43 protein-coding genes and 2 pseudogenes (1 of these 45 cut by a window edge) are annotated in these 51,708 nt (G+C 64.5%); 21 read left to right on the top strand and 24 right to left on the bottom strand.

Features of this window, described 5'->3' with window-relative positions; genetic code table 11:
* The 10 genes and pseudogenes from AC5RUK_RS08595 to AC5RUK_RS08550 all read left to right on the top strand — a co-directional run.
* Nucleotides 1-278: pseudogene (locus tag AC5RUK_RS08595) on the top strand (hypothetical protein); the annotation flags it as partial.
* Nucleotides 279-1,397: 1,119 nt separating this feature from the next.
* A complete protein-coding gene (locus tag AC5RUK_RS08590) occupies nt 1,398-1,718 on the top strand; it encodes a hypothetical protein (protein WP_494151906.1) in 321 nt (106 codons plus the stop codon).
* Between the two features lie 106 nt (nt 1,719-1,824).
* Entirely contained in the window at nt 1,825-2,577 is a 753-nt protein-coding gene (locus tag AC5RUK_RS08585) for a hypothetical protein (protein ID WP_494151905.1), read from the top strand.
* A gap of 216 nt (nt 2,578-2,793) precedes the next feature.
* A complete protein-coding gene (locus AC5RUK_RS08580; RefSeq protein ID WP_494151904.1) occupies nt 2,794-3,780 on the top strand; it encodes a hypothetical protein in 987 nt (328 codons plus the stop codon).
* A gap of 95 nt (nt 3,781-3,875) precedes the next feature.
* Entirely contained in the window at nt 3,876-4,253 is a 378-nt protein-coding gene (locus AC5RUK_RS08575) for a hypothetical protein (protein ID WP_494151903.1), read from the top strand.
* On the top strand, nt 4,199-4,591 hold the full coding sequence (locus AC5RUK_RS08570) for a hypothetical protein (RefSeq protein ID WP_494151902.1): 393 nt from the start codon (nt 4,199-4,201) through the stop codon (nt 4,589-4,591). Before AC5RUK_RS08575 ends, AC5RUK_RS08570 begins: the two co-directional genes overlap by 55 nt.
* A 280-nt stretch (nt 4,592-4,871) precedes the next feature.
* A complete protein-coding gene (locus AC5RUK_RS08565; RefSeq protein WP_494151901.1) occupies nt 4,872-5,588 on the top strand; it encodes a hypothetical protein in 717 nt (238 codons plus the stop codon).
* Between the two features lie 5 nt (nt 5,589-5,593).
* Nucleotides 5,594-5,956, top strand: a complete 363-nt coding sequence (locus AC5RUK_RS08560; protein WP_494151900.1) for a hypothetical protein — start codon at nt 5,594-5,596, stop codon at nt 5,954-5,956.
* Entirely contained in the window at nt 5,956-6,375 is a 420-nt protein-coding gene (locus AC5RUK_RS08555) for a hypothetical protein (protein ID WP_494151899.1), read from the top strand. The genes AC5RUK_RS08560 and AC5RUK_RS08555 overlap by 1 nt, the downstream gene beginning before the upstream one ends.
* 104 nt (nt 6,376-6,479) lie before the next feature.
* Nucleotides 6,480-6,818 carry a hypothetical protein gene (locus AC5RUK_RS08550; RefSeq protein ID WP_494151898.1) on the top strand — a complete coding sequence of 113 codons (339 nt, stop codon included), beginning with the start codon at nt 6,480-6,482 and terminating at the stop codon, nt 6,816-6,818.
* A gap of 164 nt (nt 6,819-6,982) precedes the next feature.
* Here AC5RUK_RS08550 and AC5RUK_RS08545 read toward each other — a convergent pair whose 3' ends face one another.
* Nucleotides 6,983-7,936: a hypothetical protein gene (locus AC5RUK_RS08545; RefSeq protein WP_494151897.1), complete on the bottom strand. Its 954-nt coding sequence runs from the start codon at nt 7,934-7,936 to the stop codon at nt 6,983-6,985.
* 382 nt (nt 7,937-8,318) lie between these two features.
* Between AC5RUK_RS08545 and AC5RUK_RS08540 the strand changes: the two genes are divergently transcribed.
* From AC5RUK_RS08540 to AC5RUK_RS08530, 3 genes are all read left to right on the top strand, one after another.
* On the top strand, nt 8,319-10,415 hold the full coding sequence (locus AC5RUK_RS08540) for a KAP family P-loop NTPase fold protein (RefSeq protein ID WP_494151896.1): 2,097 nt from the start codon (nt 8,319-8,321) through the stop codon (nt 10,413-10,415).
* A 236-nt stretch (nt 10,416-10,651) separates the two neighbouring features.
* Nucleotides 10,652-11,581: a YDG/SRA domain-containing protein gene (locus AC5RUK_RS08535; protein ID WP_494151895.1), complete on the top strand. Its 930-nt coding sequence runs from the start codon at nt 10,652-10,654 to the stop codon at nt 11,579-11,581.
* Nucleotides 11,578-12,252, top strand: coding sequence for a hypothetical protein (locus AC5RUK_RS08530; RefSeq protein WP_494151894.1), 675 nt, complete (start codon nt 11,578-11,580; stop codon nt 12,250-12,252). The genes AC5RUK_RS08535 and AC5RUK_RS08530 overlap by 4 nt, the downstream gene beginning before the upstream one ends.
* Before the next feature lie 112 nt (nt 12,253-12,364).
* Here the strand turns inward: AC5RUK_RS08530 and AC5RUK_RS08525 are convergent, their stop codons facing one another.
* The 3 genes from AC5RUK_RS08525 to AC5RUK_RS08515 form a co-directional block, all read right to left on the bottom strand.
* Nucleotides 12,365-15,370: a tetratricopeptide repeat protein gene (locus AC5RUK_RS08525; RefSeq protein WP_494151893.1), complete on the bottom strand. Its 3,006-nt coding sequence runs from the start codon at nt 15,368-15,370 to the stop codon at nt 12,365-12,367.
* A gap of 329 nt (nt 15,371-15,699) precedes the next feature.
* Entirely contained in the window at nt 15,700-16,014 is a 315-nt protein-coding gene (locus AC5RUK_RS08520; protein WP_494151892.1) for a helix-turn-helix domain-containing protein, read from the bottom strand.
* Nucleotides 16,015-16,230: 216 nt separating this feature from the next.
* A complete protein-coding gene (locus AC5RUK_RS08515; RefSeq protein WP_494151891.1) occupies nt 16,231-20,115 on the bottom strand; it encodes a S8 family serine peptidase in 3,885 nt (1,294 codons plus the stop codon).
* 296 nt (nt 20,116-20,411) lie between these two features.
* Here AC5RUK_RS08515 and AC5RUK_RS08510 point away from each other — a divergent pair, with 296 nt between their 5' ends.
* Both AC5RUK_RS08510 and AC5RUK_RS08505 read left to right on the top strand, forming a co-directional pair.
* On the top strand, nt 20,412-20,489 hold the full coding sequence (locus AC5RUK_RS08510) for a DUF3761 domain-containing protein (RefSeq protein ID WP_494151927.1): 78 nt from the start codon (nt 20,412-20,414) through the stop codon (nt 20,487-20,489).
* 645 nt (nt 20,490-21,134) lie between these two features.
* Complete coding sequence (locus AC5RUK_RS08505; protein WP_494151890.1) at nt 21,135-21,305, top strand: hypothetical protein; 171 nt, start codon at nt 21,135-21,137, stop codon at nt 21,303-21,305.
* Here AC5RUK_RS08505 and AC5RUK_RS08500 read toward each other — a convergent pair.
* Entirely contained in the window at nt 21,302-21,712 is a 411-nt protein-coding gene (locus tag AC5RUK_RS08500; RefSeq protein WP_494151889.1) for a hypothetical protein, read from the bottom strand. The two genes, AC5RUK_RS08505 and AC5RUK_RS08500, sit on opposite strands and share 4 nt — an antisense overlap.
* Before the next feature lie 188 nt (nt 21,713-21,900).
* Here AC5RUK_RS08500 and AC5RUK_RS08495 point away from each other — a divergent pair, with 188 nt between their 5' ends.
* Nucleotides 21,901-22,146 (top strand): hypothetical protein, encoded by a 246-nt coding sequence (locus AC5RUK_RS08495; protein WP_494151888.1) that lies wholly within the window; start codon nt 21,901-21,903, stop codon nt 22,144-22,146.
* Between the two features lie 69 nt (nt 22,147-22,215).
* Here the strand turns inward: AC5RUK_RS08495 and AC5RUK_RS08490 are convergent, their stop codons facing one another.
* Nucleotides 22,216-22,596, bottom strand: a complete 381-nt coding sequence (locus AC5RUK_RS08490) for a hypothetical protein (RefSeq protein WP_494151887.1) — start codon at nt 22,594-22,596, stop codon at nt 22,216-22,218.
* 244 nt (nt 22,597-22,840) lie between these two features.
* Here AC5RUK_RS08490 and AC5RUK_RS08485 point away from each other — a divergent pair, with 244 nt between their 5' ends.
* Nucleotides 22,841-23,416, top strand: coding sequence for a recombinase family protein (locus AC5RUK_RS08485; protein WP_494151886.1), 576 nt, complete (start codon nt 22,841-22,843; stop codon nt 23,414-23,416).
* Here the strand turns inward: AC5RUK_RS08485 and AC5RUK_RS08480 are convergent.
* Nucleotides 23,409-24,965 (bottom strand): recombinase family protein, encoded by a 1,557-nt coding sequence (locus tag AC5RUK_RS08480; protein WP_494151885.1) that lies wholly within the window; start codon nt 24,963-24,965, stop codon nt 23,409-23,411. The genes AC5RUK_RS08485 and AC5RUK_RS08480 overlap by 8 nt on opposite strands.
* Nucleotides 24,966-25,000: 35 nt before the next feature.
* Nucleotides 25,001-25,408: pseudogene (locus AC5RUK_RS08475) on the bottom strand (CpaF family protein); the annotation flags it as partial.
* A 208-nt stretch (nt 25,409-25,616) separates the two neighbouring features.
* On the opposite strand from AC5RUK_RS08475, the gene AC5RUK_RS08470 reads away from it, so the two are divergent.
* A complete protein-coding gene (locus AC5RUK_RS08470; protein WP_494151884.1) occupies nt 25,617-27,434 on the top strand; it encodes an ABC transporter ATP-binding protein in 1,818 nt (605 codons plus the stop codon).
* Nucleotides 27,435-27,526: 92 nt separating this feature from the next.
* Here AC5RUK_RS08470 and fdhA read toward each other — a convergent pair whose 3' ends face one another.
* The 8 genes from fdhA to AC5RUK_RS08430 form a co-directional block, all read right to left on the bottom strand.
* A complete protein-coding gene (fdhA, locus tag AC5RUK_RS08465; RefSeq protein WP_493989174.1) occupies nt 27,527-28,741 on the bottom strand; it encodes a formaldehyde dehydrogenase, glutathione-independent in 1,215 nt (404 codons plus the stop codon).
* Nucleotides 28,742-28,824: 83 nt separating this feature from the next.
* A complete protein-coding gene (locus tag AC5RUK_RS08460; RefSeq protein ID WP_494151926.1) occupies nt 28,825-29,595 on the bottom strand; it encodes an MIP/aquaporin family protein in 771 nt (256 codons plus the stop codon).
* A 191-nt stretch (nt 29,596-29,786) separates the two neighbouring features.
* Nucleotides 29,787-30,770, bottom strand: coding sequence for a glycosyltransferase (locus AC5RUK_RS08455; RefSeq protein WP_494151883.1), 984 nt, complete (start codon nt 30,768-30,770; stop codon nt 29,787-29,789).
* 3 nt (nt 30,771-30,773) lie between these two features.
* The gene (locus AC5RUK_RS08450) at nt 30,774-31,910 is read right to left on the bottom strand and encodes a glycosyltransferase (protein WP_494151882.1); all 1,137 of its coding nucleotides are present in this window, start codon (nt 31,908-31,910) and stop codon (nt 30,774-30,776) included.
* Nucleotides 31,903-33,147: a glycosyltransferase gene (locus AC5RUK_RS08445; RefSeq protein ID WP_494151881.1), complete on the bottom strand. Its 1,245-nt coding sequence runs from the start codon at nt 33,145-33,147 to the stop codon at nt 31,903-31,905. Before AC5RUK_RS08445 ends, AC5RUK_RS08450 begins: the two co-directional genes overlap by 8 nt.
* Entirely contained in the window at nt 33,144-33,527 is a 384-nt protein-coding gene (locus tag AC5RUK_RS08440; RefSeq protein WP_494151880.1) for a DUF2304 domain-containing protein, read from the bottom strand. The genes AC5RUK_RS08445 and AC5RUK_RS08440 overlap by 4 nt, the downstream gene beginning before the upstream one ends.
* 4 nt (nt 33,528-33,531) lie before the next feature.
* Nucleotides 33,532-34,197 (bottom strand): glycosyltransferase family 2 protein, encoded by a 666-nt coding sequence (locus AC5RUK_RS08435; protein ID WP_494151879.1) that lies wholly within the window; start codon nt 34,195-34,197, stop codon nt 33,532-33,534.
* A gap of 27 nt (nt 34,198-34,224) precedes the next feature.
* On the bottom strand, nt 34,225-35,385 hold the full coding sequence (locus AC5RUK_RS08430) for a glycosyltransferase family 4 protein (protein WP_494151878.1): 1,161 nt from the start codon (nt 35,383-35,385) through the stop codon (nt 34,225-34,227).
* Between the two features lie 246 nt (nt 35,386-35,631).
* On the opposite strand from AC5RUK_RS08430, the gene AC5RUK_RS08425 reads away from it, so the two are divergent.
* The gene (locus AC5RUK_RS08425; RefSeq protein ID WP_494151877.1) at nt 35,632-36,771 is read left to right on the top strand and encodes a glycosyltransferase; all 1,140 of its coding nucleotides are present in this window, start codon (nt 35,632-35,634) and stop codon (nt 36,769-36,771) included.
* 99 nt (nt 36,772-36,870) lie between these two features.
* Here AC5RUK_RS08425 and AC5RUK_RS08420 read toward each other — a convergent pair whose 3' ends face one another.
* The 5 genes from AC5RUK_RS08420 to AC5RUK_RS08400 all read right to left on the bottom strand — a co-directional run bounded on the left by AC5RUK_RS08420 (nt 36,871) and on the right by AC5RUK_RS08400 (nt 42,184).
* Nucleotides 36,871-38,049, bottom strand: a complete 1,179-nt coding sequence (locus AC5RUK_RS08420) for a glycosyltransferase (RefSeq protein ID WP_494151876.1) — start codon at nt 38,047-38,049, stop codon at nt 36,871-36,873.
* Nucleotides 38,049-39,119: a Gfo/Idh/MocA family protein gene (locus AC5RUK_RS08415; protein WP_494151875.1), complete on the bottom strand. Its 1,071-nt coding sequence runs from the start codon at nt 39,117-39,119 to the stop codon at nt 38,049-38,051. The genes AC5RUK_RS08420 and AC5RUK_RS08415 overlap by 1 nt, the downstream gene beginning before the upstream one ends.
* Nucleotides 39,120-39,121: 2 nt before the next feature.
* Nucleotides 39,122-40,216, bottom strand: coding sequence for a DegT/DnrJ/EryC1/StrS family aminotransferase (locus AC5RUK_RS08410; RefSeq protein ID WP_494151874.1), 1,095 nt, complete (start codon nt 40,214-40,216; stop codon nt 39,122-39,124).
* On the bottom strand, nt 40,213-40,833 hold the full coding sequence (locus AC5RUK_RS08405; protein ID WP_494151925.1) for an acyltransferase: 621 nt from the start codon (nt 40,831-40,833) through the stop codon (nt 40,213-40,215). Before AC5RUK_RS08405 ends, AC5RUK_RS08410 begins: the two co-directional genes overlap by 4 nt.
* A gap of 61 nt (nt 40,834-40,894) precedes the next feature.
* Nucleotides 40,895-42,184, bottom strand: coding sequence for a nucleotide sugar dehydrogenase (locus AC5RUK_RS08400; protein ID WP_494107823.1), 1,290 nt, complete (start codon nt 42,182-42,184; stop codon nt 40,895-40,897).
* Nucleotides 42,185-42,338: 154 nt separating this feature from the next.
* On the opposite strand from AC5RUK_RS08400, the gene AC5RUK_RS08395 reads away from it, so the two are divergent.
* Nucleotides 42,339-46,289: an FtsK/SpoIIIE domain-containing protein gene (locus AC5RUK_RS08395; protein WP_494151873.1), complete on the top strand. Its 3,951-nt coding sequence runs from the start codon at nt 42,339-42,341 to the stop codon at nt 46,287-46,289.
* Here the strand turns inward: AC5RUK_RS08395 and AC5RUK_RS08390 are convergent.
* Entirely contained in the window at nt 46,261-46,677 is a 417-nt protein-coding gene (locus AC5RUK_RS08390) for a hypothetical protein (RefSeq protein ID WP_494151872.1), read from the bottom strand. The genes AC5RUK_RS08395 and AC5RUK_RS08390 overlap by 29 nt on opposite strands.
* Before the next feature lie 275 nt (nt 46,678-46,952).
* Here AC5RUK_RS08390 and AC5RUK_RS08385 point away from each other — a divergent pair, with 275 nt between their 5' ends.
* Nucleotides 46,953-47,201: a WhiB family transcriptional regulator gene (locus AC5RUK_RS08385; RefSeq protein WP_086994524.1), complete on the top strand. Its 249-nt coding sequence runs from the start codon at nt 46,953-46,955 to the stop codon at nt 47,199-47,201.
* A 75-nt stretch (nt 47,202-47,276) separates the two neighbouring features.
* Here AC5RUK_RS08385 and AC5RUK_RS08380 read toward each other — a convergent pair whose 3' ends face one another.
* On the bottom strand, nt 47,277-48,752 hold the full coding sequence (locus AC5RUK_RS08380; protein WP_493989159.1) for a sensor histidine kinase: 1,476 nt from the start codon (nt 48,750-48,752) through the stop codon (nt 47,277-47,279).
* Nucleotide 48,753: 1 nt separating this feature from the next.
* Nucleotides 48,754-51,708 carry the 3' portion of an NAD-glutamate dehydrogenase gene (locus tag AC5RUK_RS08375; protein WP_494151871.1) on the bottom strand. It continues 1,878 nt past the right edge of the window, so the window shows 2,955 of its 4,833 coding nt (coding positions 1,879-4,833); the start codon falls outside the window, past its right edge; its stop codon occupies nt 48,754-48,756.

Raw genomic sequence — 51,708 nt, 5'->3', positions numbered from 1 at the left:
CGCGCAAGCTGCAGGCGCACTTGGAGCGGCTGGCCAGCTCGGCCCGGATCATGGACCTGCAGCTTCCCGCCCCGGACGCCTGGGAGCGTGCCATCGAAGCGGCGAACACGGCTTTGACCAGTGCTCAGTCGCGTGTGTCCGTTTGTCGTCGTATTCTCAGATCTGCCGTGGATTGGACGGTCAGTTCACCGACCGCGTCGATACAGCACTTTTCACGAAGGCCGCGTTGCGCCCCACGCTGGGCATCGCTTGAGCGGCGCTCTCAAATCGCTTCTTAGCCTCAAGATCTGGCTCAGCCAACATATTTAGCAAATCCTTCTGCGACTCGGAAAAGTGCAACGACAGCGCTTCTCCTAGACCGAATGACAACATGCAGCCTCGATCCCTCCTGCATGGCCGCACCACCTAAGAGTAGGTTTCATATGCGTCTGGACTACCCGCCTCATGCCCTACACCTTCTCCGGACAGCCCCGAACTGACCCTAGCTGGGCCATCGCGCCACATACGGCCACTACCTCCTGCCGTTATTGCAAGGTGGCCACCCCTTGGCCAGTTTATTTTTTCATCCCCAAATCACCTGATTGTCAAATTTGCATTCCGCGTCAGATAAGGGAAGTAGCCCGCCAACAATGGTGACGAATAGCATCGGTAACCCCTCTACATCGGCTTGCTTGCGCGGATCGGCAGAAGAACTAATGCAAATATTCCACTAGTGTAAATATCAGAAGCACGCACCTTGATAAGTAAGTAGCGTATCAGCAATAAATGCCAATGATATTTACAAACTACATACCGAGGGAGGTTATGTAAATGGGTATAAGAATCTGTCCGCGAGGACATGAAGTGACGCTGGAGAACGCGTACGTGAACGGCAGCTGCAACATCTGCCGCAAGGAGAGATCGCGGGAACAGCGTGAGACACACCATGAAGAACTGAGCCGATACAAACGAGTCCGGCGCCTTGCAGCAAAATCCACACACGAGCTGGTAGCACGCCGCAGCGAGATTAATGAAGCGCTAAACATCCTGAAAGGAAACGCACATGCATGAGGTACATATCTCGCCGATCACGAGGTACAGCGATCGCGGATACACATGGTCCGTAACTGGATGGGACGGCACCACACGCTCCTATCGCACGGACGACAGCGGATACGGACTCTGGGAAATAAATGGCCGACTTGAAGGCCGCTATGGCGAGCGTAGAAGCGACCAGCAAGTTCTCGGAACCTCACAGTTTGTGCTCGCCCGCAGGAGCCGGTCGACGATTCGCCGCCGGGTAGTCCAGCACTTCAAAAAGGACTGACTGGCACCTGAGCCAACAGATACCAGTCAGTTCCAATCCAAACGGCCCGGAGCGCCAACTCCACATGGGCCAAATCAAAACCCTTATCTCAATGAAAGGCATTGACATGTCTAATTTTACGGCACTTCTGTCCACAATGACAGTTCTCACGACCGGGCTGACTCCCCTCCAGCAGACGGTGGCCAACTGGCTGACACAGCACGGTGATCCCCGGCTGGCCAGTGTGGATCGATTTGTTTATCCGCTCGCTTTCCAAGACGAGTTCGAAAGCCGGATCGGCAAGTGGAACGGCAACGCTAAGGATTCCAAGGCACGGTTCAGGTCAGGGCTCAGCATCCAGCCCACCACTGCACGCCGCGAGCCCGCTGGTACGGCGCCCCGTGGTCGCAAGGACCGCTCCACCCGCCCGTAGGCGGATGCATCACCTCAGTACCGCTGTCCGGCCGGACGTGCCTCAGAGCCCCGGCCGGACAGCACCCATCCACAGCAAATCTTTAGCCCTGAAAGGCACACACGTCATGAGCAAGAACATCTTCACCGCATCGTCCTTGTCCCTCGCAGCGTTCGGTCTGCAAGCCGCCATCGTTGACTGGCTGGAAGAAGAAGGCAGCACGGACTTTGTTCCGGCCTACAAGTTGGCACGGGTCAAAGGCGCCAAGGAAGCAGCAGCCGAGCTCGCCCACCACGGCTGGTGGGAAGCAGTCCGGCACGGTGACCGCACCGTTGGCTACCTCGTCCGCTACGAGGTCGATCAGGACGTTCCCGACACCGATGCAGCAGAGCCCGCAGACGCCCCGGAGACCGCCGAAGAAGACTTCACCGTAGCGCCGGAACACAAGGTCGACGCCACCCCGGCAGAGGACGAGGCAGAGCCCGAGGCGTCCCAGTTGGCACGCGGGTTGGTGGCAGCAGCACTGGCCGACAAGGGCATCAAAACAGAAGTCGCAGAGATCAACTCCGATGACGAGCCTGCCCCGTTCACCGAGGAAGAACTCGACGAGGCGTTCGACGAGTTGCGTTCGGTCTACCCCGATCGTGTCCGCCGCTCAGAGCGCACCCGGTCAGCATTTCGTGCCGCAGCGATCCGCATGGGCAGCCTCGACGCTGTCTTGGACGAAGCAGAGGAGTACGACGTAGACCTCGAAGAGAGTCGCCGCGATCCCCGCCCGGCACTGGAGTGGTTGGAACAGCTTCGCCCCATCCACGAGCTCACGGTCAGCAATCGCACTGATGTTCCGGACACCGGGTTTCCGCGAACCGACCGCAACTAATCTGCACAACGCCCGAACAGCAACGGGCGCCGAAACAATCGTGAGGGCAAGACATTGGAAACGCAATTTGATGACGTCTCGTACGTCACCACACATAGGCCTAGCGCCCTAGGAACAGATCACGACGGCACAGCCACCAAGACCGTCCAGCGGCACCATGGTTTGGTCGGTATGAGCCCGCGTGGTGTCAGGACCTACACTCCGAATGATCCGAGCGTGTTGGACCTGACACCGGAGGAGAAGGCTGCCAAGGCCGAAGCCAAGAGGGAAGCGAACCGTGCTCGTCGTGCGGGCGAGGCGATCCGCAATGCTGGCAAGCCGAAGCGTTCTGAGGGTACGGGGAATGCTGGGCACACCCCGCGTGTGATGCAGTACATGCTGACCTCCATCATGATGATCGACCCGGAGCCGATTGAGCGTCAGGTGGCTGAGGTCGAGGGTGTTAAGGCCCGATACTTGTCACTGACGTGGCCTCCGGGCGTGTACGTCAGCGCGGAGATGAAGTCGTCCACCGTCGAAAAGCTGATGCGTTTTGGACGGGACATGGTCAAGAAGCGCGTCGGCTATGACGCCAGTGATGAGGAGCTGGGCTTCGCGTACGTATGGAACGTGGAGTCCAAGAAAGTGGATGCCAACGGTCACCGGCAGCCGCACATCAACGTCATCACTGCGCTGACCGACGAGGAGGCGTACCGGTTCCGGAAAAAGTGGTTCAAGCTCGCTGGCTGGGATGAGGACGTCAGGTTGTCCGAGGCTGCCTTCGTGAGGAGTCCGAGCCCATACCAAGAGCGCACTATGACCACCCGGCAGATTCTGGAGATGTTCTACCGGTACATCGTGTGCATCGGCAAGACCGCCAAGGCCGCATCCAAAAAACACCAGTACTGGACGTGTGAGCGTTGGCTGCGTGAGGGCAGCACCAAGGCGATGTGGGGGCACTCCGAGAACATGCAGGCGAGCGAGGAAGTGCACTTCGTCTTCACCAACCTGCGGCAGCGTCAGACGGTCGATGCTTACTTGCGCAAGCGTCTGGGCATCCAGCCGGACTTGGTCTCGTGGGTGTACACCGACGGCGTGGTGTCACCGCCAAAAGACAAGGCACCGTTCTCGCCAGACCGGTGGGCTGGCAGTCGATACGCCGCGTACATAACGCCGGACATGGTCGACGACATCAGGTACATCATCGCCGCACTGGCTGACTGACACAGCACTCCCCCGGTCTCACTCGCCGATTCCACCGGGCAACCAACGGGAACCAGCCATCCCATGTAAATGAACACAGTAGTGAGGACCGAACAATGGAAGCACGATCACTTATCGAACTGGCAGGCACCGAGCGCTGGGACGCCTTGAAGGCGAACCTCGACCAGCTCGACGACCTGCGGGCACGTCGCAAGGCGATCAACGAGGCAGAGGCTGCCGGGTTGCTGACGTACGACGAGGTCAAGGACGGCATGACCTCGTACCGTGCGGCAAGGGCTGTCAACCACCTTGCGTGGCAGCAGCTCCAGCGTCCCGTGGAAGTACCCGTGGAGCCACCGGCACCCGTTGTTGCAGACCTGCGCCGGTGGCAGTGGATGCTGTGGACGGCGGCCTGTTCGCGGAACTGGAGGCATAGGACATGGACCCCGTTACCAATGCGGAAGAGCGCCGCATCGTGCAGTCCCGCGACCTAGAGAAGCTGCTGGCTAAGTTGCTGGAGTTGCGGATGAAGGTGCTGACATTGACGCCTGAAAAGAACCTTGATGAGTTCGCGGCTCCCATCTACGAGGAGTTCTTGGAGAAAAAGTTCGGGCGTTTGACCAGCGTTGAGCACCTCGAATACTGCCAACATGCGCTGCGTGGAAGGGCTGTTTGGCGAGGCTGGGCTTTAATCTCCCGCGCTTGCGGCGCCCCTGAGGGGGCTGGAGTTCTCCCCCGAGGATTCCAGCCCCTTAAATCGCGTTCTGGCGGTTCTTCCCAAACGGGGCAGACCCCCCATATGCCGGGTCGGAGCGTGGTGTCCCACGTTTAGATGTGTTTCTAATACCCACATCCTTGTTTTTGGAACGCAGTCTTGCCTCCCTCCCCGTGCTCCTCCCTGTGCGCGGGTCGGTCGGCGCCATGCTGATCGGCTCAATGGGGCGGCGGCGCGGCGGCGGCAAGTTTTTGACCGAGCCTCTATTAATTGCCAACACGGTTTAATACACTCCTTGAATGGTCACCATCGACACTGCACTCGAAGCCGATCTCATTTTTCACGACGGCGAGGTCCTTGTGCTGACCGTCGATGGGAGCTGGCAGGCGGTTAGCTGATGTATTTTCAGCAGCCCGAACAACTCGTCGCAACGATGCAGATGCCCGCGTGCGACGAGGAATCGGTGCAGCGGGCCATGGAGCCGGTAATCGAGTCGATGAAGTATGCACTCATGGCGAAACTGTTCGCAACCGGCTGGAGCGAAGTGACGCGCGAGCATTTTGACGCGCGGCTTTACTTCCCGGGAAGTGATCGCGTGCACACTGTGGTCCGGCATACTCCCCGGCTGGCGCGCGGGGTGCTTTATGGTGGCGGCGCCGACGGTGGGGAGATCGAACTGGGTGACGAGGCTTTGGACTACGGGCCACCGTTGACGATGATCATTGTCGAGGAGTCCGATCTCTTGCCGTGTGGTTGTCCCGTGCCGATTGATGCTCCCGATGGCATCGACGTTGTGCCCGGTGAGCCCGAGGAAGCTGCCGTGTGGGAGCTGCGCGGTCTCGTCGTGGACGCAGAAGGCCCCGCTTGGGCGTACACGATCAACGCTCGTCTTGATCCCAAGCTGCGGCGTCTGCACGACTCTGAAACAGCCCATGAGGACTGCGAGCTGTGTCGCTTCGAACGTCGCCGCCGGGTGATCTACGACCTGCCCGCCGTGCTGAAAACTGAGCACGTGGACAAGCACGACGTCGGTCAACCTCATGCCACGTCTGCGTGTGAAGCCTGCATCGTAGAACTCCCCATGGTGCGACCGAAACGATCAAGGAAGGTGTGACCTGATTGAGCTTTGACTTCGTAAATTTCGACGGTGAAGTAATAACGGAGTCCCAGTACCGCGAACTCATGGCAAGCCCCGATGCCCAACCAATGAAGGACAGTGCGGCGGGCGGGTTTGTCATCAGCAAGTGGGTCGGAACCATGAAATATGGCCGCCATGCCGAGCCGGTGTGGGTCCACAAGCTGCGCGGCGTGCAACTGCCGGAACGGGTGCTGCATGTTCTTGCAGGTGAGGACGGCGAGCTCTACTCAGACACTATGGAGCAGGCTCTAGCGACGCACAACGCGCTGGTCGGTCGCATACAAGACATCGAGAAGGCGCTACGTGAGGGCGCGTCCCCTCTACTCGTGGAAGGAGTGCTCTGATGCGGAAGAATCTGGCTGAGGAAATTTACTGGGCACAGCCGATGGACGGGACTCGGTTGGAGCGGGAGCAGGTCGAGCGCTTGCTGGCTCTCGTGGAGAAGCATGCCATCGTGATGCCAAAATCCAAGGTTGGCGACGCCATTTTCACCGTGGAAGACGACGGTGAGATCACCGTGAATTTCCTCGGCGCCTACGGCGGACGCCGTTCCGAAGGGGCATTCGAGAAATGGATGGTGTCCCGTAAAAAGGCACAAACGAAACTGGCACAAGTGTTGTCTGTGTTGAAGATGATCGAATTCGAGTCGCGCTTCTTTGGCAAGCAGTACGAAGAGGCAAGGGCAGCGTTTCAACGACGTGAAGTAGAGCGGGAGTACCTCGACGACGGGAACCCTGTGGCACTGGTGGAAGGGGCACTGTGAGGGACTGGCCCCGACGGCGTAGGCCGCCACTCGCTGAGCTCGTATACGAGGGCTTGCCAGCGAAAGCAGGCGAGAAGGAACTATCCGATTGGCAGTACAGGCGCGTGCTCAAATTAGCCGGAGCATTCGCAGTTGTGCTCCCGTACGCCCAACTGCCAAACCTGTACTTTGATTTGGAATCCGACGGCAGCCCGGTGGCGCTGCTGGCCCCCGAGACTCAGCGTGCCCACACGGTGCCGTTCGACGAATCGATGCTCTCCGAGCAGCATGCAAGGACAGCACTCCGGCAAGCTGCTGCGGTATATCACGCCCTCGTGGAAGAGCGGGCTGCTGGTCAACTGGACGGCTACTGCGATGCGTTGGAGGCGTTTAGCAGGAAGCAGATCGAGGACCAGCACATTGCCGACGGAGGTGCTCCTCCGCTGGCGACCGGAGCCCTATAACGACTGAAGGTGCGCGCCAATCACCGTGACCAGAGGCAAAGTGAAGCGGCGATACGTGCTCCTGTTTGTGCTCGTCACGATGGCTGAGTCCTTCCTGGCGATGTTTGTGTTGCTTGAGCTAGGTCAGTGCACCCGTGCCCCCAGCAGCTGAAAGGAAACGCCTCCTAGCTGGCGTATATGTTCGCCCAGCAATCCGCACAAATGTTCGCGTCGTCTTCTCGGGGTTCCATCCGGCTCCCGCATCTATCGCAGAGCGTCAGCTCGTCATATTCATAGACTTCGGCGCAGTGGAAACACAAATGGTGCACGTGGGGCCGCCGTGCGACAACCACGCCCGTGACCAGCGCAGTCTCGCTGCATTCTGGGCAGTCAGATACTGGGTCGTCGTCCCCATATGACCAGTTGAGCACCTGCGACGCATAAGAGTCAGCTGCCTCGAGAGGAGGTTCCTCAAAGTAGCAGAAAAGGCAATGGGTATCCGCGCCGTCTCCCGGAATGATGAGAGCCAGCTTAGAACATCTGGAGCATTCCACTACCACGGGCTTGGTCCCGATTTCTCCGGTCAATCTAAGCATGCGTTTATCGGCAAAGTCCTTCAGCTCGGCATACGCGGCCACAATCTTCTCCAGCGCATCGTCAACCGCCGCTTGGCTCTCTTGCGATAAATGAGGCCTAAGGTGTTTGTGAAGAAACGAAGTGATGAAGTTTAGTCCCTCAGCAAGGACTACACGCGACGCAATTCCCGATGGCGACGGCGCCAAATGAACAAGCCTGTTCCTCAGGTCGAATACGCTCTTCACAGTCACGGCATCCACGTTCGAACCTGTGACATTGTTGAAGCGGCTGATTACTTCGCCAGCCTGAACACTGCGGAAGTCTCCTGCTTCGAACTTGGAGCGGACCGCCTTACCCGGCTCGTCAAAGACCAGCGACCAATGTTCCCGGGCGAGCCGCGCCTTGACGAGAATTTCTATTCCTGAAGACAGAAACAGAGCAGCATACTTGTTCTCGTGTTCGAGATCCCCCTGCTGGGCAGTTATCTCGTCTATGGCCCGGTCAATGAAGTCTAGGGCATTGGTCAACATCAACCGCTCAACGGTGGCCTTATCAGAAGTCATGGAACAAGACTCTAGTCCTTGGACGGAACAACGGACGGACCCATGGCATATTTCCTGCCCACTCGCCTACTTTGCTCTCACGCCCCAAACAACCGGCTGAGTTCAGCCAAATCCGACCGGAACGCCAGAGCATATCGAACATCCACCGGCTACCGAGGACTGCGATGACGATCAGCCCTTAGGGAAGCACACTGGACAGGTCCTTGACGTGTCAGGCTCCGCAGTAGAAGCCCGGGCTGATGCAAGTCGCCTTTCCCTATCTCACTCATGACGTAGTTGGAGGCTTTGATGACTCATGGACCACCGAGGTCGCGTCAGGGTTGGTTCGGGAATGCCGCGTGGGAACGCGCTTCGCGTTGGCGTTCCATCCTAAGCTTGTCCAATGGACAGCATATGGTCAGACACGGAAATCACTGACTTTCAAGAAGACAGACTTCACCGAGTGCCGTTCGGAACGCAGGTCGCCAACCTGATCAACAAAATTCCCGCAGGATCTGAAAGCACTGTATTCGGCCTTATTGGTCCTTGGGGTAGCGGAAAGTCCTCCCTGCTGCATCTTGTTGAGCAGTCCCTTGATGGCGTGACGCCGCTGAGATTCAGTCCTTGGTCCGTTTCGGATGAAACAGGGTTGCTTGCCGAGTTCTTCGGAACGCTAATGCGCAGTGATGTTTTTAGGGCTAGAAGGAACCGCAAGGCGCTGCTCACACTCGTACAGAAGAGTCTTCCAGCGGTCGGTGCAATTCCGCTTCCCTTCGCCTCCAACGTGGCGGACGCCGCCGGGTCTTTCATTGGTCAAACCAACTGGGACACTCAGTTTAGACAAATCGACAAAATTTTGAGCGACAAGAACGAGCGAATCTTACTTATCGTCGACGACGTTGACCGATTGCACGGCAACGAAGTCCTCCTCTTAATCAAGACGATTAGGTTGCTTGGCCGGTTCCGCAACGTGCACTATCTGTTGGCGTATGACCACGACGCTCTGGTAGATGCGCTAGACCCGACAGTGGGTGGCCGTGACCGGGCGGCACGGTATCTGGAAAAGATTGTTCAGTATCCGCTGGCCATCCCTCCCGCACAACGGACGCACCTTCGACAACTGCTGGCAGACGGGCTGAACCAACTTTCAGAGGGAAATTTTCCCGCTCGTACGAAGGAATCGCTTGAGCGCTTCGCATGGTTTCACGACACGTTGGGATTCAAATGCCAAACTACTGTCCGGTCGGTCAAGAGGTTCGTGGCACAAGCCACCCATTACCTCGAACTAGTGGGGATTGATGAAGTAGATCTCGCAGACTTTCTCACGATTACGTTTCTGCGACTGCACTTTCCTGCCGTGTACAGCCGTATCCTCCCGTGGAAGGAAGACCTGCTCGGCATGTCCCCGCCCGGCACGGCCCGTGACCGAGACCCGAACGAGGCACTCTGGGATAAGCGTTTTCGAGAATTGATTGACAACGACGACGATCTTCTCGTCGTCAAAACCGCGATGAAAACCCTCTTTCCGCTAACCAGTGGACGAACGTCCACGCCGGACCCGGGCCGCATTAGCGATCCTGACTATTTTGACCGGTATCTCATTTTTGGCATCCCCGAGGGCGACGTTCCGGACGTGAAGATTCTGGCGGATCTTCAGCGCATCGTGGATATGACTTCAGACGATTTCAATGGCGCAGAGTTCAGATCATCGTTCACTTCTCTGAACGAAGCGACAGCAAACACCTCTGTAAAGAAGGCAGAGATCCTGACTCGGTCCTTGATCAAGGACCCGCAGGGGATATCGAAGCTGACGTCATTCGTGCTCTGGTTGCTGGGCAACGGCCTGTTTTCATCGAACCCATGGCGGCTCTCCACGTGGCTGGGCGATCTGATTGCCGTGCACCCGGGCTTCGAGGATGTGCAGGAGGTGGAGAGCAAGCTGAGTTTCCTGCCCGAAATTCATGAACTTCGAGGAGCCATCGGCCGCGCCGACAGATTGATGCAGCAGGTGTTCAACAATGCCGACGCTCGGAGCGCAGACGGACCGGCCCTCTCACAACTCAAGAAGGTTGCGTCCGATATCGGAACGCGTCAACTAATCGGGTATGCCGCTGCCCCGGCTACCGGCTCCAATATTCGGCGCTTTTTCGAAACCTATAGTCTGATCAAGGACTGCGCGGCTCTGGATCACGCACGGCACAACGTCTCCAATGCAGTCCGCCGTGGCGATCTGCCTCTCGTGTCCGTTGCCGCGTACTTCGTCTATGACACCACGACCGTCGGCTCAGCCGACTACGTGCTGTCGGACCTAAATGTCGATGACCTACTGTCGTTGATTGACGAGGAGGTCCTGCTCACCGCTGACCTCGCTGTCCCATCGGGCTCCCCCAGCGATAGCGAGCAAAGGATGGATATGGCCGTGGCAGGCCTTGTATCGCGACGTTCACCAACGGCACGGGCTGCCTTAGATGGTTCCGGACGATCCCTGAGACAGGAGTGAGTGCATAGCCAACTGGGCCATTTCGCCTACTGTTGCACCGGACTCCAGCGGTGAATTCGGGAGGATCATCAGTCGGCGGCCTCCAACCCACGCTGTCACCGACGGCGAGTACATGCTCAGGATTCGGATGGGCTGCGATAGAGGAACACGGTAGGATTCTTTCGAAAAAGTCACCTTGTGTCGGCTCAGTCGGGTCATTACCGGCAACGACTTGGAATCATTCGTATCATCGAATAATGGCCCTACCGAGTATGTTTGGAGAAATAAAGAATGTCGCTCCCGGGACATGGTTTCCGGATCGCAAATCCGTCAGGGCCGCCGGACTGCACCGCCATGAACAGGCCGGTATATCCGGCCACGTCGATGAGGGCGCCGACGCAATCGTGGTGTCTGGAGGCTACAAGGACGACCGCGATCACGGCGATTGGCTAATCTACACTGGGCAGGGCGGACGGGACTCAGCAGGTCACCAGATAGAGGACCAAACGCTGACTCGGGGCAACAAAGCCTTAGCATTGAGCGAGGAGCGGGGGCTTCCCGTCAGAGTGGTCCGAGGAGCAGATGGGGACCCTGCGCACTCCCCAACGAGCGGTTACAGGTACGACGGCCTTTTCTCCGTCGTCCGCCATTGGATTGAAGCTAGTTTGGACGGTCCCCTGATCTACCGGTACGAGCTGCAACGCGTAGAGAACGACGGCCAGTGGATCTCAGGCGATAGTTCTTCCGGTTTCGAAAGTGGTGAAGCCATTCAGCCGGAGGGGAATCGCTCACCCGGCAGGCAAGCGTCGTTAGTTCAGCGTGTCGTTAGAAATAGCGCCGTGACTCAGTATGTCAAGGAGCTCTACAACTATACGTGCCAATTCTGCGGGATTCGCCTCAGCGTCCATGCAGGGGCCTACGCCGAAGGTGCCCATATTCGTCCAATCGGAGGCACTCACAACGGTTCCGACACAATCGACAACGTGCTCTGCCTTTGCCCGAATGATCACGTTTTATTCGACAAAGGTGCGCTGTATGTCAACGACAATTTCGACGTCGTCGAGGTCGCAACGGCTATGCCTCGTGCCCGCCTGACATTGGTTCACTCTATAGATGTGAGCAATCTTGAGTACCACCGCAAGCACCTGACTGCCATTTCCAATTCGAACGATAGCTTGAACCGATGAAGCATTCCTACGCTGCTGTAACCGCCGTTTTGGTTCTAGTAGTTGTCACTTTGATCTTCGGGCCGGGGCTACTGGTAACTGTGGGGCAGGATTCCGAAGCAGTGGGCGCCGTGGCCTCTGCCGTCGCGGCGGTCGTGGGTGCTGTCGCTGCGGTTGCCGCTTTTGCTGCCGCACGGGAGTCTTCTCAGGCTGCCCGCGACTCCGCACGTGCTCTATCACTTGCCACCAAGCCTGTACCCGAAATTCGGTTTTTGCACGAGGTAATCGCTTCACAAGAAACCCCACCCACTTTGACGACGAAACTTATGATTCATGTCGAAAACCTGTCTCTGCATCCGATCAAGAACGCTCGACTGCTGTGGAGCGTTCGCGGGGGGCAACACGGTGTCCGGGAACTGGGACGGGTTGAGGGCCGAACCACACCCTATGGAGGCATGATCCATCGAGTTCAGGCTGCGGCATCGGTCACTGTCGAAGATTTTCCCGCTCATCTCTGGGGGGTCGACCGAGTGCTACTGGAGTACCAGAGCGAACTAGGCCCGCTCCGCTGGCGCAGGGAGTATGTTCGGGCTTTCACTGCCGTCCCCGGGCAGTACACCACGCATAATGGCGAGAAAGTGCCCGTCGTGTCGCAGTTAGATTACGACCAGACTGAGATCGAATTAGCCTAGACATCCTGCACCATTCCAATGCGTGTTTGCGTGTTGGAAGTGAATGAGCCTTTCTACGCGGTCCTCACAGCCATGCAACGTTTGCGGGGAGAGACACCCACTGAACGATCGGCTATTGACCAGACTCCCCCTCAGAGAGCACTGGAGAACGAGTTTCAGAGCGGCCGCCTTGCATCTCGTTATCTGATCTCATGATGGCTTCGCGGAGGTTGGCGATGCATTCCAGCGTGGCCCTAGAATCTTCTCCAGTATGCATCTTCTCTTCGAGTAGCTTTTCGTATGTTCGGACGGCGTCGTAGAGAAGTCCGGAATCCTGATAAGCCGTGGCCAAATAGGTCAAACTATCCATAACTTCCCTGTCCCCCTGCGGGAGCACACCGTGCCATCCCGCGAGAACCGATTCATAAGTGGTTATGGCGTCGGCCAATCGTCGTCCATCCAGATAGGCGAAGGCAAGAGCACAGAGTGTGCTCCTTAGAGTTGGGTGCCCCGGGGTCAGGACTTGCTTCCGTTTTTTCAATACAGCCTCGTAAGCAGTGATACCGGCTTCCTTCTGCCCATATAGAAAATACTCTTGAGCCAGCATGAACTCGGTTTGCAGGGTCTTCGGGTCATCCTGCCCTAATACGGTTCGTCGCTTTGCCAGTACCGTTTCATAGAGTTCGATAGCCTCGTGACTGCGCCCCGCCTCGGAGTAGGCCATGGCCAGAGAGTGCTGGGTTTGTAGGGTGTCGGCATGATCCGGCGGCAGCACTCCTTGGCTGTCTTCCAGCACCCTGTGTAGCTCAGCGATACCGGCGTCCCTCCGCTGTGGTTCAGAGGTGTAAATGCCCGCAAGGTTGTTGCGAGTAATGAGTGTCGTGGGATGAGCGGTTCCCAGTTTTTCCTTCCGAACCTTTAGGACGGCGGTGAATAGCAATTCCGCTTCTCGTAGTCTTCCACTCTCGGCATAGGCCAACGCAAGATTGTCGCGGGTCGAAAGCAACTCAGAGTCGTCCCCTTGCAGAACCCGTTCTTCGTCGGCGAGCAAAGCTTCGTAGGCGGCGATGGAATCGCTATGGCGACCAGCGCGCCGCAAGGTGTCGGCGATCCTGCCGCGCGTAATCAAGGTCAGCCGGTCGTCGGCACCCAACGAATCCATGCGCACTGCCAGTACGGTCTCGAACATCTCCAACGCCTCGTCAGTGCGGCCAGCGCCTGACAGCGCGTAGGCCAAGCTGCTGCGGGTCCTCGTGCTGTCGCTGTCTGCCTTCCCGAGTGCAGCTTCCTGACAGGCGAGGACAGCCTCGTACTCATAAACCGCCGCTTGGGGTTTCCCTGCGCCTGACAGTGCGTCTGCGACACTTCCCCGCAGCCTCAAAGTACCCCGGTCCTTAGCGCCGAAGCGGGTTTCCCATTCGACCCGAACTTGTGTCAGTACGTCTATGGCTGTCTGTATCTGGTGGTCTTCCGTGAGGCACAGTCCGTATAAGAAGCGAATTTGTAGTCCGAGTTCGGTGGACGGATCGATTCGCCCGAGCGCGTGTTCGGCCAGCCTGAGTCGTTCCGGGAGCTCACGAGGATTGTCCGAAAACTCCGTCATCACGAAAGCAACGGCAACCGCCAGCGATTCCGGCTCGACCAAGTCATCGCTATCGAGGGCAACTAGGAGTTGTGCTGCGTACAGCATGTCCCTTGCATCGGCAGAGTCCGGATTCTCGAGCAGGGAAACAGCTTTGTCTTCCAGACACTTGCTGATCTCAGCGCGTTTTGACTCACGGACATAGGATTCACGATTGCGTGTAGCTACGTCCATCTGGATGGGTTCATGGAACTCGCGAAGTACGTCTGCAACGGTCCGCGCCCATGCGTAGGCGTCACCAGCAGAATGCATTGTCTCTATGATCCGGTCAGCAACCGTCGGACGGGTCCTGCGAATGATCTCATCCAGCCAGTGCTGATTCCAATGGCGTGGATGTGCTCCTATGGGGTCAATTGCCGCAGGAATTCCTAGAGTAGCCAGAGCGAGGCCCTGCTTGAGAAACTCAGGCAATTCGTCCCACACCTTCTCGTAAAGCCCTTCGACTTCCTTAGGTATTTTGACAATTTCCGTCTCGGACAGAACGAGTACCGCATCTGCGAAATCGTCGCGGATCGAGGGGATCTTGCAGAATAATTCAAGGGCATAGGGGTTCCTGTACCGCTCCAACACCGACTTTTCGGTATTGGCTTCGACCTCGGGGTAGTAGAAGTTCAGGATCGACTTATGATCTTCGGCGCTCATCTCGCCGAGACTGCTGCCGGGAGGAAACGGTGCGGGCAGTTTCTCTGCATCGGGAAGGATATGAGTGAATTGGTCGGGGCGTAGCTCCATTGCGTTGGCAATGGGATCGTCCGCAGCTATTCTCCCAGACCATGCTGTAGTCAAAATCATCAAAGCGGCCGAGGGTTCTGCCATCAAGCGCTTCAGTAGCTCGGCAAAGAGCACATCGGCCTCATGAAGGTCCTCGACGAAGATGACTACGGGTAAGCCTTTGTTCGCTATACCGGCTATCAGCTCGAAGGCCGTGTCTACTAAGTCGGTCGTATGGCGCCCATCATGGTCGACGATCAAGCTGTTGCCCTTCAAGGTGCGGTCGCGTTCCCGTCTATCTCCATTCGCCGCCCACACTCGTTTCCCCAGCTCCATGCTCAGCTCAAGGTAGGGCACGGCGGCACCGGCCACGGCCTCTAGCCCTCGAGCAAGTCCTTCATCGGCAATTTGCTTCGTAACAGCACGTCCTAGATCGCCAAACAATGAACCCGCCCTGTTGGGGTTCAGTGTCAGGTCTAGGTATTTGGCGTGCGTGTTGAACTGGTGAAGTTCTTTCGCGAGGGTCAGCGTTTGAATGCCGTTGTCGTTGCTGCATGTCACACCCCACCACATCCATGACGGCTTGCTGCCTTGTGTGTGTTGCCTGATGCCGGGGTAGACGCGCTTGCGGCGGGACGCGACGTCAAGATGTTCCTCTCTAGTGTTGCCCATGGAACCGAGAATTGAATCGGGCCAGTAGAACGGAGGCTCCTGCCGCTCGGCTGCCAGCCTCGCGTAAAACTCACGGGCGATCCGGGTCTTCCCCCAGCCCGACTGCGCCTCCATGTGAACCCATTGGGACCTGCCCGAATGCCGGACCTCGTCAAAGACATCTAGGAGGCCGTCAACTAAAAGATGCCGTCCCTTCCCCACGAATTCCGGCTCAATCGCTACATCTTCGTTCCTGTTCGGCACGTACGCCCGCCACTTCAGTTGATTTCGTCTGGAGGTGCAAAACAGCCCCCTAACTTCTTATTATCGGCTGCTCAAGTACAACCTGTTAGGTCGACAGACTCGCCGTGCTTATCCCATGGAAACTTTGAAGGCGCGCAAGCAAAGCTGAGTATTCCCACCCAGTCCATGAACAAGTTGTAGCGCTTGGCCTTTTCGAACGCTTAGTCGGTCGTGCTCTGAAGCCCGGCGTGCGAGGCCTCCGCCATACGAAGGCGAGCCTCCAGCTCGCGTATAAGGGCTGAAGTCGATACCCGAGTAAGATCCGCGTCATGAACATCGTGGAGGCGCTCTAATCTTTCCGCAATGTAGACCGGTACCGGGGTTTCGCCACTTTCCCAACGAGCTACCTGCCGGATCGACGCGTCGAGCGCTGAGGCAAACTGCTGCTGTGTCTTACCGAGGGCCGTTCGGGCCGCACGAAACTGCTCTTTCGTGATGGTCCCGTCTGAGGCCTTCACCACTCGAATCTGCTTCATATAGTGACCTAACTAGTTGAACATCTTACAAAGGGGTGCTACGTATTATGCTTCTGGAATTCCACCGCAAGCCTTTTTGTCGAGTCCCACGCGCTGGAAGTCTCCCCGCATCGGTGCGGCAGCTGGCACGTCCGAATAAGTACAGGGTCTGAAGGGCTTGCTCTTCTTCGCCGATTACGGCGGGAGCCCTCCGTCACGTCGTCACGCTTGCCCCTGTTATTTCACTTTGGGCGTCGCCTTCGAGGCCCTATTCGCCGTGGCATATCCGGACTTGGAGCCGATCACCTTCACCTTGATCGTGTCGTAGCGATCGGCGGAGACCAGCTTGTACGAACTCTTGGTCGCACCCTTGATGGCCTTCCCCGAGCGGTACCACTGGTACTTGAAGCTCGTGCCCGAGGTCCACGTTCCCTTGCTCACCTTCAGCGTCTTGCCGACCTTGACGGTGCCGCTGATCTTCGGCGTCGTGGTCTTCAGCGTGCCCGTGGCAACGGCCTTGGAGTGCCAGTACCTGTTCACGCTCGTGTACCCGGTTTGGTAACCAGTCACCCTGACGCTGACCTTCTTGCCCCGGTCGCTGGAGGTCAGCGTGTAGGAACTCCGAGTCGCACCCCTGATGGACTTGCCGTCGCGCAGCCACTGGAACTTGAACGACGTTCCGGGCGTCCACGAACCGGCGGACGCTCCCAGTTTGTGTCCGACCTTAGCAGTGCCGCCCACCGTGGGCGTCGCGGTCGTGAGCGTGCCGTACGGGATCGTCTTGGCAGCCGATGTCTTGGCTGCTCCGGTGTAACCGTCCTTGGAGCCGGTCACCTTGACGCTGATCTTCTTGCCGCCATCAGCAGGCGTCAAAACGTACGAGTTCTTGGTCGCGCCGCTGACGGGTTTGCCGTCGCGGTACCACTGGTACGTAAACGCAGTGCCCGAGGTCCATGCCCCGGCAGATGCCTTCAGCGCATATCCGAACTTGGTCGTGCCGCTCACCGTGGGCGACGCGGTTTTCAGGGCGGCGACAGCGACAGCTGCCGTAGCAGGCGAATGACGGTATTCGGTCTCGTACCCGTACTTAAGGCCCACGACCCCGACGCTGATCCTCCTGCCGAGGTCGTTGGCGGTCAGACGGTAGGTCGCGGCGTTCGCCCCGGATATGTCAGCCCCGTTGCGCTTCCACTGGTACTGGAACGACGTGCCTGAAGACCAATTTCCGGTATTCGCGGTGAGCACGGAGTCAACTACCGGAGTTCCGGAGATGGACGGGACGGAAGCGGTCAGCGTACCGGCTTCAACGTAGTTCGTGACGTCGGTGTCAATGAAGGCGTTGTTGTACCCTTCCAAGTGGCCGGTGACCTTCACCCTGACCCATTGGCCTTTGTCCTCAGGGGCAAGCTTGTAGGTGCGCCCCGATCCAAGGGCTTCCGACTTACTGCTGAGCCACTGGTACGAGAACGTGGTCCCGGCAGGCCAGTTGGCCGTGGAGACGGTCAATACCGACCCGACCTTTGCTTCGCCGCTGACCGCAATATCACCAGCGTCAAAGTACCCCTTGACCACCCCCGGCGTCTGGACGGAGGTCAGGCTCGCCGTGGTGTATCCGGACTTGGCACCCGTCACGGTCACGGAAATCCTCTTCCCGATATCCGCAACCTTCGGACGGTAGATATCCGAACCCAGAATGCTGTATGAGGTCCCAACATTCCACACATAAGACAGTTCCGTGCCCTCGGACCAGTGTCCGGGATTCACGGTAAGGACGCCCCCAACAGCGGCAGAACCGGTGATCTTCGGGGTGGATCGGCTCAGGGTACCGGCGGCAACGCTGACAGAGGCAGTGGTCTGCTGGGCCGTCGCGTACCCGGTCTTCGATCCAGTGACCTTCACGGCGAGCTTCTTGCCAAGGTCCGCGACAATCGGTTCATACTGGGTGTCGGTGGCACCGGAAATTCCACTGCCGTCGAGGTACCACTGGTAGTCGAAATCAACCGGTGCCGGGCTCCAGCTCCCCGGGTCCACCGTGAGGGTGGAGCCTACTTTGACAATGCCGTTGATGACGGGCTTACCCGGAGTCAGAGGCAGGGCATCGGGCCCAGCCACCGGAGCGGTGGCGTCGGATTCGGCTGAGGCGGCACTGTAGCCGCTCTTGGTGCCGGTGGCCCGGACTGAGAGTGTCTTGCCCTGATCGGCAGCAGTCGGCGTGTAAAAGCTGTAGCTGGCACCGGAGATCGCACTTCCGTCTCGCAGCCACTGGTAGCTGACGGAGACCGGAGACGGGCTCCACGTACCGGGGTTGGCGGTCAGGCTGCCGCCGACCTTCACCGTGCCTGTCACGAACGGCTTGCCCGGAGTGATGTCGCCGGGCGCGACCGCAGTGGAGCTCGGGCTGGTTACGGACTGGGTTGCGTACCCGCTCTTGGTGCCCGTGACCGTCACGGTGATGTACTTGTTCACGTCCGTCCAGATGGCGGTGTAGGAGGTCCCGGTCTCCCCGGAGATGGGCGCACCGTCGCGGTTCCACTGGTAGCTCAGGGACACCGGGGCCGGGCCCCACGATCCGGGGCTAGCGTACAGCTTGGCGCCGACTTTGGCCGTGCCCGAAATGGCTGGCACGGGAGCGGTCAGCTCTGCAATCGGTGCAGTGGAAACAACCGCAGCGGACGCATCCGCGAGACCGACGCCGCAGCCAACAGTGCAGGAGCCCGGCAGGGGGCGAGCCGTTGACTTCAGCCTCGCTTCGATCTGCGCGGCAGTCAGCCTCGGATCGGCGGCAATCATCAGCGCGCCGACGGCGGCGGCATACGGGGTCGCCATGGAGGTGCCCTGCATGTACGCGTAGCTTTCCCCACCCGGCACGGTCCCGCCGGAGTTCACGGTGGACGCGATCATGCTGGCGGAGCCGGTGATGGCATCGCCGCCCGGGGCAGACACGTCGATCGTGCTGCCGTAATTCGAGTAAGGTGCGCGGCTGCCCTCGCGTCCGGTCGCTCCCACCACGATCACGTTCTGGCAGTTCGCCGGGCTGACGTTGGCGGCGTTCTGGTTCTCGTTACCGGCAGCGACGAATACGGTCGCCCCACGCCCGATGGCAGAGTTGATTGCGTTCTGCGTCGTGGTCGAGCAGACGCCGTTGCCGCCGAGGCTGAGGTTGATGGTCCGGGCCGGGTTCGCGTTCGCGGGGACGCCCGTCACGGTGCCGCCCGAAGCCCAGATGATCGAGTCGGCAATGTCGGAGTCATACCCGCCGCAGGCGCCCAGCGCGCGGACAGGAACGATCTTGGCGCCGTGGGCTGCACCCGCTACACCGACACCGTTGTTGGCTACTGCTCCGATGATCCCAGCTACGTGCGTGCCGTGCCACGACGACGGTGTGTCGGAACCGGCGTGGCAGGGGTCGCCGGAGGCCGTGTAGTCTCCTTGGTCCTGCGGATTGGAGTCACGTCCGTCGCCATCACGCGCGATCGCGCTGCTGGAAATCATGTCGTAGCCGGGCAGGATGTTGGCATTGAGGTCGCTGTGCGAGGTGATGCCAGTGTCGATAACGGCGACGACCTGCCCGGCGCCGGTCGATTTGTCCCATGCCGAAGGTAGGCGAAGCCCGGCTCGTTCCTCGTGGATTCCCCACTGCAAGTTGTACATCGGATCGTTGGGGCTCGCCGCAGCAGGGACCATGATGGTGTCCGGCTCGGCGTACGCCACGTCCGGATGGGCGTTCAGGCTCATAATCAAGTCCTTGAACACTTCCGGGGAGAGTGCCTCATCCGTGCTGACGACCTTCGCACCGGTAGCTGTGGTCCGCACCTCGGCAACGCCGATCCCGGAGTCTTGCTCGGCCTCCGCGTAAATCTCCTCGCGCTCACCCGCATCGGTCTTGGCGTCCCCGGTGAACTCCACAACGAAGCGGTCCGTTGCCGTGGGCTTGCCTGTCCCCCAGTCCTGTACAGCTACGGGAAGGTCTTCGTTCTCGGCTGCGGCGCTTGCCGGAATGGCAGAAAAGGAGCTGATAAACAGAGAGACAATCGATAGAGCAGCGACGCCCACGAGTTTACGGTTCTGGCTTTGGAGTGGGGTCAGGCCGGCCGCCTCGCTGCCCGAACTGGAAGTCCCCACAGCGGTCAGGTCAAGCTTCCTGCCACCGTTTCTTGTCGGAGTGGCCCGACGCTTCTTCTTCAATTCTCGTCCCCCGTTTGTTTGTCGGAGCGAAAAAATCTCCGTCTACAACACATATCGGCAAGCCATTACGCGTTGTTAGCACAGGAGAGAGTATGCGCGGTATTTTCCACGCATCCTTTTGAACTGACTCCACAGCGGCGGGCGCTGCGCCCCCACCTCGGTGTTGTGGCGACGGCTCGGGAACTCCCGACTACGGCTACGGAGGCTCACGCAGTGGCGGTTCCGGCTACAGAGTGCAATGTGCAGACGGGACCTACTCCGATTCTGGCGGAAAGCAAGGCGCTTGTTCATGGCATGGCGGGGTCAGATAGGCTGCTGATCCTCCGCTAATTATTGAACTCAGGAAAGCCGTATGGGTCTCGGAACTGATACTCCTGCTCCTACAAGATGACGAGTCGATCATCCTTCAACGCTTTAATCAGACGCACTGAAATCTCTGCATCTTTGGCCAATTGTTCCTTAGGGACGATTCATCCCTCCTGGTCTCAGCGACTGGCCACCTCTAATCCCGGCGTCGCCGAATCGCCAAGGAACTACTAGTCCTGTCCTTATCCTTGAAGATAGCAACCTGTCGATCAAGGATAAGGACTCCCTACCTACTAACTGGGCCCCCGGCTTGTCTCCCTTCATGGGATGCAGGCCGGGGGCTTTTTGTCGTTTCTGGAGACACAAAGCGTCCTAGGAACGGATCACGACGGCACAGCCACCATCACTCCACCCCAGATGTTTCCCCTGATTCAGCTGCCTGCACAGTGCAGCGCTCCGCTCCATCCTGTATCAATCTGCTGCCGTGCTGTGTGGCTCGGTGGGATGATGGGTAGGTGAAGGTTGATGCATCGAGGGCTGTGGGGCTGGCTCAGGGGAAAGCTGGCTGGCGTCCTGACTTCTCCGAGTTCCCGCCAACCCGTGCTCAGTACAACCGTGAGCCGTATGTACGGGCACAGCTCCCTGATGGGGTGACTGTGGATGCGAAGGCGATTGGCTGGGCTTCACAGCATGTTCATCTGAAGTGGCAGGGCGATGACTTCGAGATGCGCACCCTGTGGGTGAATGCCGACGCGGTGGAGCGGATCAGCCGGGACGAGTCGTCATGGCGCCACCCGTACGACGAGCTGGCCGCGTACTAGCCTCGCATCTCTACGGTGTCTTGGAGCTCCTTCCAACGGCAGGTCTCGCTGGTGGTGAGCTGTTCGCCGTTGTCGTGTGTGGAGGTCCACGTCATGGGGACCTCGTATGCAATGCGGTCATACGGCAGTTCGATCTTTTCGACTGGGCCGAGGAACTCGTGCGCCGTCACCTCATAGTGTCGCGGCGGGACTCCGGCAATGCTTCTGGCGGCGTTCTTTGCCACCGCCTCTAGGTGGGCGACGCATTTGGCTTCCACGCTTGCGGCGAGGCTCGCGTCCACGGGCACTACCGGCTCTGGTGTGGGGGTGTGCGCATACGGGTTGGACTTTTCTTCCGCGCATGCAGTGGCTGTCAGCAGGAGGGCTGCTGCTGTGACGGCGGCGCGCACCATGATCTTGGGGCTCATGGGTGAAAGGTTATCTGAGTCACGTCCTACCTACGGGTAGGCTGCACTCCATGATGAAACGTTGGGGCACGAAGATGGTTATTGCAGCTGCTGGGTCCATGGCGCTGGCTGGGTGTGGTGAGTCTGAGCCGGAGGTGTCTTCCCAGTGCTCGCAGGCGATTGAGGCGCTAGGGACAGAAGCTGACCGGATGTACGCAGCTGAGGCGAACGGCACCAAGTACACGGACGTCGCGTGGAACCGCATTGAGCTACCGTCCTTGAGCGCGTGTTCCAGTGCGGATGAGTGGTTGGCTGCGGCGAAGGAGCAGCCGGGCTCTGTTGGGCTCACGCGTGCGGACGCAGTGGACGAGTTGCTCCTGTACACCCGGTGCCTGATGATCGGCGAAGGCACTCCCGTCTGCGAGGATGCCAAGGCACAGGGAATGCTCGACTAGAACCCATAAGCGAAGCCCCCGGCTGCATCCTTCACAGGAGCAGCCGGGGGCTCTTTTTGTTGCGGTGTCCTAGCGCTTGTTCTTGGACACCTTCTTTTTCACGGGCGCCTTCTTGACGACCTTGGCTGGTGCCTTCTTCACCGACTTCTTGGCGGTCGCCTTCTTCGTCGCCTTCTTCTTGACCGGCGCTGTCTTCTTCTTCACGGTCTTCTTCGCAGGTGCGGTCTGGACGGTCTTGGGTGCAGAGGGCTTCGTTGCAGGTGCAGGCGCTGGTGCGTTCGGAGGTGGCATGACAAACGGCGGCGTGGTGTCATCTTCAAACTCGGTGCATACGCTGGCGCCGTTGCCCGCTGTGAAGCATACGACCTTGGCCTGAGCAGGTGCGGCGAGCCCTAGCGATCCAACCAGAACCAGTGCGGCTGTTAGTAGTGCACCGTGCGATCTCTTCATGGTGTCTCCCCCGTTGTCGAATTAATTGGCACAGCATACAGGAGGAAGTTCAAGCTTCAATCAAGTGTCAGAGAGGTGTCCGCAAACGACCGTTCTTGTGACAACCGGAGTTCTACCCCTATCCGGAGTCGAACTGTGTCACAAAAGCCGTTGCGAAATCTATGTCAACTTAGTAGACAGAGCTAACAAGTAATGGAACACTCAGTTCCAAGAGGCAACAAAGTTGACGAGGTTGGGGGACAGAATGGCACTCATCGGATACGCCCGGGTCAGTACGGCGGAGCAAAACCTAGACCTGCAACTGGATGCCCTCACGGCCGCTGGCACGATCATCAACTACGAGGATCAGGGCATCTCTGGTGCCAAGGAGGAACGCCCGGGTCTGGACGAGATGCTGCGCAACCTTCGCCCGGGTGACACCGTGCTGGTGTGGAAGCTGGATCGGATCGCCCGCAACACCCTGCATCTGCTGAAGCTTGTGGAGAAGCTGGAGGACAAGCAGGTGGGGTTCCGGTCGCTGACGGACGGGATCAGCACGGACGGCCCCATGGGCAAGGCGATGCTCACGATCATGGGCGCCTTCGCCACGCTGGAGCGGGACCAGACGATAGCTCGCACTCAGGCGGGATTGGCTGCGGCACGCGCTCGGGGACGAGTGGGCGGCAGGAAGCCTTCCCTGAGCCCTGCACAGGCTCAGCAGGTGCGGACGCTCTACGACGCAAAGATGACGGTTTCATCGATCGCTACAACGATGGGTGTCTCCCGGCAAACCATTTACCGGTACTTGGACGCGCAGAAGGTAGAGTCACCGGCTAGCTAGCCTCCGCTGTCTGTTCTTCTTCCCTTGCTGCGCGCTCTGCCGCCAGTCTCGCCGCGTACATCTCCTTCAGCCGGGCGCTCGTCCTTTTGTCCCGCTTCGGCGACACTCTGCTGCTGTCGAAATTGCAGCCGGTCTTGCCGCCTCGGACCGAGGGTTTGATGATCCATTCGGGCCAGAGGGCTGCAATGGCCTCGCGTCTGCGGTCGACGTCTCCCTCGGATTGCTCCCAGTCCTCCAGCGTGGTGATGGCCGCTTGATACTGTGCCTTCGCGACAGCCACCTTGGTGGTGCCGATTGTTTTCAATTCTGCTTCGCGCGTCACTGCCTCGTTGATCATCCTGTCGGACGTCTCCTCATCGATCTTTCCGTCCAAATGGAGCTTGAGGATGTACGCCTTCTTCTCACGCAGTGCGTCCAGTTCGGCCGTGTCGGGCGGGGGTATTTCGATGGCAGGCTGAACCACTCGATTCCTGATGCCGGGGTGGGAGACAGCAACTTCCACCGCGTGGAGGACCATGGTCTCAATCGCCCGCGTCGAGACGCCGACACTGGCGCACCCGCCGTGTGAAAACTGGCACTTGTACGCTGCCTTGGAGTACCCCATGGTCACGCCGCAATTGCCGCAGATGAGTAATCCTGACAGCAGGCTCTTCGCTGGGCGCCCGGCGCGGTTCTTGACGGCCAAGACGGCTTTGAGCTGCGCCTGTGTGGCGAGGTCGAGGATTGGCGGCCAACTAGCTGTCTTCAGGGGGCGCATGGGGAGCGGCTCGCCGTCGATTATGGCCGCTCGCTTTTCTGCTTCCGTGACATAGCCGCGCATGCCGGTCACTGCTGCCCCGAGCAGGCTTTCCCGCAGCGAGATGGGCTTCAGGTTGGTGCGCCCGGTGAGCGCCCTGAACTCCCTCGTTGCAGCGGAAATACCGTAGATCGGCCGTTGGGTTTGCCCGACGATCAGCTTCGCTGCGACGGTTTGCAGCGCTTGCGCCTCTACAGGGTCGACCACTAGCGTTCCGGGCTTGTTGCCGGGTTTGTATCCGGTAGGCGGGCGCCCGCCTCCCCAGCCTCCGGATTCGAACACCCGTTCCTGCGCAAGGGACTGACGCTCCGCTTTGTGCTCGATCTCGTACTCCGACACGGCAACCAAGATGCGTGCGTTTGCGCGCCCCGTGGGGTCGTTGAGGTTGATCCACGCCGACTGCACGCTGTGGATGTGGAAGGGGTCGCCTTTGCGCCTGTGTTCGATCACGCTGATAAGGGCGCTCAAGTCCTCGCTGACGCGGTAAAGGCGGTCCGGGTGCCAGACGACAATGCCGTTGATCTTCCTCGCACGGGCAAGCTCCAGCAACCGCCCAAAGCCCTTCCTCCGGATACGCCCGGCAGCAGATACGTCGTTTTCCCGAATGCTCTCCACGATCTCCAGACCGTTAGCATCGGCGTATTCGATGCACTTCTGTTCCTGAGCTCGGACGCCGTGCTCAAGGCGCTTCCGGTCCTGCGAGATGCGGGTGTAGATGGCGACGCGCTGCGGCGGCGATTGCGTGAGGGACATGGGTTAAAGCTACTACCAATCTGAAACCTCTTTTTGGCATCCACGAAGGGCGATGACAAGTCCAGGCGGCGTCCGGACGACTTCAACATCCGCTCCACCAGATCCGCAACCTGTTGCTGCGTGAGCGAAACGGACGTCAACTCGGATTCGCCGCCTCGGGCTACATAGACCTCCGACGGAGAGTTGATCCAGATTTCTTCGACGGATCGGTCGTCCAGCAGCGGTTGCAACGGGCCAAATCCGGCCACGGCGTCGAAAATGTACCTGCGCGCATGGTCCAGTTGGCCGAGCGGCGGAAGAGAGCCCAGCAAGGACCGCTCGTCATAGTCAGTCACCGCGGCTTCGACCAGCCGTCGGACCTCCGGACCTTGGCGGACAGGGTCCAAGCCTCGTTGGCGGATCAGCTCACGGACCTCCCCCTCGACGATCCGGATGCCCTCCATCCCTTCTCCCCCCTCAGAGTTCGGGCGCAACCCCCGCCGCGCGAACCTGAGACCGGCGGGCGGGCGTTTCCACCGACCCTAGCGACCGGTCTTCAGACCGGCCAGCCCTTGCACACGGATTGTGGAAAAGCTGTCCCATTTTCAGTCCACCACTGGCCAGTATCCGTCGCGGGTGATAAGGGCGCTATGGAATAGGCTGAGGGGCAGTATGAAAAGCATCCTCGACGTTCTTGTGCCGCTGCTGCGTACCCTGCCCGACGGCAGCCGGCGTTTCCTCACCGGCTATGGCGCAGCGTCGGCGGCGCTGGCCCTGCTGGACGTCGTCGCCCTGGGGCTGATCGCCGCGCTCCTGCCGGCCCTGGTCGGAAGCTCCGACGCCGAGCTGCCCATCGTGGGCAACGTCGCCGAAAACGGGCTGGCCCTGCCGCTGTTGGCGTTCATCTGCCTGCTCATCGTGCTCAAGGGAGTGCTGGCCGTCCTGCTGCTGCGCTTCGCCACCAAGCGCTTCGCCCGGCACGAAGTGGCCATCGGCGACCGCCTCTTCGCCGCGTACCTCGCCTCCCCGTGGGAGAAGCGGCTCGGCCGCAATTCGGCCGAGATCGTCCGCTCCGTGGACGTGGGCGTGGGGATCACCGTCTCGGGTGTCCTGATGCCGGCGATGAGCCTGTTCGGCGAGTTGGGCACCTTGGTGGCGGTCGTCGTCGTGCTTTTCGTGGCCCAGCCGTTGATCGCGGTGGTGACGATGATCTACCTGGGCCTGGTGGCGCTGCTGCTGGCGAAGGTGATCTCCCCGCGTGCCGTGGCGATCGGCCGGGAAAACCGGGAATGGTCCAACCGCACCGCCAAGACCCTGTACGAGGCGCTGGGCGCGCTCAAGGAAATCACCCTGGCCGGCCGCGGGCCCGAGGTGCAGGAACAGGTGCACGGCACCCGGACGAAGTCCTCGATAGCGCGCGCCGGTGCCATCCAGATCTCGCAGATCCCGCGCTACGTGCTGGAGACCGCCCTGGTCCTGGGGTTCGCGCTGCTGGGCGGCGTGGGCTACCTGACCGGCGGACCGGCCGGGGCGGTCAGCGCCGTCGGCCTGTTCGCCGTCGCGGGGTTCCGCCTGATCCCCTCGCTGACGCGCATGCAGGCCGTGCAGTCCTCCGTGAACACCAGCGCGTCCTTCGCCCGGCAGATCGTCGAGGACATCCACCTGGGCGAGGCCGAAATGTCCCGGCTGCGCGACGAGCGCCCGCAGCACGAGCTGCCGGACAACGCCGCCGACATCGAGCTGCAGGACGTCGCCTTCAGCTACCCGGATACCGCGGCGCCGGCCCTGCACGACGTGAACATCCGGATTCCGGCCGGCAGCCACGTGGCCTTCGTCGGTGCCTCCGGCGCCGGCAAGTCGACGATGGTGGACCTGCTCCTGGGCCTGCTCGAGCCGAGCCGCGGGCGCATCCTGGTGGGCGGCGAACCCATGGAGTTCGTGCTGGATTCCTGGCGGCGGCGCATCGGCTACGTGCCGCAGGAGGTCTCGCTCTTCGACGCCTCGATCGCGCAGAACGTCGCCCTGGCCTGGGATCAGGCCCGCGTGGACCCGGAGCGCGTGACCATCGCCCTGCGCCGTGCGCAGCTGCTGGACACGGTGATGGAGCGCGACGGCGGCCTGGATGCCTTGGTGGGTGAGCGCGGCATGGCGCTTTCCGGCGGGCAGCGGCAGCGGCTCGGCATCGCCCGCGCCCTGTATGACAACCCCCGGGTGCTTGTCATGGACGAGGCCACCTCGGCACTCGACACCGCCACCGAGGCGGCGGTGACGACGGCGATCCGGCAGCTGCACGGTGACGTCACCGTCATCACCGTGGCGCACCGCCTGGCGACGATCCGGGACGCCGACATCGTGTTCTTCATGCGCGGAGGAACGGTGGCCGCCGCCGGAACCTTCGACGAGGTGGTGGCTAACGTGCCGGACTTCGCGGAGCAGGCTGCCCTGGCCGGCCTCGGAAAGACCGGGAAGCCGGTAGAAGAACACCGCTGAGCGGGAATCCCTTGCTGGCTATTTTGCAGCGGCTGCTGCGTCCAAGCATCAAACTCGGGCGCAGCCGCCGCTACCTGTCGGGACGGGCGGACCTATGCGGCAACCATCCCGTGCGGATCGATCACGTACTTCTTCGCCGCTCCTTGGTCGAACTCCCTGTAACTCTGGGGCGCCTCGTCCAGGCTGATCGGCGTGGCGTTCACGGCCTTGGAAATGTTGGCCTTACCGGCCAGGATCAGATCCATGAGCCTACGGTTGTACCGCTTCACCGGGCACTGCCCCGTGGTGAACGAAAGCGACTTCGCCCAGCCGGTGCCCAACTGCACACCGATCTGGCCGACCTTCGCGTTCTCGTCGATGCCGCCCGGATCCCCGGTGACGTAGAGGCCGGGGATGCCCAGGGCACCGCCCACCTGCGTCACCGACATGATGTCGTTCAGCACCGTCGCCGGCGCCTCCTCGGCGTCGGGCCCATGCCCTTTGGCCTCGAACCCGACCGCGTCCACCGCCGCATCGACCACGGGGACGCCGAGGATTTGCTCGATCTTTTCCGGCAGGGAGCCCTCCTGGCTCAGGTCGACGGTTTCGCAGCCGAAGCTGGCGGCCTGCCGCAACCGTTCGGCGTTCATGTCGCCGACGACGACAGCCGAGGCGCCCAGCACGTGCGAGGAGAAGGCCGCGGCCAGTCCCACCGGCCCCGCTCCGGCGATGTAGACCGTGGAGCCCGTGGTGACGCCGGCGGTGAACGCACCGTGGTAGCCGGTCGGGAAGATGTCGGAGAGCATGGTCAGGTCCAGGATCTTCTCCAGCGCCTGGTCCCGGTCCGGGAACTTGAGCAGGTTGAAGTCCGCATAAGGCACCATCACGTACTCGGCCTGGCCGCCGATCCAGCCACCCATGTCCACGTAGCCGTAGGCCGCGCCGGGCCGGGCGGGGTTCACGTTGAGGCAGACGCCGGTTTTGCCTTCGTTGCACATCCGGCAGCGGCCGCAGGCGATGTTGAAGGGTACCGAACAGATATCGCCCTCCTTCACGAAGAGCACGTCGTCACCGGTCTCGACCACCTCCCCGGTAATTTCGTGACCGAGCGACTGGCCGACCGGTGCGGTGGTGCGCCCGCGCACCATGTGCTGGTCGCTGCCGCAGATATTGGTCGCGACCAGCTTGAGGATCGCGGCGTGCGGTGCCTTCTGCTGGATCCCCATTTTGTTGGCGACTTCGGAAGGCAGTTCCAGCTTAGGGTAGTCGATCGTTTCAACCGCAACTTCCCCTGGGCCTTTATAGACGACTACACGATTTCCCGTCATGGCTATTCCTCTCATCTTTATGTCAAGCCGCGCCATAGCCGGCGGGGCCTGCGCAGCCGTATTTTTTCTTTTGATTTGGTTTTTTACTCTGTGTCGGAATCCGGTTTCATGTCTTTGTCGGCCGACATTGACGCATCGTCGGCGCGTGGCTCGCCTTCAGGGATCTCGCGCGGGCGGACAACCAGATCGTAGGCAACGGCAGCGGCTACGCTGCCAATGAAGGGACCAAGAATGTAGAGCGGGAACTGGGACCATTCGACGGTGCCGCCGAAGATAGACTGCGCGAGGTTCGGGCCAAAGGTCCGTGCCGGGTTGAGCGAACCGCCGGTCAGCGGAGCGAAGACCAGGATGGCCCCGGCGACAGCCAGCCCGATGATTAGGCCCGCCCAGCCCTTCGGCGCCCGCTGGTCCACCGCTACCGCCATGACCGCCAACATGAGCAGGAAGGTTCCCAGCGCCTCCGCAGCGATGCCTTGGCCGTAAGCGACCCCCTCACCCAACGCGGTCGCGCCGCTGCCAAAGTCCACTGCCCGCATACCGAATGACGCCACCAGCACGAGGCTGCCGACAGCGGCGCCGACAAACTGGGCAATGAAGTAGGGAACCACTTCCACCCAGGGGAACCGTTTGGTCACCGCCAGCGCGATGGTCACAGCCGGGTTGATGTGGGCTCCCGAAACCGCCAGAAACGCATAGATAACCACCGCCACGGCAATGGCAAAACCCAGGGCAATGAACCCGATCCCCGGATAGGTTATTTCCCCCCTGCCAGCAGTCAGCGCCGCCAGCACCGATCCGACTCCAAAAATCACCAGAAGCGCCGTGCCTAGCACTTCAGCCGCAAGCCGCCGCATCAAGGTCGGGGTCATTATGCACCATCTCAAGTAGTAACGAGAAAATGTTACGAAAATGGAAGGAGGTGGAAGTTCTGCGAGTCTAGGCGGGATTTGCGAAGGGAGTCAATAGGGCACGACTATTGGTACCGGTTCACCAAGACGTTATTTTTCCGGCTGCTTCGCGCCCGAGCAGACGGACGGAAGGCGGACTAACCGGCTACTGCCTCGGCGTAGATCGCCGCCAGACGGTCCACCACGCGTGCCGGCTCGTGGTGTTCCCGGAGCCAGGCGCGGCCGCCCAGGGCCGCGGAGGTGCGGGACGGGTTCTCCAGCGCCGCCGCGGCCGCAGCCGCGAGCGCGTCGGCCGACTCCCCCTGCAGCACGGGAGGCGACCGGTAGTACCCCTCCCCCAGCTGCAGCACCACGGGAACCCCGATGCCGATGGCCTGCAGCTCACTCATGGCCAGGATGCCGGCCGCCTGGCCGATCACCACGTGCGCGGAGGCGAGCCAGCGCAGGTACGCGGGCTTGGGCATCTTCGGCACCATCACGACGCCCAGCTCCGCCGCCCGGGAAGCGCCGCCGCCCCACTCCAGCCCCTGCAGCTCCACCTCCGTGCCGGCGGCAACCTGCAAGGCCCGCACCAGCTCCAGCTGCCGCTGGCCGCCCTTGGAGTCATCCCAGCGGGAGGCGAAAACAATCCGCGGCCTGGAAGCCGGCCGCCACTCGGGCAGTTCCTCCAGGTCCACCGGGTTCGGCAGGTACACGGCGCCGGGGCGGGCCGTTTCCGCGTGTTCGCGCAGGTCCGGGGTGGAGTACAGCACCTTCACCGCGTGGTCGGCGCCCCACTGCAGCGCGGGCCGGCGGACGGGATCGTAGTACTGGGTGCGGATATCCGTGCCGTGAAAATGCAGCACGAAGGGCTTGACCGGACGCGACCGCACCACGCCGATCCGCGACCCCGAGTGCACATGCAGCAGGTCCGACCGCAGAATGGCGGCGGCCCGCCGCGCCTGCCAGGCGGCACCGGCGGCGAGTTTGCCGGCCCTGCCCACGGCGGACGACGGCGTCCCTTCCGGTGGGATCACGTTGAAGTGCCGCCACGGACGCCCCGCCCGCTGGCCGTATTTGACCAGGGTGGCCCCGACGTCGGCGGCGTCATAGATGTGCAGGACGCGCGGTTCTGCTGCCACCGCTCAGGCCTCCTGCCGGACGAACAGACCGTCCACGGCCTGCTCCCAGCCCTTGATCTGGTGCTCGGAGGACAGCTCGCGGGCGGCGGCGTGCGCGTTGGCCTTCCACTCGTCCACCAGCTCGGGCGTCAGGGTCTTGAGCACCTCCACGAGGGCCGCGGGGGTGAAGTCGGCGGTGACGGCGCCCAGCCCGTGCCGTCGCAGCAGCGTCTCCATGGCCGGTGAGGGCCCGATGATCAGCCCGGTGCGGGCCTGGACGGCTTCGAAGAACTTGTTCGGCAGCGCATGGGCCAGGTTGAAGTTGGTGGGAGGGATGATGGAGACGGCGACGTCGTATTCGGCCACGGTGTCCACCAGCTGGTCGTACGGGACCGGCTCGCGGAACCGCACCCGCGGCAGTTCCTCGCCGAGCGCCTTGAGCTCGGCGACGTAGGCCGGCTCGTTGGGCATCACGATCAGGTCCAGCTCCAGGTGCTCCGGCGCGCCGCGCATGGCCTCCATGATGTCTTCGATCTTGCGGTAGCGCTGTCCCGCGGAGCTGTAGATCATCCGGATCTTCGCGCCGGTGGGCCGCGGCTGCCGGTCCGCGTAGGGGGCGGCGTTGGTCACCACGGACGCGGCGACGCCGAAGTCCTTGGTGTACTGCTCGGCGATGCCCTCCGCCACCGTGGTCACCGAGCGCACGTCCGGCAGGTAGGTGCGGCAGAGCCAGCGGACGTACGGGGCGACCAGCGCCCGCCAAGCCGGTTTGTTGAAGTGCTCTTTCGGCGCGAACTCGTGCAGGTCGGCGTGGACGCCGTGGTCCGGGCGAAGGCTCAGCGCCAGCGGGACGGTGTTGGTGTCGTTGGCCAGCACCGCGTCGAAGCGCTGGCCGCGCAACAGCTTCCGGGCCTGCGCGACGGCGGCGATGTTCCAATACACGTCCACGTAGCGGCGCAGGGCGAGCCGCCGGGGATCGCGCGGCCAGCTGGCCAGTGCGGTGTCCAGCTCGAAGTGCCCGGCGACGCCGTCCGGCGCGGGGCCGTAGCCGCAGGTAAATACCCGGTACTTGTCCTTAAACAGGGTGATCTGCTTAAGCACCCGCGGGTCGCTGCGCAGCGGCGAGAGCGAGAGGACCAGCAGGGATCGGGGATCAGTCACGGGGCTGCCTTACGTCTAATTTGGCGGATTCCGGGGCTGCGGAGGAGCCGTTGGCTGCGGAGGAGCCGTTGGCCGCGGCGGGGCGTCCCGCGACGGCGGCCGGGCGCGCCTTCGGCCGGGCATCGCGCAGCCGACAGGCGGCGGTGAACGCGAGCGAGTTCAGGTTGGTCCGCAGCGGGGCTTCGCGCCGGGCGTTGTCCTGCCAGCGCCGGGTGAAGGTGCGCCGCAGCGCGCCGGCGGCCTCCCGGCGTCGTACTTCCGCCGAAAGGTCGGCGGCGGAGGCCGCGTCCCGCAGGGCCACCAGCAGGCGTTCGTCCGGGGCGCCCAGCAGGCGCGGTGCCCCGGGGGCGGCGCTGGTCAGGGAGCGGACGACGGCGGACATCGCCTGCCTGTCCTCGGCTCCCCAGGCGAAGCCCGCACCTCGGCGCAACGCCGCGCTGATGACGTGGCCGCGCAGCAGCTTCACCGCGATGGCCTCGCGCTGGGCACCCGGCAGCGCCTGGAACCAGACCCCGGACACCAGCGACTCGACGTCCCGGAACTGGATGTGCAGCGGCAGCACGGCCGCGGTGACGCGTTCGTCCGCGTCCTGCCCCACCAGGTACGCCGGGGCGTGGGCCGGGTAGGCGATCTTTTCGCCCGAGAACCACAGGCGCAGGCCGAATTCCAGATCCTCCCCGGTGCGCAACCCAGCGGTCAGCCGCAGGCCCAACCGGCCGACGGCCTCGCACCGGATCAGCCCCAGCGGTGCCGTCCGGTAGGCCAGGCGGTCGCGCAGCGGATCCACCAGCGGGCCCCTGAACACCCGGGCGCGCGGCGTCAGGATGCGTGCGCCGCCGCGGTAGCGGAGAGGTGCGATGACCGCGCCCGCGCCCGTGGCGTGCGCGGCGTCCAGCCAGGCGGACACCGATCCGGGCTCCAGCGTGTCGTCGGATCCCATGATGCCGACAAATTGTGCCCGCGCGTGGCCCAGCCCGTGGTTGAACGGCCCGGCCGGGGACGGTATCCCGTCGGCCAGCTCCAGCAGCCGGACGGTCTCCGGCAGGCCCGCCAGCTGTTCGCGCACGGGCCCGGGATCCATGTTGTGGCACACCACCGTGGCGCCGACGCGTCCCGGCGCGGCGGCCAGGACCGATTCCACGGCGCGCCGGACCGGGCGGTCAGCGGTATGCACGGCGATCACGATCTCGGCCTCCGGACCGCCGTCGTGGCGGCGAAGATTCTCCGGCACGCTCACTGCCCGCTTCCCGGGGGTGCCGCGTCGTTCGGTCCCGCCACCTCATCCGGCTTGGGCACCTCGTCCAGGGCGATGCGCCGGGCCAGCTTGGTAATCCGCTCCTCGAGCTGCCGGGTGCGCTGGAAAGAGCTCGCCATGTAGATCAGGAAACACACAATCAGCCCGTACAGCACCAGGTCGGTGCCGCGGCCGATGCCCAGCGCATTCGCCACGGCGGTCAGGATGCCCGGGAAGAACACGGACAGCGCGGCCAGGACCGCGAAGAGCAGCAGCAGGATGCGGCGCACGGCCTGGTGCCGCGCGTTCTGGCCCCCGCGCATCAACGCCAGCGCGCCGAGGGCGACGGCCAGGACCAGGACGATTTGGACAACTATGAGCATGGGTTCACCGGAAGAAGAGGTCAGCGAGGATGTTGATGCCGTTGAGCAGGGACTGCCCCTTGGACTTGGAATATTCCGTGTAGACGATGTGTACCGGTTGCTCCACCACGCGCGCATCGAGGGCGGCGAACTGGTGGATCAGTTCGGAAGCGTGCGCCATCCGGTTTTGGGTCAGGTGGATCCTCCGGGCCACGTCGGCGGAGATGGCACGCAGCCCGTTGTGCGCATCGGTCAGGCGATAGCCGGTGGAAATCCGGGACTGGATGGCCGCCGTGCGCAGCACCAGGCGCTTGAGCGCCGAGACCTCGCCCCGCCCGTCGAGGAAGCGGGAACCGAGCACCACGTCCGCTTCGCCGGCCCTGATCCGCGCCAGCATCGCCGCGGCGTCCTGGACCCGGTGCTGGCCGTCCGCATCGAACGTGATGACCGCGTCCAACTGCGGATCCTGCACGGCATATTCGATTCCGGTCTGCAGCGCGGCGCCTTGGCCCAGGTTCACCGGATGGGCAACGACGACGGCGCCCGCCTTGCGTGCCAGGGCGGCGGAATCGTCGGTGCTGCCATCGTCCACGCAGACCACGTGGGGAAAGGTTTCGACCAGCTCCTGGATGACTGAACCGACGACGGTGGCCTCGTTGTACATCGGCACGACGACCCAGCAGCGACTCACCCGCCTAGTATTCCACACAGGGAATGGTCACGGCTGTTCCGGCGGCGGCGGGCCCTGCCGCCCGGTGGCCGGCGTCTGGGCTGCCACGTCGCGATAGTGGCCGTCCAGCTCCCGCACGCTGCCCGCCAGGCTCCGGTGGTCCACCACGAACTTGCGCGCGTCGCGGCGCATGGCCAAGTACTCCGCGCTGCCCAGCTGCAGCAGTTGCTGCAACCCGTCCTGCAGCTGGTTGTACTCGGCTTCCGGTGCCAGCAGGCCGGTGACGCCGTCGTCCATCATTTCGGGAATGCCCCCGCTGCGGTAAGCCAGCACGGGAGTGCCGCACGCCTGGGCTTCCAGCAGCACCAGTCCGGCGGCTTCCCGGGCGCCGCCGGCTTCCTGGCTGGGGGCTACCAGGACATGTGCCCGCTGCAGCCAGGAGCGGATCGCGCTCCGGTCCTGGCGGCCCAGGTAGTCGATGTGCGGATGGCTGGCGGCCTGCTCGGCGACGGTGTCGCGCAAGGGGCCGTCCCCGATCACCACCAGCCGGTGCCGTGCCTTGCGCCAGACGGCCAGGGAGGCGTCCAACAGGTCCCGGATGCCCTTTTGCGTGTTCAGCCGGCCGACGAAGAGCACGACCGGTATTTCATCGGCCTGGTAGCGGGCCGGCTCGAAATAGTCGGTGTCGACGCCCTGGTAATGCACCCGGATTTTCGCGGTGTCCAGTTCCAGCTCGGCGGCGCGGCCGGCCATGTAGTTGCTGACCACCAGGATGCGGGTGCTGTGCGCCGCGGCGGCAAGGACATTCCGGTGGTGCCACCGGGCCATCATCGTGTCCGCGGGATTCCCCAGCGAGACCATGTCGGAGCCGTGCATGGTGGTGATGAGCGGCGTCCCGGACACGATGGAGGCCTTGACGGCGGGCGTCGACCAGGTGGCGAAGTGCTGATGGATGATGTCCGGTTCAAACCGGCCCACGGCCACGGTCATGGCCGGCATGAAAGCGGGCATCATGAGCTCGCGGCGCCGGAAGCCCAGCCGCGGCACCGGAACGAAGTCCGTGACCGGGATCGTAACGGATGAATCCTCGATCTCCGCCACCAGCGTGAAGACACGGAAGTCGTGCCTGTCCTTCAACCGCTCGGCGTGCGCCGTGGCGAAGTACGTTGGCGGAATCCGCAACGTGCTCTTGGTGATGGCGATCTTCACGGGGCTCCCGGACCTTGGTGGGCTGCAGCCGGCTCGGTGCGGCTTATCGCCATCCTAGCCCGGGGTCCTGAACGCCAGCCCGGCGCTCCGGGCTTCGCCCGGGGGCCCCTGCCTCGGGCCCGGGTCCGCTTGCCTCGCGCCGCGGTCCGGCGCGCCCGGTGCGCCGTCGCGCCGCGGAGGACCGATTCCCGGACGGTAATCTTTCAGTGTCCGGCATTCGCCCGGCGTCAGCGACAAGGAGCAGTGGTGGCCCAGCAGATCCTGTGTATCTCGTTCTCGGATATCCAGGCCGATTCCCGTGTGCTGCGGCAAGTCAAGCTGTTGGCCGAAGCCGGTGAGGTCACCACGCTCAGCTACGGCAAGCGTCCCCCCGGAGCCACCCACCACCTCGAAATCGACGCGTCGCTGCCCTCGCTGCCGCAGACGCCGCTGGGTGTGCTGCTGTTGGCGCTGCGCCTGTATTCTGCGGTGGAGCTGGCTGCCCCCGCCATCAAGCAGGCCCGAGAGCTGGTGGCGGGACGCCGCTTCGACCTGGTCGTGGCGAATGAGGCCCGCGCCCTGCCCCTGGCCCACGCCGTGGCGCAGGGGGCACCGGTGTGGGGTGACATGCACGAGTGGGCGCCGGAGGAACGCTCCCATATACTGCCCTGGCGGCTGCTGGTCGCGCCGTATATGCACAGGCTCTGCGCCAAGTACCTGCCGAACAGCGCCGCGGTCACCGCCGTCAACGGATCGATCGCCCGGATGTATGCGGATCAGTTCGGCTGCACCGTGGAAGTGGTCCGCAACGCGGGGCCGTTCCGTCATCTGGATCCGTCGGCCCCTGTGCCGGGGAAGATCCGCCTGGTCCACAGCGGCGCCGCAGTTCCCGGCCGCAACCTGGAAGGCACCATCAACGCCGTCAAGCTGCTCGATGACCGTTTCACGCTGGATCTGTACCTGGTCAAAGCCCGCGACGGCGGACGCTACTGGCAGCAGCTCAAGGACCTGGCCGACGGCGACGAACGCATCACCTTCCACGACGCGGTGCCGCCGGAAGAGCTTCCCGCCACGCTCAATGCCTACGACGTCGGGGTCTTTTCCCTTCCGCCGCAGACGATGAACCACCGGTTCATGTTGCCGAACAAGTTCTTCGATTTCGTGCAGGCGCGGCTGGCGCTGGTGTTCAGCCCGTCCCCGGAGACCGCGGCGCTAATGAAGGCCTACGACCTGGGCGTGGTGACCGAGGACTTCAGCACCGAGTCCCTGGCCCGGGCGCTGGCATCGCTGACCACCGAACAGGTGGACAAGTACAAGGCCAACGCGCACGGAGCCGCCGCGGCGCTCAGCTCGGCCGAGGACGAGGCCGTCACCAGGGGCATCCTCGCAGCCCTGCTGACACCCTGACGGGGCCGGGCGCCAGCGGCATTCTCGCGGCCCTGCTGTCGCCCTGACAGGGCCTTCACGCATTCTCGCGGCCCGGCCGACGCGCCGTCGGAGCCGGCGTCAGCGCGGCCGGAAGCCTTTCGCGGCGTCGGCGACGGCTTCGGCGGCGCGGGCCCCCACGCTGCGCAGCGAGTAGTTCCGCTCGACCCAGTCGGACAGCCGGCGGCGCTCGGCGTCGTCCGGGGTCCGTTCCAGCGCCGCGGCCAAGGCCTCGGCCACCTGGCCGGCGTCCCAGTCCACGCTCCGGCCCAGCCTGTGGTCGGTCACCAACTGCCGCAGCGGCCCGACGCCGGCGTAGACCACTGGCGTGCCGCAGCTCAACGAGACGAAGGCCTTGGTGGCGAAGGCAAAGTCGTAGCCGCGGGCCGGCCGCACCGAGGCCAGCCCCGCGGTGGCGGAGCGCAGCGCGCCGGCGATGGTGCCGCCGTCGGCCGTTCCCATGAAGCGGATGCGCTCCCCCGCCGGTGCCGCCCGGCGGCGCAGCTCCTCCAACTCCACGCCGCCGCCGTACATCAGCAACCGCGCGTCGGGGTACCGGTCCATGATTTTGAGGAAGCCGTCCACGAACACGCCGGCGCCCTGGATCTCGGACATGGTGCCGGCGTAGACGAAGGTGGGGCCGGGCTGGGCAGCTCGGGGCCCGTGCAGGCTGAAGGTGCCAGTATCGATGCCGGTGCCCACCTCGGCCACCCTGGCGCGTCCGGAGGTCAGCCGCGCCAGCGCCTGGGTCACGCCGGGCGAGATGCTCAGGATGCCGGAGGCACCGGTCACCACCCAGCGTTCCACGGCCCGCAGCACCGTGACCACCCGCGGGTGCACGCCGATTCCGGCCGCCGCATCGGAGCTGACGTCGGCGGAAAAGTACACATAGGGACGGCGCCGCAGCGCGGCCGCCACGCGGACCACCACGCCGGTGGTCGGCGGCGGCTCCACGAGCAGCACGTCGAAGGGTTTCTGCGCCAGCAGGCGGAAGAACAGCGGGATGTCGAAGCTGGCGTACTGCAGATAGCCCCGCACGGCGCCGCTGGCATCCCGCAGCACCGGCCAGCGCAGGATCCGGACGCCGTGGCGGCCGGTTTCCCCCGCCGCGGCACCAAGTCCCTTCGGGGGCCGGGTGGTCAGCACGGTGACCTGGTGCCCGGCGTCCGTCAGAGCGCGCACGGTTGCGGCCAGCCGGTAGGCGGCGGCGCCGGCCTCCGGCGCATAGATCCGGGTGGCCAGCAGGATCCGCAGGCCCATCAGGCCTGCAGCCCGATGGTGCGGGATTCCTTCGCGCTGGCGATCATGGCTTCGGCGACGCGCAGCGTGTTCAGCCCTTCGCGCATGGTGACGATGGTGGCCGCCGGGCGGTCGGGGCCAGCGCCGCCGTCGTGCTGTGCAGCCGGGGAACCGGGCGGCAGTCCGCGCGTGGCGAGCACGGCGTCGCGGAAGGCCTCGTGTTCGACCTTCAGCGGTTCCCGCTTGGGAATGGCCAGGCGGGTGATGTTGCCTTCGGAGACGCCGCGGAAGTTCGCCACGGATTCCCATTCGGTGTCGATGGTGCCGTTTTCGTAGAAGGTCAGGTCGGCGGTCAGCGTGTCGGCCACGAAGGCGCCGCGTTCCCCGGTGACCACGGTGACCCGTTCCTTCATCGGCGAGAGCCAGTTCACCAGGTGGCTGGTGATCACCCCGTTGGCCAGCTGCCCGGTGGCCGCGACCATGTCCTCGTGTTCGCGGCCGGAGCGGGTGGTGGTGCGGGCACTGACGGACTGGTACTCGGACTGCGCCAGCCAGGCGGTGAGGTCGATGTCGTGGGTGCCCAGGTCCTTGATCACGCCGACGTCGGCGATCCGGGCCGGGAACGGGCCCTGCCGGCGGGTGGCGATCTGGAAGATCCGGCCGAGTTCGCCGGCCTCCAGCCGGACACGCAGCGACTGCAGCGCCGGGTTGTACCGTTCGATGTGGCCGACGGCGCCGACCAGGCCGCGGGATTCGAACGCGGCGGCCAGTTTCTCGCCGCCGGCGACGGTGTCGGCGAGCGGTTTTTCCACCATGGTGTGCACGCCGGCTTCGGCCAGGGCCAGGCCGACCTCCTCGTGCAGGCCGGTGGGCACCGCGCACATCGCGATGTCGATCCCGGCCGCGATCAGCTCCTCGACGCCGCCGCAGACGGGCAGGCCGGGCGCGGCCCCGTGCGGGTCGCCGTACGCGTCGGCCACGGCCACCAGGTCCACGCCGTCGGTCTCGCGGAGCACCCGGGCGTGGTGGCGGCCCATCATGCCCAGGCCGATCAGCCCGGCGCGCAGCACGGTCTTGCCGGTCCCTGCCATGTTCAGGCACCTGCCTTCGCGAGGGCGTTGACCGCGGTGGCGATCCGGTCCAGGTCCTCGGCGTCGAGGGAGGGATGCACCGGCAGCGAGAGCACCTCGGCGGCCGCGGCCTCGGTCACCGGCAGGTCCGCGGCGGTGTTAAAGGAGGGCAGCCGGTGGTTCGGGATCGGGTAGTAGACCCCGGACCCGATCCGGTATTCATCCTTCAGCGCCGCGGCGAACCGGTCGCGTTCCCCCGCGCCGATCCGCACCGTGTACTGGTGGTAGACGTGCACCGCGCCGTCGGCCACCCGGGGGGTGCCCACGCCGTCCAGGTTCGCGTCCAGGAACGCGGCATTGGCCCGGCGCCGGTCGGTCCAGCCGCGGACCTTGCCCAGCTGCACCCGGCCGATCGCGGCGTGCAGGTTGGTCATCCGGGCGTTGAAGCCGACCAGCTCGTTCTCGTACTGGCGTTCCATGCCCTGGTTGCGCAGCAGCTGCAGCCGGCGCGCCACCTCGTCGCTGCCGGTGGAGACCATGCCGCCTTCGCCGGAGGTCATGTTCTTGGTCGGGTACAGGCTGAACATCGCGAACTCACCGAACGTGCCCACCGGGCGGCCGCCCAGCGACGCGCCGTGGGCCTGGGCGGCGTCCTCGAGGAGCAGCAGCGATTTTTCCGCGGCCAGCCTGCCCAGCGCGTCCATGTCGGCCGGATGCCCGTACAGGTGCACCGGCATGATGGCCTTGGTCCGCCCGGTCACCGCGGCGCGGACCGCCTCCGGGTCCAGGCAGTAGTGCACCGGCTCGATGTCGGCGAACACCGGGGTGGCGCCGGTCAGGGCCACCGAGTTGGCGGTGGCTGCGAAGGTAAAGGACGGGACGATGACCTCGTCGCCGGGCCCGATGCCGGCGGCCAGCAGGCCCAGGTGCAGGCCCGAGGTCCCGGAATTGACCGCCACCGCGTGCCGGCCGTCCAGCAGCACCTGCGAGAACTCCTGCTCGAAGGCGGCCACCTCGGACCCCTGCGCGAGCATGCCGGAGGCCAGCACGGCGTCCACCGCGGCCCGTTCCTCGTCCCCGATGATCGGCTTCGCCGCCGGTATGAAGTCCTTGCTCACAGCTGTTCTCCTCCGGTCTCGTTAGAAACTTCGTGCAACACGCCCTCGTCCTCCCGGTATTGGGACCCGGTCGCCGGGCACACCCACACCGATGGATCCGCCGGGTCCTGCGCCAGCCGCTGTCCGGCCCGGCCCACCCAGCCGATCCGTTTGGCCGGAACCCCGGCCACGAGGGCGAAGTCGGGCACGTCGCGGGTGACCACGGAGCCGGCGGCCACTGTGGCCCAGGCGCCGATGGTCACCGGGGCCACGCAGACCGCCCGCGCGCCGATCGACGCGCCGTCGCGGATGTCCACGCCAACGGGCGTCCAGTCCTCGGCGCTCTTCAGCGAACCGTCCGGGGCGACCGCCCGCGGGTAGGTGTCGTTGGTCAGCACCACGGCCGGGCCGATGAACACCCCGCGGCCCAGCCGCGCCGGCTCGTACACCAGCGCATAGTTCTGGATCTTGCAGTTGTCTCCGGCCTGCACCCCGGTGCCGATGTAGGCGCCCCGGCCCACGATGCAGTTCTCTCCCAGCACGGCGCCCTCGCGGACCTGTGCCAGATGCCAGATCTTCGTGCCCTCGCCCAGCCGGGCGGCGTCGGCGACGTCCGCCGAATCGGCGATGAACGCCATGGTTTCCCTCTTTCCGCTCACGGCCGCTGCGCCGCCGTCGATTCCGTTTTCGTTCCGGCGCTCAGGGCTTGCCGATCACCCGGTACGCCACGCCCGGCCACCGCCCGGCCGAGCTGACCCGCCGGCCGTCGACAAACACCTTCACGCCGGGCAGGTCGTCCGGTCCCAGCTCCGAGTATTCGGCGTGGTCGGCCTGCACCACCGCGGCATCGGCGGGCTCGCCCAGATGATAGGGCGTGAAGCCCAAAGCCGTCAGCTCGGCATCGCTGAACATCGGATCATGCACGACGGCGGTGCCTCCCCGCGCGTTGATCGCCTCCACCGCGCCGAACACCCCCGAGAACGCCGTCTCCTTCACGCCGCCGCGGTAGGCCGCGCCCAGCACCGCCACGCGCGCGCCGGCCAGGTCGCCGTACGCGCCCTCCAGCAGGCCGATCGTGTAGTCCGGCATGCCCGCGTTCGCCGCCCGCGCCGCAGCGACCACCGTGGCCGACGGATCGTTCCATAGGTACAGCCGCGGGTACACCGGGATGCAGTGCCCGCCCACGGCGATGCCGGGCTGGTGGATATGGCTGTAAGGCTGGGAGTTGGACGCTTCGATCACTTGGTAGATGTCGATCCCGGCGGTGGCCGCATAGCGGGCGAACTGGTTCGCCAACCCGATGTTCACGTCCCGGTACGTGGTCTCGGCGAGCTTGGCCAGCTCGGAGGCCTCAGCGGAGCCCAGGTCCCAGACCCCGTTGCCGCGCGGCAGGTCCGGCCGGTCGTCGAAGTCCAGCACCGCCTCGTAAAACTCCTGCGCCGCGGCGGCACCGGCCGCGGAAAGCCCTCCGACGAGCTTGGGATACTTGCGCAGATCCTCGAACACCCGCCCGGTCAGCACCCGCTCCGGGGAAAACACCACGTGGAAGTCCTCGCCCTCGACCAGCCCGGAGCCGACCTCGAGCATCGGTTTCCACCGGGTCCGGGTGGTGCCCACCGGCAGCGTGGTCTCGTAGGAGACCAGCGTGCCCGGCCTCAGGTGCCTGGCCAGCTCCTGCGTAGCAGCATCCATCCAGCCGAAGTCGGGCTTGGCCTCGGCGTCTACAAACAAGGGCACCACCAAGACCACCGCGTCCGCGCCCGGCACCGCGTCCGCATAGTCCGTGGTCGCCCGCAGCCTGCCGGCTGGCACCAGCTCGGCCAGCCTGTCCTGGAGACCTGCCTCGCCCGGGAACGGTTCGCTGCCCGCGTTGACCAGGTCAACCACGGCAGGGTTCACGTCCACGCCGACGACCTCGTGCCCCTTCGAAGCGAACTGGGCGGCCAACGGCAACCCGATCTTTCCCAGAGCAATGACAGCGATCTTCACCAGAGCAAGGCCTTTTCTCGTTGTGTCGGTGTGTGGGCCTTTCGGCCCAGAGTCAAGGGTATCGCTTGTTCACGGCAGCCTCCGGTTCCGCAGTTATCCACAAACCGGGCGAAGCACGGGAAAATGGCACGCCTTTCTGCCTAGGTTCCTTGTCATGGTCCTCCATGTGACGCTCGCGGCCGCCCCCGGCCTGCAGGCCACCGCCACGGCCTGGGTCGCCGCGAATGCCGATGCCGTCGCGGGGCTGGAAACCGGAAACAGCGCCGCGCCGTTGGCGGCCTGGCTGCGCGGGCGCCTGCCGGGGGTGGCCTTCACGGTGGCCGGACAGCAGCTGTCCTCACTCACCGCCGGCGTGTCCCCGCTGGTCGACGGCGCCGTCGTCGTCTGCGCCCCGGACGCGGCAGCTATGCCGCGCCGGGAAGCACCGGCGATGCCGCCGCTGCTGCTGGCCGTCACCGCCGGGCCGGACGCCGGCCACTTGTTCGCCCTCACGCGCGGCCGCTTCACCGTCGGCCGGCATGCCTGCGGGCTGACCATCGCGGATCCTGCGTTGTCTCGGCTGCATGCCACCGTGGACGTCACCGACCGCCAGGTGTTGCTGCGCGACGCCGGGTCGTCCAACGGCATCGTCTGGGGCGGCAGGCGGACCAGGCAGGTCGTGCTGAGGGCGGGGCACCCGGTGCGGATCGGCGGCAGCCGGCTGCAGCTGGTAGTCGGCAGCGAACCGGGCGAACCGTTCCGGCCGGACACGGACCTGACCGTTCCGGTGCCCGTGGCTGAAAAGCCTGCGGAGCGACGGACCGGGACGACGTTGCTGCTGGCCGGGCTTCCGTTGCTCGCCGGCCTGGTGCTGGCCCTGCTGACGGGCCTCTGGTTCTTCCTGGCCTTCAGCGCCATGTCCCTGCTGGCCGCCGCCGTGCCCTACGCCGCCGGGCGGCGGCAGCGTCGCCGCTACCGGGCCGCGGTGCTTGCCGCGGCAGAAGCGGATGCCGGGCGGCGGCGCCTGGCGGCCCCCGGCGCCGCCGAGCTGACCGTGTCCCTGTTGCGGGCGGGCACGGGGCTTTTGCGTCCCGCCGCGGACCCGACCCCTCCGGCACGCCCGGCCCACGTGTGGCTGCGGCTGGGGACGGCCAGCCTGCCGGCACACATCGGCTCGGCGTCGGCGCCGGTCGCCGAGCCTCCCGCGCCACAGGATGTTCCGCTGTGTGTGGACCTGCTCGCCGAGCCCCGGTTGCGGTTCCAGGGAGCACCGTCCGGGCTGGACGGACTGCTGCGTTCCGTCCTGCTGCAGTTGGCCGCACGGGCAGCGGGAACGGCTCTGCGTGTTGTCTGTTTTGCGTTGCCGGAGTCGCTCCGGGCGTCGGCGCGGTTCCTGCCGGGGGTGGATCTGGTGGACCGGCCCGGGCAGCTCGCGGAGCGGCTCGCCGTCGGAAGCGGCACCCTAGTGCTGCTGGTGGCCGGACGCGGCTGCGAGGCAGCCCGGGTCCTGGCGGATTCCGGATGGCCGGCCGCGCAGCTCTGGTTCGACGGTCCGGCCGAACCCGGGACCCGGATCATCGTGGCCGGACAGGAGTCCCGCCTGATCGCCAACTCAGGCGACGTCGCGTTTTCGGCGGATCTGGTGTCGGCCCTGACGCTGGACCGCTTTGCCCGGCTGGCCGCCGCTGCCATGCCGGGCACTGCGCCACAGGCGGCCGGCTCCGTGCCGCCGGGCTGTCGCCTGCAGTCGATGCTTCCGCCGGAGCCGCTGGCGGAGCGCTGGTCCCGCGGCGACCGCCATCCCGGCCTCACCGCCCTGCCGGGTGCCGGCGCCGCGGGACCGCTGGCGCTCGACTTGGCCGTCCACGGGCCGCACCTGCTGGTCGCCGGCACCACCGGCTCCGGCAAGTCCGAACTGCTGCGGACCCTTGTCCTCTCGCTGGCCCTGACCAAGTCCCCGAACACGGTGAATTTCCTGCTGATCGACTTCAAGGGCGGGTCCGGGCTCGGCCCGCTCGCCCGGTTGCCGCACTGCGCCGGCCTGCTCACGGACTTGACGCCGGAGGCAGTCGGCCGATGGCTGGCCTGGCTGCAGGCGGAGGTGCGCCGCCGCGAAGCCCTGCTGGCAGGCCGCGGCGTCGGCGACATCGCGGCCTGCCCGCCGGGCACGTTGCCGCGGCTCGTCGTCGTGGTGGACGAATTCCGGATGCTGGGCGCGGACGCGCCGCAGGCGCTTCCCGAGCTGATGCGCGTGGCTACGGTGGGCCGGGCCCTGGGCATCCATCTGGTGCTGGCCACGCAGCGGCCGCAGGGTGCGGTCTCCTCGGACATCCGCGCGAATATCACCACCATGATCGTGCTGCGGACGCAGAACACGGTCGAGTCCCGCGACCTGCTGGACTCACCCGTGGCAGCCGACATTCCGGTGACCGCAAGGGGCAGGGCCTACCTGCGCATCGGCACGCAGGATGCGGTGCCCTTCCAGTCGGCCTCCAGCACCTTGCCGGCCGCCGGTCCCCTCCCGGTCTTCCGGACGGTGGACGAATGGCTGGCGGCAGAACCCCCGGCGGCGGCTGCCCCGGAGGGCGCCGGAGAGGTCGGGCGCCTGGTGGCCGAGGCCGCGGCCGCCTCCCGTGGCCTCGGCCTGGCGGAAGCCAGGCGGTTGCCGCCGGCCCTGCCGGCGAGACTGGCCGTCGCCGACCTGCCCGGGTCCGGGACGTTCGCCGCGGCCCGCTATCCCGGCGGCGGCGACGGCGGGAGCCAGCACCCCGCCGGTGCCTCGCCTCACGACGGGGGCAGCCTCGCGATCGGGCTGCTGGATCTGCCGTCCCGGCAACGGCAGGTGACGCTGCGCTGGCAGCCGGAACGCGACGGTCACCTGGCGGTTCTCGGCGTGGAGGGCGGGGGGCACCGGGAGTTCTTGCGAACCCTGGCGGCACAGGTCCTGGGCGGACCGGTGGAACGCCACTGCTACGTGCTGGACGGCGACGGTTCGCTGGGCCTGGCCTCGGGCGCCGGCCGGACGGGCGCCTACGTGGGGCCCCAGGACACCGAACGGGCGGCAAGGGTTTTGCGCCGGCTGGCCAACGAGGTTGCCTCCCGGCTCGGCGGCCTGGCGTCGGCCGTGGGGCCGGCCGAGCCGGCGGCCACCGTTCCGTTGGTCGTGCTGGTCACCGGGTGGGGCCGCTGGCTCAGTGGCTTCCGGGCCGGCCGGCTCGGCTGGGCCGAAGACTGTCTGCAGGATCTTGCCCGCGACGGCCAGGCGACGGGTGTTGTCCTGGCCGTGTCTGGAGACCGTGAGCTGTCCGGCAGCCGCTTCCTGCCGCTCATGGCCAACCGGCTTTACCTGCCGACCGGAGCCGGTCCAGAAACGTTGCTGGGCTGGCCCCGCCTTCCTCCCATGGATGCGGTGCCCGGCAGGGCTCTGGTGCAGGGGCGGATCGGTGGCGACGGCGGGATCTGCCACCTGACCACCGATCCGGCGGGCTGCCTCCCGCCGGCCGATGCCTGCACCCGCCCCTTCCGGATAGAAGCGCTGCCGCTGACGGTTTCCGCGGCCGCGCTGCCCCGCGCGTGCCGCGGGCATCCGGTGATCGGCGTGGAAGGCGACGAGCTTGAGCCCTCCACGCTGGCGCTGGCCGCCGGCGAGGTGTACCTGGTCCTGGGCCCCGACGGCAGCGGGAAGACCAACCTGCTGGTCCTGCTGCAGCAGTCGCTGGAGGGACTGAGGCCTTGTTGCGCACCGCCCCGCGAGGGAAACGCCGACGAATTCTGGGCCGGCCGCGCGGCCGCCGGGCGCGGCGCCGTCCTGTTGGTCGACGACTCCGAGGGCCTCGGCGGGCGTGCCCACGGTGCCATCGCCGCCTTGGTCGCTGCCGGCGCATCGGCCGTGGTGGCTGCCCGCCCGGGGCCGTTGCTGACGCAGCAGGTTCCGCTGGCCCTGCAGGCCAGGGCCCGGGGGCGCGGCATGGTTTTGGCGCCGCGCGCGGGCGCGGATGCGGACTTCTTCGGGGTGCGGCTCGACGACGGGTGGAGGCCGCCGGGACGGGGCTACCGGATCGATTCCGGCCGGGCCGTCCCCCTGCAGGTAGCCGTGGCTACAAGGCGCGGGGAGCCGCGCCCTTGACCAAAAAAGCCGTCACGGGCTTGGTCAGCAGCAGGACGAAAGAGGCTCCGGCCGCCACCAGCAGGACCGGGCCAAGCAGCAGCTGGCCGCCTTGGATCATGGAGATGGCCACCACCACGACGAAGATCTGCCACACCAGTGCAGCAGCCCGCGTCCAGCGGTAACCGCGGAACAGGAAGTGCCCGACGACCAAAAGCCAGAGGCCGAAGACCAGCATCAGGACCAGCAGGAAGATGCTGCTGGACAGCGATATCGGGGTCTGAGTGGCCAGCCCGTAGCCGTACAGGGCGGCTCCGCACAGGAGCACCAGCGCTTCCAGAACCACTGCCGCCGCGATGATTTTGATGGCGATGGGACGGGCGGCAGGGGCGGATGACGGTGCAGGCATTGACACACTCGCACCCTACCTTAGATAGTCGGATTATCGGCTGCAGATCGCCGGGCACCGGTTCCCGGCCGGAGCCGAACCATACCACCCTGTGACGAATGACTCAGGTATTACGGCCGGTTAAGTCCCCATGACCTCTTGTTTACGCGGATTTAACATGAAACGCTTGATGGCGAAGCGCAGAGGGGGCCGGTCGGGCTCCCTTTTCTATGAGTCTGTTCGTGAATGTTTTCACAAAAACCACCGGACACCATTTAAAGGAGTATGTGATCAGCATGGATTGGCGTAGCCGCGCGGCATGCCTGGACAAGGACCCGGAACTGTTTTTCCCCGTGGGGAACACCGGGCCGGCACTCCTGCAGATCGAAGAGGCCAAGAGCGTCTGCCGGCGCTGCCCGGTGATTGATACCTGCCTGCAGTGGGCCATCGAGTCCGGCCAGGACGCCGGTGTGTGGGGAGGCATGAGCGAGGACGAGCGCCGGGCGCTCAAGCGCCGCGCCGCCCGGGCCCGCCGGGCGTCCTGACCCAAGACCCCCAGTTTGGCGAGAGGCCGCTGCCGGATTCGGCAGCGGCCTCTCGCGTCGGCGGCCTGCCCGCGCTCAGCGGGCACCCTTGTTGTTGAGCACCAAGTCGATCCGCACACACGTCCCCCCGCCGTCGCGCGGGGTCCATTCGATCCGGCCGCCCAGTTCGCTGGTGACAAGCGTGCGGACAATCTGCAAACCCAGGCCCTCCCCCCGCGGTTCCTCGGGCAGGCCCACGCCGTCGTCCTCGACCGAGACGGTCAGCACTTCGTCGTCGCCCCGCCGGCTCCGCCGGGCAGTCAACCGGACCGTGCCGTGCCGCCCGGCCAGCCCGTGTTCGACGGCGTTCGTGACCAGTTCGTTGATCACCAGGGCCAGCGGTGTCGCGAATTCGCTGGGAAGTTCCCCGAACTCGCCGCTGCGCTCGGTGCGGACCGCTTGCGTGGGCGATGCAACTTCCGCCGAGAGACGGAATTGACGCCCGATCAGTTCGTCGAAGTCCACGTTCTGCGCCAAGCCCTGGGACAGCGTTTCGTGCACCAGCGCGATCGTGGCGACCCGGCGCATGGCCTGTTCCAGCCCCTGTTTCGCTTCGTCGCTGACCATCCGGCGCGACTGCATGCGCAGCAACGCGGCCACCGTCTGGAGATTGTTCTTCACGCGGTGGTGGATTTCCCGGATGGTGGCGTCCTTCGACACCAGCTCCATCTCCCGCCGGCGCAGTTCGGAGACGTCCCGGCACAGCACCAGGGCGCCGAAACGCTCCTGCTCATTCCTCAGGGGTATGGCCCGCAGCGAGAGCGAGACGCCGCGGGACTCAATCTCCGTGCGCCAGGGCATGCGCCCGGTGACAACCAGCGGCAGGGTTTCGTCGACCATCCGCCGGTCCTTGAGCAGCGCCGTCGTCACTTCGGCCAGTGAGCGCCCTTCCAGGGACTCGACGTCGCCGAGCCGCCGGAAGGCCGAAACGCCGTTGGGGCTGGCATATTCCACTACCCCGTCGGCGTCCAACCTGATCAGGCCGTCGCCGACCCGGGGCGCGCCGCGGCGCGACCCGGTCGGCGAGGCGAAGTCCGGCCACAGTCCCAGCGTTCCCATTTTCAGGAGGTCGTAGGCGCACTGCCGGTAGGTCAGCTCCAGCCGCGACGGCATCCTGGAGCTGGACAGGTCCATGTGCGACGTCACGATCGCCAGCGTCCGGCCGTTGCGGACCATGGGCACCGCCTCCACCCGCATCGCCATCTCCGTGGTCCAGTCGGCCTCCGACGACCGTTCGATCGTCTGCGACCGGCGTGCCTGGTCCACCAGCGGCTTGAGATCCTCACGGATCCGCTCCCCCACGAAGTCCCGGTGGAACACCGTGTGAGTGGTCGACGGCCGCACATGCGCCAGCGCCACGTAGCTCCCGTCCGGCGTCGGGAACCACAGGGCAAGATCGGCGAACGCCAGATCCGCGATCAGCTGCCAGTCGCCGACCAGCAGATGGAGCCACTCCGCGTCACCCGGTCGAAAGTCGGCGTAGTCGCGGATGGGATCGGTGAAGATGGCCAAGCTATCGCCGAACTGTCGAGCGCATCAGTCGCAGGGCCACGGACAACGAGGCCATGTCGTCCTGTTCGAGCTTGTTCACTTCCTCGAACATGTCCCGGGTGCGCTTGATGTTCTCCGCGTTGGCCCGCTCCCACTCGTCGAGCCTGGCCTCGGCCTGCTCCCCTGCCGGGGTGCTTCGCATCACCGCCACGGTGATGTCCGTGACGGTCGTGTACAGGTCGTCGCGCATGGCGGCCCGGGCCAGCGACTGCCAGCGGTCCTCCCGCGGCAGCGAGGTGATGCGCTCCAGCAGGTTGTCGACGTCGAACCGATCGTAGACCGCGTAGTAGACGCGTGCGACGGACTCGACCGGTTCGTCCACCTGCCCGGCGATGCGGGCGACGTCGAGCAACCCGAAGCTCTCGAACTGCTCGGCCCACTGCCGGGCGATCCCTGCCGGCAGCCCGCGTTCTTCGGCGGTTTCGAGCCATTCGTGCACGCGGGCCAGGTCGTCGCCGCGCAGGTACTTGACCAGGTTGTTGCGCAAGGGATCCATTTGGGGCTTGAACATTGCGACGCCTTCGGCGACCGGGGTTCCGCTGTCAACATGGTTGATGTACCAACGTACCGCCCGGTCCAGCAGGCGGCGCATGTCCAGGTGCACCGTGCACCACAGATCCGTCGGGAAGCTGGCCGGCAACGCATTCAGCGCCTCCACGAGCTTGTCGAACTCATAGATCTCGCGCAGCGCCACGAAGGCCCGTGCCACGTCGGCCTCGGAGACGGACGTTTCCTCCATGACCCGGAACGCGAAGGTGATGCCGCCCATGTTGATCATGTCGTTGGCAACGACGGTGGCGATGATCTCCCGGCGCAGCGGGTGGCCTGCCATATCGTCCCCGAACCGCTCGACGAGCTGGTGCGGGAAGTAGCCGCGCAGCACGCCGTCGAAGAACGGGTCGTCGGCCAGATTGCTCTCGGTCAGGGCATGGGTCAACTCAATCTTCGAATAGGCGGCCAGCACGGAAAGCTCCGGGGAGGTCAGGCCCTGGCCGGCGCCGATCCGTTCGTGCAGCTCCTCGGTGGACGGCAGCGCTTCGAGTTTCCGGTCCAGGTCCGCATGGTTTTCGAGCCAGTCCATCAGGCGTTCGAAGCTGGGGCTCCACTCGATGATGCGCTGGCGGTCGTTGAGCAGCAGGACGTTCTGGTCGATGTTGTCCTGGATGACCAGCCGGCCGACTTCCTCGGTCATCGAGTGCAGCAGGTCGGCACGCTCCGCTACCGGCAGTTTTCCGGCGGCGACCATCTGGTCCACGAGGATCTTGATGTTGACTTCGTAGTCGGAGCAGTCCACGCCGGCGGAGTTGTCGATGGCATCGGTGTTGAGGATGATCCCCTGGCTGGCGGCTTCGATCCGGCCGCGTTGGGTCATGCCCAGGTTGCCGCCTTCGCCGATCACCTTGACCCTCAGGTCGGCGCCGTTGACGCGGATGGCGTCATTGGCCTTGTCGCCGACTTCGGCATTCGACTCGGTCGACGCCTTCACATAGGTGCCGATGCCGCCGTTGTACAGCAGGTCCACCGGCGCCTTCAGGATGGCCTGCAGCAGCTCGGGCGGACTCATGCTCGTGAGCTGCGGATCGAGGCCGAGGACTTCCCGAACCTGCCCGGACAACGGGATCGACTTCACCGACCGCGGGTAGACCCCGCCGCCGGCGCTGATCAGCTTCTCGTCGTAGTCGGCCCAGGAGGACCGGGGCAGCTCGAACAGGCGCCGGCGCTCCTGGAAGGAGGCAGCGGCGTCGGGGTCCGGGTCCAGGACGATATGCCGGTGGTCGAAGGCTGCGACCAGCCGGATGTGCTCGGACAGCAGCATCCCGTTCCCGAAGACGTCGCCGCTCATGTCCCCGACCCCGACGACGGTGAAATCCTCGGACTGGGTGTCGACGCCGAGTTCGCTGAAGTGCCGCTTGACCGATTCCCAGGCACCGCGTGCGGTGATGCCCATTGCCTTGTGGTCGTAGCCGACCGAGCCTCCGGACGCGAAGGCGTCACCCAGCCAGTGGCCGTATTCCAGCGAGATGTCGTTGGCGATGTCGGAGAAGCTCGCAGTCCCCTTGTCCGCGGCAACCACCAGGTAGGTATCGTCGCCGTCCAGCCGGACAACCCGCTCCGGGGGCACTACTTCCTGGCCGGATTCGGTCCGGACCAGGTTGTCGGTGATGTCCAGCAAGGCGCGGATGAAGGTGCGGTAGCTTTCCTGCCCTTCCGCCATCCAGGCCGCGCGGTCGACGGCGGGGTCGGGCAGCCGTTTGGCGAAGAAGCCGCCCTTCGCGCCGGTCGGCACGATGACCGCGTTCTTGACCGTCTGAGCCTTGACCAGTCCCAGGATTTCGGTGCGGAAGTCCTCCCGCCGGTCGGACCAGCGGAGTCCGCCGCGGGCAACGTCGCCGAACCGAAGGTGGACGCCTTCGACCCGCGGCGAGTAGACCCAGATTTCATACTTCGGCCGCGGGAATGGTGCACCATCGATCCGCGACGGGCTGAGTTTGAAACTGAAGTAGGGCTTGTCCTGGAAGTAGTTGGTGCGAAGCGTCGCGTCGATCAGGTTCGCCAGCGAGCGCAGCACCCGGTCGGCGTCCAGGGTGGGCACGGCTTCCAGTCCCGCTGCGAGCTCGGAACGGGCGGCCTCGACCGCCGCCTCGCGGTCACCGTCCAGGTCCGGGTCGAAGCTGGCGTTGAACACCGCTAGCAGGGCGCGGGCCACTGCCGGGTTGGCCAGCAGGGTGTCGGAGACGAAGGCGTAGGAGACCAGGTTGCCCAGCTGCCGCAGGTACCGGGTGTAGGCGCGCAGCACGGCAACCTGGCGCCAGCCGATGCCTTCGGCCAGGACCAGCCGGTCGAAGCCGTCCGACTCGCTGCGTCCGGTGACGGCAGCGCCGAAGGCTTCCTCAAGCAGGTCGCCGGTGGCGATCGG

This window comes from Arthrobacter sp. Y3223065, from assembly GCF_059090885.1.
This window is presented reverse-complemented; position numbering and strand designations above follow the sequence as displayed.

Coding starts and splice junctions, on each gene's coding strand:
- AC5RUK_RS08590 (WP_494151906.1), top strand. CDS start 1,398: ATGAAAGGCATTGACATGTCTAATTTTACGGCACTTCTGTCCACAATG.
- AC5RUK_RS08585 (WP_494151905.1), top strand. CDS start 1,825: ATGAGCAAGAACATCTTCACCGCATCGTCCTTGTCCCTCGCAGCGTTC.
- AC5RUK_RS08575 (WP_494151903.1), top strand. CDS start 3,876: ATGGAAGCACGATCACTTATCGAACTGGCAGGCACCGAGCGCTGGGAC.
- AC5RUK_RS08570 (WP_494151902.1), top strand. CDS start 4,199: ATGGACCCCGTTACCAATGCGGAAGAGCGCCGCATCGTGCAGTCCCGC.
- AC5RUK_RS08565 (WP_494151901.1), top strand. CDS start 4,872: ATGTATTTTCAGCAGCCCGAACAACTCGTCGCAACGATGCAGATGCCC.
- AC5RUK_RS08555 (WP_494151899.1), top strand. CDS start 5,956: ATGCGGAAGAATCTGGCTGAGGAAATTTACTGGGCACAGCCGATGGAC.
- AC5RUK_RS08545 (WP_494151897.1), bottom strand. CDS start 7,936: ATGACTTCTGATAAGGCCACCGTTGAGCGGTTGATGTTGACCAATGCC.
- AC5RUK_RS08540 (WP_494151896.1), top strand. CDS start 8,319: ATGGACAGCATATGGTCAGACACGGAAATCACTGACTTTCAAGAAGAC.
- AC5RUK_RS08535 (WP_494151895.1), top strand. CDS start 10,652: ATGGCCCTACCGAGTATGTTTGGAGAAATAAAGAATGTCGCTCCCGGG.
- AC5RUK_RS08530 (WP_494151894.1), top strand. CDS start 11,578: ATGAAGCATTCCTACGCTGCTGTAACCGCCGTTTTGGTTCTAGTAGTT.
- AC5RUK_RS08525 (WP_494151893.1), bottom strand. CDS start 15,370: ATGGAGGCGCAGTCGGGCTGGGGGAAGACCCGGATCGCCCGTGAGTTT.
- AC5RUK_RS08520 (WP_494151892.1), bottom strand. CDS start 16,014: ATGAAGCAGATTCGAGTGGTGAAGGCCTCAGACGGGACCATCACGAAA.
- AC5RUK_RS08500 (WP_494151889.1), bottom strand. CDS start 21,712: ATGAGCCCCAAGATCATGGTGCGCGCCGCCGTCACAGCAGCAGCCCTC.
- AC5RUK_RS08495 (WP_494151888.1), top strand. CDS start 21,901: ATGTACGCAGCTGAGGCGAACGGCACCAAGTACACGGACGTCGCGTGG.
- AC5RUK_RS08490 (WP_494151887.1), bottom strand. CDS start 22,596: ATGAAGAGATCGCACGGTGCACTACTAACAGCCGCACTGGTTCTGGTT.
- AC5RUK_RS08485 (WP_494151886.1), top strand. CDS start 22,841: ATGGCACTCATCGGATACGCCCGGGTCAGTACGGCGGAGCAAAACCTA.
- AC5RUK_RS08480 (WP_494151885.1), bottom strand. CDS start 24,965: ATGTCCCTCACGCAATCGCCGCCGCAGCGCGTCGCCATCTACACCCGC.
- AC5RUK_RS08470 (WP_494151884.1), top strand. CDS start 25,617: ATGAAAAGCATCCTCGACGTTCTTGTGCCGCTGCTGCGTACCCTGCCC.
- fdhA (WP_493989174.1), bottom strand. CDS start 28,741: ATGACGGGAAATCGTGTAGTCGTCTATAAAGGCCCAGGGGAAGTTGCG.
- AC5RUK_RS08460 (WP_494151926.1), bottom strand. CDS start 29,595: ATGCGGCGGCTTGCGGCTGAAGTGCTAGGCACGGCGCTTCTGGTGATT.
- AC5RUK_RS08440 (WP_494151880.1), bottom strand. CDS start 33,527: ATGCTCATAGTTGTCCAAATCGTCCTGGTCCTGGCCGTCGCCCTCGGC.
- AC5RUK_RS08420 (WP_494151876.1), bottom strand. CDS start 38,049: ATGGGCCTGCGGATCCTGCTGGCCACCCGGATCTATGCGCCGGAGGCC.
- AC5RUK_RS08415 (WP_494151875.1), bottom strand. CDS start 39,119: ATGGCAGGGACCGGCAAGACCGTGCTGCGCGCCGGGCTGATCGGCCTG.
- AC5RUK_RS08405 (WP_494151925.1), bottom strand. CDS start 40,833: ATGGCGTTCATCGCCGATTCGGCGGACGTCGCCGACGCCGCCCGGCTG.
- AC5RUK_RS08395 (WP_494151873.1), top strand. CDS start 42,339: ATGGTCCTCCATGTGACGCTCGCGGCCGCCCCCGGCCTGCAGGCCACC.
- AC5RUK_RS08390 (WP_494151872.1), bottom strand. CDS start 46,677: ATGCCTGCACCGTCATCCGCCCCTGCCGCCCGTCCCATCGCCATCAAA.
- AC5RUK_RS08385 (WP_086994524.1), top strand. CDS start 46,953: ATGGATTGGCGTAGCCGCGCGGCATGCCTGGACAAGGACCCGGAACTG.